At 62.6% G+C, this 56,426-nt stretch carries 49 protein-coding genes and 1 pseudogene (2 of these 50 cut by a window edge); 24 read left to right on the top strand and 26 right to left on the bottom strand.

The genetic code is table 11. The annotated features are described in order from the left end of the window. The 4 genes from ABIE40_RS15270 to ABIE40_RS15255 form a co-directional block, all read left to right on the top strand. Positions 1 to 25, top strand: the 3' portion of a protein-coding gene (locus tag ABIE40_RS15270) for a carbohydrate ABC transporter permease (protein ID WP_112719968.1). The gene continues 839 nt to the left of window position 1, outside the view; the window shows 25 of its 864 coding nt (coding positions 840-864); the start codon falls outside the window, past its left edge; the stop codon is at positions 23 to 25. A 32-nt stretch (positions 26 to 57) separates the two neighbouring features. Next, positions 58 to 846, top strand: a complete 789-nt coding sequence (locus ABIE40_RS15265; protein ID WP_199627788.1) for a carbohydrate ABC transporter permease — start codon at positions 58 to 60, stop codon at positions 844 to 846. A 3-nt stretch (positions 847 to 849) separates the two neighbouring features. After that, positions 850 to 1,830 (top strand): ABC transporter ATP-binding protein, encoded by a 981-nt coding sequence (locus tag ABIE40_RS15260; protein ID WP_112719970.1) that lies wholly within the window; start codon positions 850 to 852, stop codon positions 1,828 to 1,830. A 312-nt stretch (positions 1,831 to 2,142) separates the two neighbouring features. Then, complete coding sequence (locus ABIE40_RS15255) at positions 2,143 to 3,111, top strand: MBL fold metallo-hydrolase (protein WP_199627765.1); 969 nt, start codon at positions 2,143 to 2,145, stop codon at positions 3,109 to 3,111. A 57-nt stretch (positions 3,112 to 3,168) separates the two neighbouring features. Here ABIE40_RS15255 and ABIE40_RS15250 read toward each other — a convergent pair whose 3' ends face one another. From ABIE40_RS15250 to ABIE40_RS15235, 5 genes and pseudogenes are all read right to left on the bottom strand, one after another. Next, positions 3,169 to 3,801, bottom strand: coding sequence for a CatB-related O-acetyltransferase (locus tag ABIE40_RS15250; protein ID WP_199627764.1), 633 nt, complete (start codon positions 3,799 to 3,801; stop codon positions 3,169 to 3,171). 44 nt (positions 3,802 to 3,845) lie between these two features. After that, positions 3,846 to 5,633, bottom strand: coding sequence for a PAS domain-containing sensor histidine kinase (locus ABIE40_RS15245; RefSeq protein WP_502944806.1), 1,788 nt, complete (start codon positions 5,631 to 5,633; stop codon positions 3,846 to 3,848). A gap of 207 nt (positions 5,634 to 5,840) precedes the next feature. Further along, positions 5,841 to 6,446: pseudogene (locus tag ABIE40_RS31025) on the bottom strand (PAS domain-containing protein); the annotation flags it as partial. 189 nt (positions 6,447 to 6,635) lie between these two features. Beyond that, positions 6,636 to 6,899 carry a hypothetical protein gene (locus tag ABIE40_RS15240; protein ID WP_199627762.1) on the bottom strand — a complete coding sequence of 88 codons (264 nt, stop codon included), beginning with the start codon at positions 6,897 to 6,899 and terminating at the stop codon, positions 6,636 to 6,638. 152 nt (positions 6,900 to 7,051) lie between these two features. Further along, a complete protein-coding gene (locus tag ABIE40_RS15235) occupies positions 7,052 to 7,495 on the bottom strand; it encodes a penta-EF hand family protein (RefSeq protein ID WP_199627761.1) in 444 nt (147 codons plus the stop codon). A 234-nt stretch (positions 7,496 to 7,729) separates the two neighbouring features. On the opposite strand from ABIE40_RS15235, the gene ABIE40_RS15230 reads away from it, so the two are divergent. Continuing rightward, positions 7,730 to 8,473 (top strand): SDR family oxidoreductase, encoded by a 744-nt coding sequence (locus ABIE40_RS15230; RefSeq protein WP_199627760.1) that lies wholly within the window; start codon positions 7,730 to 7,732, stop codon positions 8,471 to 8,473. Positions 8,474 to 8,563: 90 nt separating this feature from the next. After that, a complete protein-coding gene (locus ABIE40_RS15225; protein ID WP_199627759.1) occupies positions 8,564 to 9,004 on the top strand; it encodes a hypothetical protein in 441 nt (146 codons plus the stop codon). A gap of 53 nt (positions 9,005 to 9,057) precedes the next feature. Here the strand turns inward: ABIE40_RS15225 and ABIE40_RS15220 are convergent, their stop codons facing one another. Further along, a complete protein-coding gene (locus ABIE40_RS15220; RefSeq protein ID WP_199627758.1) occupies positions 9,058 to 9,813 on the bottom strand; it encodes an SDR family oxidoreductase in 756 nt (251 codons plus the stop codon). A 230-nt stretch (positions 9,814 to 10,043) separates the two neighbouring features. Here ABIE40_RS15220 and ABIE40_RS15215 point away from each other — a divergent pair, with 230 nt between their 5' ends. Next, complete coding sequence (locus ABIE40_RS15215; RefSeq protein ID WP_199627757.1) at positions 10,044 to 10,682, top strand: response regulator transcription factor; 639 nt, start codon at positions 10,044 to 10,046, stop codon at positions 10,680 to 10,682. 371 nt (positions 10,683 to 11,053) lie between these two features. Then, entirely contained in the window at positions 11,054 to 11,818 is a 765-nt protein-coding gene (locus tag ABIE40_RS15210) for an SDR family oxidoreductase (protein ID WP_199627756.1), read from the top strand. Positions 11,819 to 11,965: 147 nt separating this feature from the next. Here the strand turns inward: ABIE40_RS15210 and ABIE40_RS15205 are convergent, their stop codons facing one another. Next, positions 11,966 to 12,934, bottom strand: coding sequence for an alpha/beta fold hydrolase (locus tag ABIE40_RS15205; protein WP_199627755.1), 969 nt, complete (start codon positions 12,932 to 12,934; stop codon positions 11,966 to 11,968). Positions 12,935 to 13,250: 316 nt separating this feature from the next. Between ABIE40_RS15205 and ABIE40_RS15200 the strand changes: the two genes are divergently transcribed. Further along, positions 13,251 to 13,967: a winged helix-turn-helix domain-containing protein gene (locus ABIE40_RS15200; protein WP_199627754.1), complete on the top strand. Its 717-nt coding sequence runs from the start codon at positions 13,251 to 13,253 to the stop codon at positions 13,965 to 13,967. Positions 13,968 to 13,990: 23 nt separating this feature from the next. Here ABIE40_RS15200 and ABIE40_RS15195 read toward each other — a convergent pair whose 3' ends face one another. The 3 genes from ABIE40_RS15195 to ABIE40_RS15185 all read right to left on the bottom strand — a co-directional run bounded on the left by ABIE40_RS15195 (position 13,991) and on the right by ABIE40_RS15185 (position 15,593). Beyond that, a complete protein-coding gene (locus tag ABIE40_RS15195; RefSeq protein ID WP_130284122.1) occupies positions 13,991 to 14,407 on the bottom strand; it encodes a cupin domain-containing protein in 417 nt (138 codons plus the stop codon). A 129-nt stretch (positions 14,408 to 14,536) separates the two neighbouring features. Continuing rightward, entirely contained in the window at positions 14,537 to 14,908 is a 372-nt protein-coding gene (locus ABIE40_RS15190; RefSeq protein ID WP_199627753.1) for a response regulator transcription factor, read from the bottom strand. 46 nt (positions 14,909 to 14,954) lie between these two features. Beyond that, positions 14,955 to 15,593, bottom strand: coding sequence for a response regulator transcription factor (locus ABIE40_RS15185; protein WP_199627752.1), 639 nt, complete (start codon positions 15,591 to 15,593; stop codon positions 14,955 to 14,957). Between the two features lie 492 nt (positions 15,594 to 16,085). Between ABIE40_RS15185 and ABIE40_RS15180 the strand changes: the two genes are divergently transcribed. Both ABIE40_RS15180 and ABIE40_RS15175 read left to right on the top strand, forming a co-directional pair. Continuing rightward, a complete protein-coding gene (locus ABIE40_RS15180) occupies positions 16,086 to 17,552 on the top strand; it encodes a cyclic nucleotide-binding domain-containing protein (RefSeq protein WP_199627751.1) in 1,467 nt (488 codons plus the stop codon). Positions 17,553 to 17,587: 35 nt separating this feature from the next. Further along, complete coding sequence (locus ABIE40_RS15175; RefSeq protein WP_199627750.1) at positions 17,588 to 18,475, top strand: LysR family transcriptional regulator; 888 nt, start codon at positions 17,588 to 17,590, stop codon at positions 18,473 to 18,475. Between the two features lie 52 nt (positions 18,476 to 18,527). Here ABIE40_RS15175 and ABIE40_RS15170 read toward each other — a convergent pair whose 3' ends face one another. After that, positions 18,528 to 19,160 carry a hypothetical protein gene (locus tag ABIE40_RS15170; protein ID WP_199627749.1) on the bottom strand — a complete coding sequence of 211 codons (633 nt, stop codon included), beginning with the start codon at positions 19,158 to 19,160 and terminating at the stop codon, positions 18,528 to 18,530. Positions 19,161 to 19,666: 506 nt separating this feature from the next. Between ABIE40_RS15170 and ABIE40_RS15165 the strand changes: the two genes are divergently transcribed. Next, complete coding sequence (locus ABIE40_RS15165; RefSeq protein WP_199627748.1) at positions 19,667 to 20,146, top strand: carboxymuconolactone decarboxylase family protein; 480 nt, start codon at positions 19,667 to 19,669, stop codon at positions 20,144 to 20,146. Positions 20,147 to 20,209: 63 nt separating this feature from the next. On the opposite strand, the gene ABIE40_RS15160 is transcribed toward ABIE40_RS15165, so the two are convergent. The 4 genes from ABIE40_RS15160 to ABIE40_RS15145 form a co-directional block, all read right to left on the bottom strand. Further along, positions 20,210 to 21,529: an HlyD family type I secretion periplasmic adaptor subunit gene (locus tag ABIE40_RS15160; RefSeq protein WP_199627747.1), complete on the bottom strand. Its 1,320-nt coding sequence runs from the start codon at positions 21,527 to 21,529 to the stop codon at positions 20,210 to 20,212. 17 nt (positions 21,530 to 21,546) lie between these two features. After that, a complete protein-coding gene (locus ABIE40_RS15155) occupies positions 21,547 to 24,024 on the bottom strand; it encodes a calcium-binding protein (protein WP_199627746.1) in 2,478 nt (825 codons plus the stop codon). Beyond that, positions 24,021 to 25,784: a type I secretion system permease/ATPase gene (locus ABIE40_RS15150; RefSeq protein WP_199627745.1), complete on the bottom strand. Its 1,764-nt coding sequence runs from the start codon at positions 25,782 to 25,784 to the stop codon at positions 24,021 to 24,023. Before ABIE40_RS15150 ends, ABIE40_RS15155 begins: the two co-directional genes overlap by 4 nt. Before the next feature lie 70 nt (positions 25,785 to 25,854). Continuing rightward, on the bottom strand, positions 25,855 to 34,737 hold the full coding sequence (locus ABIE40_RS15145; protein WP_199627744.1) for a peroxidase family protein: 8,883 nt from the start codon (positions 34,735 to 34,737) through the stop codon (positions 25,855 to 25,857). Between the two features lie 267 nt (positions 34,738 to 35,004). On the opposite strand from ABIE40_RS15145, the gene ABIE40_RS15140 reads away from it, so the two are divergent. After that, positions 35,005 to 36,450, top strand: a complete 1,446-nt coding sequence (locus tag ABIE40_RS15140) for a sensor histidine kinase (protein WP_199627743.1) — start codon at positions 35,005 to 35,007, stop codon at positions 36,448 to 36,450. A 15-nt stretch (positions 36,451 to 36,465) separates the two neighbouring features. On the opposite strand, the gene ABIE40_RS15135 is transcribed toward ABIE40_RS15140, so the two are convergent. The 7 genes from ABIE40_RS15135 to ABIE40_RS15105 all read right to left on the bottom strand — a co-directional run bounded on the left by ABIE40_RS15135 (position 36,466) and on the right by ABIE40_RS15105 (position 44,032). Continuing rightward, entirely contained in the window at positions 36,466 to 37,125 is a 660-nt protein-coding gene (locus tag ABIE40_RS15135; protein ID WP_112719993.1) for a response regulator, read from the bottom strand. Between the two features lie 350 nt (positions 37,126 to 37,475). Continuing rightward, complete coding sequence (locus tag ABIE40_RS15130; protein WP_130284102.1) at positions 37,476 to 38,327, bottom strand: phosphodiesterase; 852 nt, start codon at positions 38,325 to 38,327, stop codon at positions 37,476 to 37,478. A gap of 34 nt (positions 38,328 to 38,361) precedes the next feature. Further along, complete coding sequence (ugpC, locus tag ABIE40_RS15125) at positions 38,362 to 39,441, bottom strand: sn-glycerol-3-phosphate ABC transporter ATP-binding protein UgpC (protein WP_199627742.1); 1,080 nt, start codon at positions 39,439 to 39,441, stop codon at positions 38,362 to 38,364. A gap of 35 nt (positions 39,442 to 39,476) precedes the next feature. Next, on the bottom strand, positions 39,477 to 40,391 hold the full coding sequence (locus ABIE40_RS15120; RefSeq protein ID WP_199627741.1) for an ABC transporter permease subunit: 915 nt from the start codon (positions 40,389 to 40,391) through the stop codon (positions 39,477 to 39,479). Next, positions 40,388 to 41,299: an ABC transporter permease subunit gene (locus ABIE40_RS15115; protein ID WP_199627740.1), complete on the bottom strand. Its 912-nt coding sequence runs from the start codon at positions 41,297 to 41,299 to the stop codon at positions 40,388 to 40,390. The genes ABIE40_RS15120 and ABIE40_RS15115 overlap by 4 nt, the downstream gene beginning before the upstream one ends. An 85-nt stretch (positions 41,300 to 41,384) precedes the next feature. After that, entirely contained in the window at positions 41,385 to 42,716 is a 1,332-nt protein-coding gene (locus ABIE40_RS15110) for an extracellular solute-binding protein (RefSeq protein WP_199627739.1), read from the bottom strand. A 134-nt stretch (positions 42,717 to 42,850) separates the two neighbouring features. Beyond that, positions 42,851 to 44,032, bottom strand: a complete 1,182-nt coding sequence (locus ABIE40_RS15105) for a PfkB family carbohydrate kinase (protein WP_199627738.1) — start codon at positions 44,030 to 44,032, stop codon at positions 42,851 to 42,853. A gap of 150 nt (positions 44,033 to 44,182) precedes the next feature. Here ABIE40_RS15105 and ABIE40_RS15100 point away from each other — a divergent pair, with 150 nt between their 5' ends. Continuing rightward, positions 44,183 to 45,064, top strand: a complete 882-nt coding sequence (locus ABIE40_RS15100; RefSeq protein WP_199627737.1) for an endonuclease/exonuclease/phosphatase family protein — start codon at positions 44,183 to 44,185, stop codon at positions 45,062 to 45,064. A gap of 45 nt (positions 45,065 to 45,109) precedes the next feature. Here the strand turns inward: ABIE40_RS15100 and ABIE40_RS15095 are convergent, their stop codons facing one another. The 3 genes from ABIE40_RS15095 to ABIE40_RS15085 form a co-directional block, all read right to left on the bottom strand. After that, positions 45,110 to 45,763, bottom strand: coding sequence for a methionine ABC transporter permease (locus tag ABIE40_RS15095; RefSeq protein ID WP_199627736.1), 654 nt, complete (start codon positions 45,761 to 45,763; stop codon positions 45,110 to 45,112). After that, complete coding sequence (locus ABIE40_RS15090) at positions 45,744 to 46,826, bottom strand: methionine ABC transporter ATP-binding protein (RefSeq protein WP_199627735.1); 1,083 nt, start codon at positions 46,824 to 46,826, stop codon at positions 45,744 to 45,746. The genes ABIE40_RS15095 and ABIE40_RS15090 overlap by 20 nt, the downstream gene beginning before the upstream one ends. A gap of 95 nt (positions 46,827 to 46,921) precedes the next feature. Beyond that, positions 46,922 to 47,758, bottom strand: coding sequence for a MetQ/NlpA family lipoprotein (locus ABIE40_RS15085; RefSeq protein ID WP_199627734.1), 837 nt, complete (start codon positions 47,756 to 47,758; stop codon positions 46,922 to 46,924). A 239-nt stretch (positions 47,759 to 47,997) separates the two neighbouring features. Between ABIE40_RS15085 and ABIE40_RS15080 the strand changes: the two genes are divergently transcribed. The 7 genes from ABIE40_RS15080 to ABIE40_RS15050 all read left to right on the top strand — a co-directional run bounded on the left by ABIE40_RS15080 (position 47,998) and on the right by ABIE40_RS15050 (position 52,013). Then, the gene (locus ABIE40_RS15080; protein ID WP_199627733.1) at positions 47,998 to 49,401 is read left to right on the top strand and encodes an FAD/NAD(P)-binding protein; all 1,404 of its coding nucleotides are present in this window, start codon (positions 47,998 to 48,000) and stop codon (positions 49,399 to 49,401) included. Positions 49,402 to 49,594: 193 nt separating this feature from the next. Beyond that, complete coding sequence (msuE, locus tag ABIE40_RS15075; RefSeq protein WP_112720005.1) at positions 49,595 to 50,152, top strand: FMN reductase; 558 nt, start codon at positions 49,595 to 49,597, stop codon at positions 50,150 to 50,152. 5 nt (positions 50,153 to 50,157) lie between these two features. Further along, positions 50,158 to 50,325: a hypothetical protein gene (locus ABIE40_RS15070; RefSeq protein WP_199627732.1), complete on the top strand. Its 168-nt coding sequence runs from the start codon at positions 50,158 to 50,160 to the stop codon at positions 50,323 to 50,325. Between the two features lie 24 nt (positions 50,326 to 50,349). After that, positions 50,350 to 50,505 carry a hypothetical protein gene (locus tag ABIE40_RS15065; protein WP_199627731.1) on the top strand — a complete coding sequence of 52 codons (156 nt, stop codon included), beginning with the start codon at positions 50,350 to 50,352 and terminating at the stop codon, positions 50,503 to 50,505. 11 nt (positions 50,506 to 50,516) lie between these two features. Then, positions 50,517 to 50,657, top strand: a complete 141-nt coding sequence (locus tag ABIE40_RS15060; protein WP_246777444.1) for a hypothetical protein — start codon at positions 50,517 to 50,519, stop codon at positions 50,655 to 50,657. A gap of 12 nt (positions 50,658 to 50,669) precedes the next feature. Further along, the gene (locus ABIE40_RS15055) at positions 50,670 to 51,266 is read left to right on the top strand and encodes an RBBP9/YdeN family alpha/beta hydrolase (RefSeq protein ID WP_199627729.1); all 597 of its coding nucleotides are present in this window, start codon (positions 50,670 to 50,672) and stop codon (positions 51,264 to 51,266) included. 87 nt (positions 51,267 to 51,353) lie between these two features. Next, on the top strand, positions 51,354 to 52,013 hold the full coding sequence (locus ABIE40_RS15050) for a peroxiredoxin (RefSeq protein WP_199627728.1): 660 nt from the start codon (positions 51,354 to 51,356) through the stop codon (positions 52,011 to 52,013). A gap of 187 nt (positions 52,014 to 52,200) precedes the next feature. Here the strand turns inward: ABIE40_RS15050 and ABIE40_RS15045 are convergent, their stop codons facing one another. After that, complete coding sequence (locus tag ABIE40_RS15045) at positions 52,201 to 53,121, bottom strand: hydrogen peroxide-inducible genes activator (RefSeq protein ID WP_199627727.1); 921 nt, start codon at positions 53,119 to 53,121, stop codon at positions 52,201 to 52,203. A 161-nt stretch (positions 53,122 to 53,282) separates the two neighbouring features. Between ABIE40_RS15045 and katG the strand changes: the two genes are divergently transcribed. The 3 genes from katG to ABIE40_RS15030 all read left to right on the top strand — a co-directional run. Next, on the top strand, positions 53,283 to 55,472 hold the full coding sequence (gene katG, locus ABIE40_RS15040) for a catalase/peroxidase HPI (RefSeq protein WP_199627726.1): 2,190 nt from the start codon (positions 53,283 to 53,285) through the stop codon (positions 55,470 to 55,472). A gap of 366 nt (positions 55,473 to 55,838) precedes the next feature. Continuing rightward, the gene (locus ABIE40_RS15035; RefSeq protein WP_199627725.1) at positions 55,839 to 56,342 is read left to right on the top strand and encodes a hypothetical protein; all 504 of its coding nucleotides are present in this window, start codon (positions 55,839 to 55,841) and stop codon (positions 56,340 to 56,342) included. 79 nt (positions 56,343 to 56,421) lie between these two features. Then, positions 56,422 to 56,426: the beginning of an RrF2 family transcriptional regulator gene (locus ABIE40_RS15030; RefSeq protein WP_165402763.1), read on the top strand. It continues 451 nt past the right edge of the window; 5 of the gene's 456 nt are visible here — the first part of the coding sequence; it begins with the start codon at positions 56,422 to 56,424; the stop codon falls past the right edge of the window.

The raw sequence follows: 56,426 nt of genomic DNA, 5'->3' as shown, positions 1-56,426 counted from the left end.
CAACCGTAAGGAGATCGACCTGTGACGCGGCGCCAGCTCTATACCGGGATAGTGGCGATGCTCGCCTGCGGCGTGATCTTCGTCATGCCTTTCCTCTTCGTCTTCCTTACCGCCGCCAAGACGCGGCAGGAGGCCCAGGCGCTGACCTTCACGTGGCCCAGCGAATGGCAGCTGTGGCAAAACTTCATGGATGTGATCGAAGCCCGGAACTACATGCTCTTCCTGGCCTATTTCAACTCCACGGTGATCACCGTGGTCGCGGTGACGCTGCTCGTTCTTTTCGGAGCCATGGTCGGTTATGTCGTCCAGCGGCGTCCCTCGCGCTGGAACACGCTGATCTATGGCTTCGTTTTGGCAGGTCTGATGATCCCGCCCGCCGTCGTTCCGACGATCTGGGTGCTGCAGTCGCTCGGTCTCTTCAAGACCATATCCGGCATGATCCTCATCCAGATCGCCTACGGGCTATCGTTCACGATCCTGCTGTTTCGAAGCTTTATCGCCGCCATTCCGCGCGATCTCGATGAAGCGGCAATCGTTGATGGTGCCAAGCCGCTGCAGATTTTCTTCCGTGTTGTTCTGCCGCTGCTGAAGCCGGTCACGGTCACGGTCATCGTTGTCCAGTCGATTGCGATCTTCAACGATTTCACCAACCCGCTCTATTATCTTCCCGGCCGCGAAAACGTCACCGTCCAGCTCACCCTCTATAATTTTCAGGGGCAGTTTCAGACACAGTTCAATCTGCTGTTCATGAACATCCTGCTGGTGACCATTCCGCCACTCATCGTCTTCATCTTCTTCAACCGGCAGATCGTGGCAGGCATGACGGCCGGCGCCGTGAAAGGGTAATTCATGACAAGTGTCGTCCTTCAGGATGTCCGCAAGAGCTTCGGCAGCCTTGATGTCATCAAGGGCATCGATCTCACGATCGAGGCCGGTGAGTTCTGCGTCTTTGTCGGGCCGTCCGGCTGCGGAAAGTCGACGCTGCTGCGCATGATCTCCGGCCTGGAGACCTCGACGTCGGGAAAGATGTTCATCGACGGCAAGGATGTGACTGCGGCCGAACCATCCGAGCGCGGCATCGCGATGGTGTTTCAGTCCTATGCGCTCTATCCGCATCTTACCGTGGCCGAGAACATCGGCTTTGGCCTGTCGCTTGCCCGGCGCCCCAAGGCGGAAATCGCGGAGAAGGTCAAGCAGACGGCGGAGACGCTGCAGCTGGCACATCTGCTCGATCGCAAGCCGAAGGCGCTTTCCGGCGGGCAGCGTCAGCGCGTCGCCATCGGGCGTGCGATCATTCGCAACCCGAAGGTTTTCCTGTTCGACGAACCGCTGTCGAACCTTGATGCATCGTTGCGCTCGCAGATGCGCATCGAGCTGACCGAACTTCACGCCAAGCTCGGCGCCACCATGATCTACGTCACCCACGATCAGGTCGAGGCGATGACCATGGCCGACAAGATCGTCGTCCTCAATGGCGGAAAGATCGAGCAGGTTGGCTCGCCGATGACGCTCTACAATCAACCGGCCACGCCCTTCGTCGCCGGCTTCATAGGCTCTCCTAAGACGAACCTCTTCGAAGGCGAGACCGCTGCGCAGGAGGGATGTAGGATCTACGGCATCCGCCCTGAGCATCTGACGTTGTCGACGACCGACGGCAAATGGAAAGGCGCGGTTCGCTATGTCGAACGGCTCGGCGCCGACGCGATCGTCTACCTCGATGTCCCCGGCTTGCCGTCGCTGGTGGTTCGCACGGATGGGGATCGCAGGCTGGAAATCGGCGAGAAGCTCTTCGCATCACCGGTCGCCGGTAAAGAGGTCAGATTTCAATAGCGGTCAACACCTGCCTGAAGCAGGATCTTTCCATCGCTGAATTTTCGCGCGCAGTCCGGCTGAAGCAGTCACGCATTAGGAGGCGGCATGGATTTGCATGGGCGGCGCCCCTCTGCACAGGCCGCCGCCGCATCCCGCACCCCCAAACCTACGTTTGGATTACCGACGCCCCAGACCACCGGTAGAACTGTTGCGGGCCGTCACCCGAGCGCCGTTGCGCGCACAAGCGCTGGTGCAAACTCAGAATTCCGTTGTGGCATAGGTCATACGGAGAGGTGGCCGGCTGGTGTCCAAGCAACATAGGAGTGCGTCATGCCGCAGTCAGATACGAAAACCCGTCCGCCGGGTGCCAAGCAGCTGAAAGTTCCCTCGGAAAACGCCTTTCATCCCGGCCGCAATGGTACCGGTGAGCTGGTGCCGTCGCGTTATGCGGTGAAGGTCGGCGATATCGATGTGATGGTCATCAGCGATGGGGTGCTGCCGCTGCCGACCTCGATGCTGGGTCACAATATCGATCCGGCGGTACGGGCGGATTGGATGGTGAACCAGTTCCTACCGACGGATGCGTTCGACTGGCCGCTCAATGCGGTGGTCGTGCGCAGCGGCGAGCAGACTATTCTTCTCGATGCCGGACTGGGCCTTGATCCCGACCTGCATCTGCCGCGCGCCGGCCAGCTGGTGAAGCGGCTGGAGGCGGCCGGGATCGATCTCGGTTCGGTGACCGATATCGTGCTCACCCATCTGCATATGGACCATATCGGCGGGCTTGTCGTTGAAGGCGTCAAGGAACGGCTTCGTCCCGACCTGCGCATTCATGCGGCCGCCGCCGAGGCGAAATTCTGGGAGGCGCCGGACTTCTCCCACACCCATATGCCCGACGGCTTCCCGGATGCGCTGAGGGCAACCGCCAAGAAGTTCCTGGCGGAATATGCCGACCATCTGCGTCTTTTCGACGAAGAGCACGAGGTCGCTCCCGGCGTCGTTGCCCGCCGCACCGGTGGCCATACGCCGGGCCATAGCGTCATCCGTATCGCCTCCGGCGACGAGCGGCTGACATTTGCCGGCGATGCCGTCTTCACCGTCGGCTTCGACCAGCCGGACTGGTTCAACGGTTTCGAGCACGATCCGGAAGAGGCGGCGCGCGTGCGCGTCGAGCTCTTGAAGGAGCTTGCGGCCACCGGCGAGCTGCTGGTCGCGACGCACCTGCCGTTCCCGTCCGTCGGCCGCGTGGCTGTCGCGGGAGACGCTTTCCGCTGGGTACCTGTGATCTGGGATTACTGATCGCCGAAACGGATGCTGCGAGGTCTGGCGTGTTGCCAGACCTCGCGTTGCGTCAAGCTAAGCCTTTTTGAGCGCCGCCAGATCGCCGCTTTCGAGTGCGGGCAGGTTGGCTTCGATCTTCTCGATCGGCCAGTCCCACCAGGCAAGATCCAGCAAATCACGAATCGTCTCGTCGTCGTAACGCATGCGGATGATCGCTGCCGGATTGCCGCCAACCACCGCATAGGCCGGGACATTGCGCGTGACCACGGATGAGGCAGCGATGATGGCGCCCGGGCCGATCTGAACGCCCGGCATGATCACCGCGTCATGGCCGATCCAGACGTCGTTTCCGACGATGGTGTCCTTCACGGGAAGATCCGGATAGCCAAAGGTTTCCGGCTTGAAGATGCGGAACGGGTAGGTCGTGATGCCCGCCATCGGATGATTGGCGGAGCTCGTCATGAAATAGCTGCCGCGGGCGATCTGCACGAACTTGCCGATGACAAGACGTTCCCGGCTTTCGGCGAAGAGATAGGGCGCAAGGATCTCGGCGGTTTCCGCCAGTTTCCCGTAATGCGTGAAGTAGCTGTAATCGCCGATCTCGATGCGCGGATGGTCGATGACATTCTTCAGATAGATCGTGGTTCGCGACACTCTTCCATCGGGATGAGTGACCGGGAAGATCAGCGTGGGGTCGAGAAGAGGCATGAGCGGTGTTTTCCGAATGAGCGAAATTTCAAAAGCCGGCCGGTTCAGGTCTCGGCGGGCAGGGTAAAGATGAACGTGGCGCCGAGCGGTTCGTTGTTCTCGGCCCAGAGCTGGCCGGTATGGGATTCGACGATCGAGCGGCAGATCGAGAGCCCCATGCCCATTCCCCGTTCCTTCGTGGTGAAGAACGGCTCGAATATCTTGTCGGGGAACTGGATGCCGTAGCCCTGATCGTCGACCTCGATGCGAACCATGTCCTGCGTTGAGCTGACGCGAATGCGCAGCACCTTTTCGGAATAGGCAGAGGCCATCGCATCGATGCCGTTGCGCATGAGATTGAAGAGAACCTGCTGGATCTGGATCCGATCGAAAGGCGCCGGCCGCAATCCGGGCTCACACTGGATGTCGATCCGGACGCCGCGCCGTCTCGCCTCTTCGGCGATGAGATTGCGCGCCTCGAAGACGACATCGGCAATCGCCGTATAGTTCCGCTGGTCGGTGGATTGCCTGAACAGAGCACGGATGCGGCTGACGACATCGGCCGCCGAGTTCGCGCTTTGAATGATGCGTTCCAGCGATTTCTGGGCGCGCTCGAGATTGGGCGGGTCGGCGTTCAGCCAGCGCTGGCAGGCTGCCGACGAGTTGATCGCGGCCGACAGTGGCTGGTTGACCTCATGGGCGATCGAGGCCGAGAGCTCGGCAAGGCTGGCGGCCTGGCTGGCATGGGCGAGGTGGCGCTGGGCAAGGAGAAGGTTTTCCTGGGCGCGGACCTCAGCATCGATATCGAGGCAGATGACATTCCACTGGATGATCTGTCCTTCGGTATTGCGCATCGGCGCAGCGCGGGTCTCTACCCAGCGGTATTCACCATCGAACCGGCGAAGCCGGTGCCTGTTCGCGTAGGGGGCGCCGGTTGCCAGAGAATGCCCATAGCGCTCCTTGACGCTTGCCAGATCCTCGCGGTGAACGCCGGCATCCAGCGTTTCGGCCAATCGGGACTTGTCCTTGCTGTCGAGTTCCTCAAGATCATAGCCAAGGAATTCCCGCAATTGCCGGCTGCGGAACATCGGCTCGCCGTCGGGAGCCGCGCAGTCGATCATCGCCGGCAGGGTTTCGACGAGCTGCCAGAGGAAGCGCTCCCGTTCCTGCAAAGCCTCCTGCGCCATGATCAGGTCATGGATGTCCGAGCTTACGCCGTACCATTGGATAATGCCGCCGCTCTCGTCCCGCAGGGGTTCGGCGCGCGTTTCCGTCCAGCGATAGGTGCCGTCGGCGCGAAGCTGGCGGTATCGCTGCCGGTAGGGTGCACCGGTCTCGAATGATATCTGGATCGCCTGGCGGGCGGTCTCGCGATCGTCGGGATGGATGACGCTCAGCGATGGTGATCCGTCGGTTGCGGTAATGTCCTCCAGCATCGCGCCCGTTACTTCGGTGAAGCGCCGGTTCACATAGGTCGGCGTGCCATCGGGCATCGTGCTCCAGATGAGCGCGGGAACAGTATCGATCAATTGCTGCAGCAGGCGCTCGCGTTCGAGAAGCGCGGCCTCCGTCTTCTTGTAGACGTCTATATCCAATGTCGTGCCGTACCAGCCGGTAATCCGGCCCTGGCTGTCGCGTGTGGGGCGTGCCGCTGCCCGATGCCAGACATAGGCGCCGGTGGCGCGCAGGATCCGGTATTCGAAATTCCAGTGTTCGCCGGTCCGCAAAGCGTGGCGCAGGGAATCTCCGACGCGCTTTCGATCGTCCGGATGGGTGCCGCGCTGCCAGCCCTGTTCTCCGCCCTCCAGGAAGGCTTTGCCATCCAGCAACAGGTTCAGGTCCTCGAGAACCATCGCGATCGAGGTCTGCGCGGTCGGCGTGGCATAGGTGAACTGCCCCGAGGCATCCATCGCCCAAGCGCCGCCGTAGAGGCTCTCGATGGTGCGCGCGGCCTTGACGGCTTCGGTGGTCTCGCCGAGAAAATCCGCCGTCGTCCAGTGTTCTCCCTGCCGGGCGATGGCGGGTTCGACCGTGATGCTGGCGCCATTCTCCGGTTCGACCCGAAAATCGACCCAGCGATAGCTGCCGTCCGGCTGAAGCTGACGGTAGCTGCTGACCTGGGGGACGCCATGGAAGAATGCCCTTGCGGTCGCCTGCTCGACCGTCGGGCGATCGTGGGGGTGGACCGTCGCCATGTCGGAGAGAGCTTCTGGCTGGTTGAGTTCGGTCGAGGGCGGCTCCGCCATCGACAGCGGGGGTTCGGCGATCGGGATGACCTCGGCATCGATCACCGTGCCATACCATCCTGTGATCGCTCCGGCGCTGTCAAAGAGCGGCTGCCCGGTGCTGCGCGCCCATCCATAGCCTCCGGTCGCCCGCAGCATCCGGTGCAGGACGCTGTATTGCTCCCCGGTCTGCAGGCAACGCCGCCACATCGCGGCCGCCTCGTCATAGTCTTCAGGATGAATGGCGCGCTTCCAGCCGAAGCTGTCTTCGTTCGAGGCGGCGTTGATATCGTCAAGGGTCAGGCCGAGGAATGTCAGCGCGGCCGGTGTCACGTAGATGAAGGCGCCGTCGGCATCCGTCGCCCAGGCGTTGCCGACGATGCGCTCGACGGCTTTTGCCGCCTGCAGGGCATCAAGGTCGATCAGAACAGTCGTATCCATCATGCGGGCGGTACCGGACAAACCTGCGGGAATTGCCGAAGAACTGGCATCATCATAATTGACCGCCCCAACCGAGCAATGAGGCGGGCGATCTGCCGCCGGCCCCCGGCTAAATCTCTCTGCTATTCGTCGTCAAATTAGCATGGCTTGGCTCGAAACGGCGACATTCAATGTGAGCCGCATCGCGTATCAGCCGGGCGAACGGATCAGGCTCATGTAGGCGCTCATCATGTCTTCCGTTGCGGTGTCGCTCCAGAGGACGTCGATGACCTTGAACAGGCCGGACCCGTCTGCTGATGGGAACATGACGCGCTGACCGATATCGGGAACCGCAGACCAGATCCGCGTCAGAAACAGCTTGCCATCCAGGAGGAACTGCAGCTTGAACTGCGGCATCCGGTGCGGACCGGCAGCCTGCTCTCGCGTGTAAGTTTCGGAAGACGCGAGGGCCACCGTTGCTTGCCTCTGTACAGCCTGAGGTTTCTGGCCGCGGAACTCGACCTGCGCTCACTTTGCAGCACGAAACAACCAAGCGCATCCTATACAAGGGTTTCATGCGCAGGAGAGGCTGCTCAAGAAAGCAGCCCCTTTTGCAGCTGCGCAGATCAAGCGCGGGTCGGCGGTCTGAAGCGAATGGCGTCAGCTTGCGCCTGGTCGAGGTGACCGATGCCAAGCGGCAGTACCTTTTTCAGCCCTTCGATGACCTCGGATTTGTCGAGCGTCCCTTTGCCGGTCGGGTCGAATTTCGCCCAGCGTTCCTCGGTCGAAACCGGATCGAATATTCTCTTGTCCATGTCGGCAAGGCGCTTCTGCGCCGCCATGTATTCATCCTTGCTGACCATTCCGTCGTCGTTGACGTCGGCATCGTCGATCAGCTGCTGCGCGGTCCGGTCGTAGAGATCGGCCAGCAGTTCCTCGTCGGATTTGATGGCAGGTGCTTTCGGAGGATTGACGGGTTTGAAGTCGATCTTCTCGTCAGCGATCGAGGGGGCCTTGTGCCCCTTCGGCATAAAGAGGCTGAAGATAGGGCTTTCGGAGCCTACGCGCATTGTGTCGATCCTTTTGGTTGGCGTGGTGGGACGCGGCACAACCTGAAAAGCGCGGCTTGCTTCAACCTTGCTGAAAACGTGTATTCAGACCTTGCGTTACAACTGTAACGCATTTGCTCCGGAGGGCGTTGCAGACCCATTCCGCATTGCCGGGAACACCTCTTGTTCCCGGCAATGGGCTAATCCGCTGGCGCTTCGGCATCTATCTCTGGCCCGATATCAAGGAGATAGACGATGAAAATTCTTCAAGACAAAGTGGCGGTCATTACCGGCGGAAACAGCGGTATCGGCAAGGAAACGGCAAAGCTCTTCGCCCGCCAGGGCGCAAAGGTCGTGATCACCGGCCGGCGGCAGGATGTCGTCGATGCGGCGACCGAAGAGATCGGAAACGGCGCTATCGGCATTTGCGGCGATGTCGCCAGCATCGAGCATCATCGCTGGCTGGCGAACGAGGTTAGCGAGCGGTTCGGTGCCGTCGATATCTATATGGCGAATGCCGGTGTCATCAATCTCTCCTCGTCCTCGGTGGTGACGGAAGAGGAATATGACCGCCATTTCGCGGTCAACACGCGCGGCGTCTTCTTCGGCGTGCAGACCATGGCGCCGATCATCCGGGATGGCGGCAGCATCATCGTCACCAGTTCGCTCGCGGCGACGAAGGTTCTGCCGCAGCATACCGTCTATGCCGGATCGAAGGCGGCGCTGGCGGCATTCGCCAAGAACTGGGCTCTCGAATTCAGGGAGCGCAAGATACGGGTGAATATCCTGACACCCGGGCCAGTCGAAACGGAGATCCTCGGCAAGCTCGGCGTCAGCGAGGCGGACCGTCCGGGCTTCGAGCGCCAGATGGCGGGTCTCATTCCGGCCGGACGAATGGGGGCACCGGGAGAGCTGGCGCATGCGGCGCTGTTTCTGGCGACCGGATCCTTCGTCAACGGGTTGGAACTCTTCGTCGATGGCGGGATGTCGCTCACCTGACCAGAGGCCGAAATCCCAAACCTTCGTTTGGGCAGTCTCTACGCTCGCCCGGTGTTAGCCTTCTGCTTTATCGAAAGCAGGAGGCAAGAAATGAAAGCGCTCAAATACGCCGTCTTCGTCATGGTCTGGTTCAATGTCCTCCTGGCCGGGTGGCTGGCGGTCTACATGCTCTATGATCCCGAGGGATGGTACTATTTCGTGCCCGGCGTCACGGATACGGGCTTCTTCAACCAGCATTTCATCCGCGACATCGGCATCATCCAGGGCTTTATCGCCCTTGCTTTCGCGGTCGGCTGGTTTCGCGAGGAGCGGCGTATCGAGCTCTGGGCGGCGGCGACGCTGTGGCTGATGGCGCATGCCTTCTTCCACCTCTGGGAAGTCGCGGTCGGCATATGCTCGTCGTCGGTCCTTCTTCGCGACTTTCCGGCCGTCAGCATGCCGGCGCTGTTCGGGATCGCCGCAACGGTGTGGGCCTGCAGGCAGAAGTTTCGCACCGGCTATGCCGATGGCGAGGCCCGAGTTTCGATCTAGTCCCTGAGACAGCAAGGCGGCGCCCCAAGCGCCGCCTTCATTGCGTCACGCTGTCAGGCTGCAGCCATGCTTCTCGAGAGCCAGTCGTGAAACGACAGTTTGCCCGATAGCATCTGGTTGACCGGCAGCATGCCATCCCGCGACAGCTCCACACCGAAATACAGAGGTGTGGGCGCCAGGCTGACAGGCCGCGCATCTTCCGTCGCCGTTAGCAATTCCCGAGCCAGATCAGCAAGATCGATTGCTTCCGGCCCGCCAAGCTCGACGATGCGGTTGTGAGGCTCGCCGCCGGCGAGCTTGGCGATCCAGCTTGCAGCCTCATCGGCGGAAACCGGGCGGACGACGAGTGAAGGCAATGCCAGTACACCGTCGACCGCATAGTCGTTGACGATCCCGCTACAGAACTCGAAGAACTGCGTCGATCGGACGATCGTGTAGGGTAGCCCCGATGAGCGGATCAGGTTTTCCTGCACCAGTTTTGCGCGGAAATAGTCGTTCTCGACAAGCCTGTCAGTGCCGACGGCCGAGAGAGCCATATAGTGCCTGATGCCGGAGGAGCGCGCCGCAGCGAGGATGTTTCTGCCAGCCTGCCGGAAGAAGTCGAGGGCGTTTCCCTGGCCGAAAGAACCGGAATTGGTGACGTCGATCACGATATCGGCGCCAGCGAGCGCCGCTGCCAGGCCTTCGCCGGTATAGGCATTGACGCCGGTTTTCGCCGATGCGGCCACGACATCGAACCCGTCGCGCTCCAGGCCGCGGACGATCTTGGAGCCCATGGCGCCGCTGGCGCCAATCACCGTTGCTCTCATTTCCATCTCCATCCATCTGATATCGATGGATGATAGGCATTTGGCGTCGGTGTTCGACTAAACGAAGTGTTGGGTTGACCTGATCTTGCTGCCCGCCAACCTAAACCAAGGTTTACCCTCACGGCGCATCGCTTCAGTGGTACAAAACCGGCGGCGACATTCGACGCCACCCTGGGCCAGCAAAACCCGGTGCGGAGGATGTTTCCGAACCAGGCAACCGGGGTCATGTCATGCAAAACGTCCAATCCAGCGCGGAGCTTTCCGCCGAGCCGATCGTCTATGTCGTCGACGATGACGAAGACATGCGGGAATCCCTTCTCGATCTTTTCCTGGTCACCAAGAAGCGGGCCAGCGCCTTTTCGAACGGTCCGGAATTCCTGGAGATGGCCGATATCAGTGCGCCGGGCTGCCTCGTCGTCGATCTCAGAATGCCCGGCGGAACCGGCCTCGATCTGCAACAGCATCTCTCGCTGGCGGGAAGCCGTTTGCCGGTGATCTTTCTGACAGGGCATGCCGACATCGCGGCGAGCGTGAAGGCAATGAAGGCGGGCGCCACGGATTTCATCACCAAGCCTTTCGCCTCCCAGGACCTGCTCGATGCGGTGGATCATGCGATCCGTCTGGATTCCGAACGGCGCAAGATGGATGCGGAATACGGGCGCATCCGGGCACTCGCCGACACCCTGACCCCGCGCGAGAAGGAAGTGATGTCGGCGGTGGTCAGCGGTCTGATGAACAAGCAGGTCGCCTATGAGCTCGGCATCAGCGAGATGACGGTGAAGCTTCATCGCATGAGCCTGATGCGCAAGATGCAGAGCCGTTCGCTTGCGGATCTCGTTCGAAAGGCCGAACAGCTTCAGCGCGGCTGAAGTCTGTGGCATCCCGAAAGGGAACCGCCCCGGGAGGGGAAGGGGCGGTTCCAGAGGGGATGGCTGGGGGTGGGGAAGGGACCCCAGGTCGAGGACTGCCATCCACGAGCAGGGCGGGAGGGAACGGCCGCCCTGGATCAGCAGCGGCTTGCTGATCCATTTCAGAATATGTGAATGGACCCGTTCCCGTAAGTAAACCTTGGTTGGGGCGGGGTCGATGCCGGGCGGCGCTGCCCCCAACCAACGTTTGTCTATGCCGCCACCGGCAATTCCATAGGCTTGTCCGAGGTCCAGGAAAGGACCTTACGCGGGCCGGCCGGCGCAGCTGCGCCGTCGCGCCTTTCTCGATAATTCTTCAAAAGGAGCGAGTCATGAAGATCGTCGTTATTGGCGGAACCGGGCTGATCGGTTCGAAATTGGTCAAGCGGCTTCAGGCCAAGGGTCACGAAGTCGTCGCAGCTTCGCCGTCGTCGGGCGTCAACACCATCACCGGTGAGGGGCTTGCCGAGGCGTTTGCCGGTGCGCAGGTCGTCGTCGACCTCGCCAACTCGCCGTCTTTCGAGGACAAGGCGGTCATGGAGTTCTTCCAGACATCGGGGCGCAACCTCATGGCGGCCGAGACGGCAGCCGGCGTCAAGCATCACCTGGCGCTGTCCGTGGTCGGCACCGACCGACTTCCCGAAAGCGGCTATCTGCGCGCAAAGCTGGCGCAGGAGAAGATCATCAAGGAATCCGGTATTCCCTACACGCTGGTCCATTCGACGCAGTTTTTCGAGTTCATGTTCGGCATTGCCCAGTCTGGTGCGCAGGGCGATAAAGTCCATCTTTCGCCGGCCATGATGCAGCCGATCTTCTCGGAAGACGTTGCCGACGCGCTCGTCGATTTCGTTCTCGGCGTGCCGCTCAACAAGACGGTGGAGATTGCCGGCCCCGAGAAGATCCGCATGGCCGATGCCGTCGGCAAATATCTTCGTCAGATCGGTGATGCCCGCGAGATCGTCGTCGACCGCCAGACGCGCTATTTCGGCGCGATCCTTGACGATAGCAGCCTGGTGCCCGTGTCCGCCGCCTGGCTCGGCAAGGTCTCGTATTCCGAATGGGTGAAGACCGCGACGCCGCCGCCGCGGGCGCACTGAGCATCCTCCGGAGGCTCGCGCCTCCGGCATTTCCCGCATTCAACGAAAAAGCATCCGGTTCAGCGCCCTGCCGAGCCGGATGCTTTTTCATTGGCGATGTATGCACTTGCGGAAGGAGGGGGCGCCGGCGGCAGCGCCCCCTGCCAATCATCCGTTGATGAAGCTCAGGATGTCGGCATTGACGATATCTGCATGGGTCGTCGCCATGCCATGCGGCAGGCCCTTGTAGATCTTCAGCGTCGCCCTCTTCAGAAGCTTCGAAGACAGGACGGCGGAATCCGCCACCGGTACGATCTGGTCGTCTTCGCCGTGGAGCACAAGTGCCGGTACGTCGATGACCTTAAGGTCCTCGGTGAAGTCGGTCTCGGAAAAGGCCTTGATCCCGAGATAGTGGGCGTTGATGCCGCCCGCCATGCCCTGGCGCCACCAGTTGCGGATGGTCGGTTCCGACAAGGTCGCGCCCGGGCGATTGAAGCCGTAGAACGGGCCGCTCGGGAAATCGGTGTAGAACTGGCTTCTGTTGGCCGCCAGCGTCGCGCGCAGCCCGTCGAAAACCTCGATCGGAATGCCGCCGGGATTGGCGGGGGTCTTCAGCATGAGCGGCGGAACCGCACCGATGAGCACAAGCTTGGAGACGCGGCCCTTGCCGTGGCGGGCGACATAGCGCGTCGCCTCGCCGCCGCCGGTTGAGTGGCCGACGTGAACCGCGTTGCGCAGATCGAGATGGTTTGCGACGGCTGCGGCATCGGCCGCATAGTGGTCCATGTCATGGCCGCCGCTGACCTGCGCCGAGCGGCCGTGACCGCGGCGATCATGGGCGACGACGCGGAAGCCCTTGTCGAGGAAGAAGATCATCTGCGCGTCCCAGTCGTCGCTGCTCAGCGGCCAACCGTGATGGAAAACGATCGGCTGCGCGTCCTTTGGACCCCAGTCCTTGTAGAAGATCTCGGTCCCGTCGGCCGATGTCACGTAGTTGCCGCCCGAGCGCTCGGCTGCAACCTTGCCCTTCTTCGCGGCCTCGGCGGGTTGTGCCGTCAGGGTTGCCGCTGCTGCGGCGAGCCCCAACGTGCCCGTCATGATATTCCGACGCGTCGATGTGATGGAATGAGCATCCATGCTTGTCTCCTAATCAATGAATCGTTGAGATCAAGCCGGTCGACAATAATAATTGCTATTACGATCAGTAATCCGGCAATTTTATTTACGATTTATATTATTACTTATGAACTATACATTGGTTTTGTTGCCGGCAGTTTGTGGTGCGTGCGGCGGCAGAGGTGTGCGGCATAGGGCTTTCCGGATGGTAGCGGTATGCCGCTCTTGCGAAAACCTATACTGAAGTTAGTGCCGAATACTCGAAAAAATTGGCGGTTATTATTGGCCCAACTTGGCCACCCGCCTATACCTCCGTTGCAACCCGACGGAGAATGCGATGAAGCACGTGGTAGTGCTTGATACCGATGCCCCCGCACGCCATGGCCTCAGCGGCTATCTGGTTGAGGCCGCTTTTCAAGTGAGCGAAGCCGCGTCGTTCCAGGAGCTGCAGCGACTCCTGCCAGGCATCGAACCCGATCTCCTCGTCATCGACGTCAAAGCCGATGACGACTTCGAGATGGTGAGACGGCTGGCGGCCCGCGTGGCAGTGCCGATCGTTATCCTCAGCGGCAGCCGCATAGAGGAAGACGACAAGGTGCGCGGGCTGGAGGCGGGGGCGGTGGATTACATCACTAAGCCGTTGGCGCATCGGGAGTTCGTGGCCCGTCTCCGGGCCGCCATGCGCGAGAAGCCGCTGCCGCGCATGGATCGCGATATGCGATCCTACTCCTTCGCGGGATGCACGCTTTGGGTACGCCAGAGGAACCTCTGCCGGCCCGGCGCCGCCGATGTGAAATTGACGGTGGCGGAGTTCAATCTGCTTGTGGCTTTTCTGCGGGCGCCCCGGAAGGTGCTTTCGCGAGAGCAGTTGCTGGCAGCCAGCCGGGTCAACTCGGAGGAAATCTTCGACAGAAGCCTGGATGCATTGATCCTGCGGCTAAGGCGGAAAGTCGAGCTCGATCCCGCGAACCCGCAGCTGATCAAGACCGCGCGCGGAGCGGGCTACAGGTTCGAGAGCGACGTGATCTTGGACGATCGGCCGCGCCGCCGCTAGCGTGGCAGCGCAGCCCATCGTTGCTATTGCTTGATGTCGGTAACCAGCTGCGTCTCGTCCGTATCGACGACGAAGACGGCCAGCAGCTGCGCCGGCTCGGTATCGCTCGCATTGGCGCTGACACCATGTTTGTCGCCCGGCAGCTCCGAGAAGTTCTCACCCTTGTGATAGACCTTCTCAGGGTCGTCATTCACCTTGCTGCGGATCGCGCCTTCGAGCACGGTCGCATAGATGAAGGCGGAATGGGGGTGGATGTGGGCCGCCGAAGAGCCGCCGGGGCCATATTCCACCAGCACGCCGCGCATGCTCTTGCCGGGTACGTTGGGAAGCGGATGGTCGAAGACAACGGAGATCTTTGCCTTTTTCGTCGTGTCGGCAGCGTTGGTGATCTGCGCTGGCATGATGGCAGCGGTCAAGATCAAGAGGGCTCGGGTGAACATGCTGAACTCCTTTCAGGGTGTAGCGCAGCGCGGCACGCCGATGGCGGCCGCGTTACTCCCGGGATTTAGGCATGAGGTGCTGCGTTGAGCATCTATACGTGCGTTCGGCTTGACGGGCCGGTTGGCGGTTCAGCCGCAATTCGACTTCGAGATGAATTCGAGCAGGCTGGCGGCATCGATCGGCTTTTCAATAAAGCCCGCTGCTCCGCAGGATCGAGCCATTTTCCGCGTATAGCTGTCGGCAAAGGAGGTCATGATACAGACCGGCGGCCCGCCCAGGGCGACGATCTTGCGCAGCAGATCCATGCCGTTCGTGCCCGGCATTTTCAGATCGGCGAGAACGCATTGTACGCGCGCGATGTCGCCGGAGGCGAGGAACGCATCAGCCGATCCGTGGACGACGCTGTCGATGCCCATCGCATCGAAGAAGTCGCGCAACGATTCCCGAAGGAAATGGTCGTCATCGACGATAGCGACTGTGGTGTGGGGTTTGGGCTGCATCGAACCTCAGATCAGGTGATACAAGGGCTTCATGGGAATGCTCAGCTCAGTGAAGAAGTTCGAACTGGCGGACAAGTTCGGCGAGTGACCCGGCCTTCATCTTTCTCATCATGCTGCCTCTGTGGAGTTTGACCATGATTTCGCTGATCCCGAGCTCGAAAGCGATCTGCTTGTTCATAAGCCCGCTTGTGACAAGTCCCATGACCTGCGTCTCACGCGGGGTGAGGCTCGATGCCCGGTCGCGCACGGTCTGGCGCTTCAACCGCGCCTCCTGACGCTCGGCGTCGATTGCGAAGGCCGATTGGATGGCCTCCAGCAGTTCCTCGGTCCTCAGCGGCTTTTGAAGGAAGTCTATGGCGCCAGCCTTCATCGCGTGAACGCTGGTGGCAACGTCGCCATGCGCCGTCATGAAGACGATGGGGACCTGGTATCCCTTGGCGTCCAGCTCGCTCTGGAACTCGATGCCGTTGGCGCCGGGCAGCCTGACGTCCAGAAGAATGCAGCCGCCAAGGTCTTGCGGCGCGCGGGCGAAGAAGTCCGCGCCGCTCTCGAAGGCATCGGCCGGCATGTCCAGCGATTGAAACAGGTCCAGCAAGGAAAGCCGCAATTGTTCATCGTCCTCGACGATGTGAACGATCTGCCGAGGCGGCAACACAGGCTCGGCACTTCTGGCAGCGGCTGCCATTGTCAGGTCCTCCAACCGAATAAGGTGGCCAGTTCACCATTCATCCTAATGGGTTCCGGGCCCCAGACAAGTAAACTAACGTTTGCTATCTCATTGCAATTCAATAGGGAAATGCGTCTTTCACAGGCGAACGCACGGGCCTTCCGGCACGCCACCGCAGGCAACGGCAATCGACCGGCATGACAGAAACCTTACTGCGGCCTTTCGGCAAAGGCGCTGCCGGGCTTCATCAGAATTTCCCGAAGTTATAACGCCTTCGATGCCCCGGACACAGCGGGAAATCCTCCATCAGGCCCGCAAAGACGTTGCATTTGTCATTCTCGGGCATAAGGGCGCGCGTCGAAATCGATGATGATGGACGGCAGCGCTGCTCATGGAAACCTACCAACAGGTTTAGTAGGCGCCCGTAAACTCCACTGATATTTTCGCGGGCGCCCGCCTGATGTCTGCAGGCTTGCGAGCGGGCAATCCCAATTCTGCAGCGAGAACCTAATGCCGCAACAGACATTCTTGATGTTCGTTCTGATCAATCTTCTGGGTGTGGCGGGGATCGTCATATGGCATCTCCAGGGACGTTCGAGGCCGACGGCGCGCCTCATCGTGCAGATCATCTTCTTCCTGGCAATGACCTTTGCCGTTACGCTTGCCGGACTGAACCCTTTCCGCTTCGACGCCCCGCATCTCGATGGTCTCGGCAGTCTGGTCGTCGCCGCAAAGATCCTCTGGTGGACGCACCTCTCCTGGGCGACGATCGGATTTGTGCGCATCTACATCGTGCTCGACGGCCGCCCGCGCGAGGCGCGCCTGCTGCAGGATCTGATCGTCGCGATCGTCTATCTCGGCGTGCTGCTGTCGATCATGGCCTTTGTCTTCGGTGTCCCGATCGGAACGCTGCTGGCAACCTCCGGCCTCATTGCCGTCATCCTCGGTCTGGCGTTGCAGAATACGCTCGGTGACGTCTTCTCGGGCATCGCGCTCACGCTCGGACGGCCCTACGCCATCGGCGACTGGATCGTGCTTGGCGATGGCACCGAGGGCCGGGTCGTCGCCAGCAACTGGCGCTCGACCTATCTGCTGACCTTCGCCCACAATCTGGTCGTCCTGCCGAACAGCGTGCTCGCCAGGCAGTCGCTGACCAATGTCAGCAAGCCGGATGAAAATCATCAGCTCATGGTGGCGGTCCGGGTTCTGCCGACGCGCCGGCCGCGATTTGTCGCCGATGTGATGCGCGATGTTCTCGGAAGCTGCAATTGCATTCTCCACGAGCCCGCACCGGCCGCCATCGTCGGCAGCATCAGTGCCGCGGCGATCGAGGTGGAGCTTTATTTCCAGGTTGCCGGACCGATGCAGCGAGGTGCTGCACGCAGCGAGGTGATCGATCTGATCTACCGCCATTGCGCCGCCAACGGCCTCTCCCTGGCAGCACCCTTGGGGACGGCATTGCTGGGTGGAGAGCAGATTGCCGCGCTGCCGGAAACCTCATTCGACATCCTGCTCAGTTCCAATCCCCAGTTCTCGGACCTGAATGCCGAGGAGCGCGAGGCCCTGGCGGCGCTGGCGGTCAAAAGGAGTTTTGCGGCCGGCGAGATCGTCGTGGAACAGGGCGGCATCGCCACCGGGCTGATGGTGGTCCGCACCGGCATCCTCGCCTTCATGCATGACGGCGAGGATGCCCTGCGCCTTGCGCCCGGCGATTGTTTTGGCGCGTTGGAGGTCCTCACCAGCAGGCCGGAAGCCTGTGCCGTCAAGGCACTGACGCGGGCGAGCATCTACGAAATCCCGAAGGCTGCTTTTGAAGCCCTGATGGGCGAGCGGCCGGAACTGGCGATGAACCTTTCAAAGCGTCTGGCGCAGAAATCTCCGGCAGCGGCCGAGCACAAGGATGCGCCCGCAGCGAAAGCACATGGCAGGACAGACCTCGTCCATGCCATAAGGGCGATGTTCCACACCGCACAGTGAGCCGCATAGCGCGGTCATGAGAGTCACAGCTGAAGATGCAAAGCCTGCTGAATGAAACCGCCGGACTGGTAGCCTTTGTTCGAACGGTGAGGGCAGGGTCCTTCAGCGCTGCCGCGAAAAGCCTGGGCACCACGCCGTCCTCGGTTTCGAAGAGTGTGTCCCGGCTGGAACAGCTCCTTGGTGCCAGCCTCTTCAGGCGCTCGACGCGGCTATTGGCGATGACGCCGGAAGGCGAGGCTTTCTACGAAAGGATCTCGCCACTTCTCGAGGGCATCGACGCTGCCGCCGACGCCACACGATCGCACCTGGAGCCGGCCGGGCATCTGCGTGTCAGCCTGCCGAGTGAACTTGGCCGGATGATCCTGCAGCGCGTCGTCGACGAGTTCATGCCGCGATATCCGGAAATCTCGCTGGAGATCGGGATGACGGACAGGGCCGTCGATCTTCTGCGCGAAAATTACGACGTGGCCTTCCGGGTTGGCGGCACCGCTCAATCCGGCCTGATGTGCCGGACGCTGGCGCATCTCGACATGGCGATCGTCGCATCGCCTGCCTTTCTCGTCGGTCATCGGAAGATGAGCGCGCCGGGCGATCTGCGCGAGCTGCCATTCGTGCGCTACGTCATTGCTGGCGTGCCCTATCCGATCCCGCTGCCTGACGGGAGCGAGCTTGTGCCGCAGGGGAGATTGGATCTCGATTCCGCAACCGCCATTCGCGATGCCGCGGTTTCAGGGGTAGGCGCCGCCTATCTGATCAAACGCATCGTCCAGGACGACATCGATCGCGGCCTGCTTGTCGAACCCTTGCCCGGTATACCGCTCGGCACCGTTCCGCTTCAGGCGATCCATGCGTCGGGCAAGATGCCCAGCCTTCGCCTGCAGGTCTTTACCGATTTCATTGCCTCGATCATGGCCGGATCCTGAACAGGGTGGCCTCGAAAGAGGGGAAATTCCGCCCCTCTTTCGATCCCCTGTCTCAGACATCGGCGGACATTTTGCCCGGCCAGGTGAAGTAGTAGTAATCGCCGCCGACCTTCTCGAAATAGGCATTCCCGCCCGTCTTGGCGTCGATATAGGAACCGTCAGCCGACTTGGCGAAACTGCCGTCGCTCTCGCGCTTCAGGTGATCCTGAAGAAACGTGTTCCAGGCCTCGCTATCGCCAGTCTCGATCTTCCCTGCGGATTTGCCGCCGGCGGGGTCGTAGGCGGTGACGGTTTCGCCGGTCGCCGGATTGGTCACCTCCAGCGTTCCGTCCTTCATCGCCTGCATCATCCCCTGGAAATTGACGTAGCTCATCGGGTTGCCGGCTGCGCCATCGAGCTTGTCCTTCAAGGCGTTCATGAAGGTCTTCGAGCCGATGAAGCCATCAGGCGCGCGCGCGGCGCCGTCCTGCCCGTCAGCGTTGCTCAGATTGTGGAGAGCCTGCAGCAGCACCGAAAGCGAGCCGCCATCCAGCCCCGTCGAACTGTGGTCGAGATCGATGCCGCCGAGCAGGCGAGAGATAGGGCTTGCCATGGATGAGGCGTTCGAGCTGCTGTTGCCATCTTTGAGAATGCCGAGCGCCAGGTTTGCGCTGTAGCTGCGTGCGAGTGAGAGTGCCGAGATCATCGGAATCTTCCTGTCTGACGTTGCTCGTAGCCGATGCGTTTTTTCAGCATCGCCACGACGATCGAAATGGATTTGCCGGCGGCATAAAATGACGGCCACAACCAGCTCTCATGGCTGAAGCGGCGGCCCTCAAAACCGGCCGCGCAAGCCGAAGAGAATTGCCTGCGCAACCCAAGCGCTAGGAATGACGGCTTGCTTGAGGCTTGCGATAAACGATGCCCTGAACGGTCTGGCTGCGTCCGGACACGCTGAAAATATGATAACTATTTCAATAAAATAGATATCGAAGTCTGCGGCGTTCTGCTGCGGAATACATAGGCTCTCGTTACAACTGCAATACGATTGAGCTGCTGGACGGTGGGGTGCGGTGGACGCCATCAAGTCCTCGGCCCCTAACAGATGTATAGCTGTTCACGCCTCGCCCGCTCGATCACCATCGATCCGTTCCACGAGGCGGATTTCGCATCCGCCCGGCGATTTCAATCCTCAGAAACGGATGAAAACTCATGACACAGCGACTGAATTTCGCTCAACTCTCCCCCGAGCTCTTCAAGGGCCTGATGACGCTCAGCAACGATGCCAAGAAGGGTGCGATCGAACAGTCCATCCTCGATCTGGTCGATATTCGCGCCTCCCAGATCAACGGCTGCGCCTTCTGCCTCGACATGCATTCGAAGGAAGCGACGATCCACGGCGAGCGCCCGCTGCGCCTCTACCACATCGCCGCCTGGCGGGAATCGACGCTGTTCAGCCCGCGCGAGCGTGCCGCTCTCGCCTGGACCGAAGCCGTCACCAAGCTCCCCGAAGGCGGCGTCCCTGACGAGCTCTACGAAAAGGTGCGCGCCCAGCTCTCCGAAAAGGAAATCTCAGACCTGACCTTCCAGATCATGGCCATCAACGCCTGGAACCGTGCCAGCATCGCCTTCAAGGCCGTCCCGGGCTCCGCCGACAAAGCCTTCGGTCTCGACAAGGCCGGATTGGAGTAAGGCGTGACGCGGCGGGCGATGCAGTAGGGGCATCGCCCGCTGGGCAGGCCCGGGAAAGCACCCTCACTCCTCCCGAAACGCCCGGCTGAACTGATCCGTCAGCGGCTTCGTGAAAAACGACATCGCCGTCCGCTCCTGTGTCGAGATGAAGACTTCGACCGGCATGCCGGGCAGGAGTTTGTGGTTGCCGAGCCTGGCGAGTTCGGAGGGGGAGACGGCGATGTCGGCGAGGTAGAAGATCTGGCCGGTTGACGGGTCGGTGCTGGTGGCGGCGGAGACGTAGGCGATGCTTCCGGAGAGCTCCGGCGTCGAGCGCTGGTTGAAGGCCGAGAAGCGCATGCGGGTGTCCTGGCCGATCGAGACCTGGTCGATATCGGTCGGCGCCAGGCGGGCCTCGATCTTCAGCGCGGCATCGGCGGGGACGAGGGTGAGCAGCTTTTCGGCGGGCGTGATGACGCCGCCGATCGTGTGGACGAAGAGCTCGTTGACGGTGCCTGAAAGAGGAGCGCGGATATCGGTGCGGGCCAGCCGGTCCTCGACGGCGATGCGGCGTTCCCTCAGTTCCGAGATCTTTGGCTCGACGATACCGAGTTCGCGCTGGGCTTCGGTGCGGGCGGCCTCGTCGATGGCGATGATCTGGACCTGGATTTCGCTCATGCGGGCGCGGGAGCGGGCGATATTCGCCTGGATCTCGCCGCTCTCGCCGGTCAGCTTGGCGATCTCGCGGTCGATGAAATATTTGCGCGACGTGTCGATCAGCTTCCTGTCGGCCAGCCCCTTGATCTTGTCGTGCTCGGTCTGGACCAGTTCGAGCTCGCCAGCCTTGGCGTCGCGCTGGGCGATCAGGCCCTTCAATTCCTCCTCGAGCTGCGAGATGCCATATTGCAGTTGCTGCTTCTGGTTCTGCCGGTTGCGGCGGTTGCCGTCGAACATTTTCTGTTCGCCGGTGGCGACCAGCGGGAATTCGCCGAGGATGGCTGCTAGCTCGGCCGGGTAGGCGATCGCCTCCACATTGTCGCGCTCGGCGACCAGCCGTGCCTGACGGGCGGTCAATTCGACGAGTTGGGTGCGGACGATCGAGAGCTCGGCGCGGGTCTGGGCGTCGTCGAGGCGCAGCATGATCTGCCCCTTGCTGACCTGATCGCCTTCCTTGACCGCGATTTCGCTGACGATGCCGCCGTCGCGATGCTGGATCGATTTCAGGTTCCGGTCGACCTTCATCACCCCCGAAGCGATGATCGCACCCCTGAGCTGCGTGGTCGCCGCCCAGCCGCCGGCACCGGCGAAGAGCAGCAGGCCGAGGGCAATACCGGCGGTGATGCGGGTCGCCACCGGGAACATGTTGTTGGTTTCGGCCGACGGCCGCTGCTGGTCCTGGTTCATCGCTTGTCTCCCCGTCTCTACACATTCTCGACGATGACAAGCAGATGGTGACCCGTGAGATTGATGGTCATCTCGTAATGCTCGTCCTTGTCCATATCGACTTCGATCAGCGTCTGGCTGAGCTCGTCCGTTCCCTCGTGCCGGACGCGGATGGGTAGCGGCGTGCTGTCCGCATTGTCGCCGTAGATATCCTCGAAGCGCTCCTCGATGCCGTCGAGCACCTCCTCGAAGATCTTGTATTTGGAGATGTCGATGCGATCGCCGACCATGAAATCGAGGATCTGGTGGACGACATCGGCGCTGCTTTCGCCGGCGGGGACGGTGAATTCGAACGTATCGTTTCCATCGCCGCCCGAGATGACCGCGGCGGTCAGTCCCGCCCGGATGACATCGTCGCCGGAGCCGGCGACGGCCTTTTCGAAACCCTCGATAATGTCCTGGCCGACTTCGAAACCGGTCGCCTTGCCGCTTTCGAGATCGATCAGCACGCCATGGGCGGTCTGCGAATAATCGATCGTGTCGTCGCCATCGCCGCCGTCGAACACGTCGTCGGCTTCATCGGCCCACGCTTCGACCGTGTCATCGCCATCGCCTGCGAAGAGAAATTCCTCGCCGTCGCCATCGCGCAGGATGTCGTCGCCGTCGCCGGTCTTGATCACCTCGAAGTTGCTGATGCTGTCCGTGCCGATGTCGGCACCGCTGGCATTGGCGGCGACGAGATCGACGACGACGGTGAGGACAGCTGCGGAATAGTCGAGCGTATCGACGCCTTCGCCGCCGTCATAGCTGTCGGCCGCCCAGTCGAAATCGCCGGTGACGGTGTCGTTTCCTTCACCGCCCTTGACGAGATCGGTACCGGCGCCGCCGCTCATCTCGTCATCGCCGGCATTGCCATGCAGCTCGTCGGCGCCATCGCTGCCGGTGAGCGTATCGTCTCCAGATCCAGCGCGGACGATCTCGAAATCGGTGACGGTGTCGCAGCCGATCTCGCTGCTCTCGGCCTCGCCGGAGACGAGGTCGATCTCGACGGCCTCGGCAAGGGCGGAATAGTCGAGCGTATCGGTTCCGGCGCCGCCGTCATAGATATCGTCGGCCTGGTCGGCATCGCCGGTGACGGTATCATCGCCATCCTCGGCCTTGACCGTATCGGCGCCGCGGCCGCCGCTCAGCACATCGCGGCCGGTCCCGCCTGCGAGGTGATCGTCGCCGGCGCTGCCGAGGACAACGTCGTCGCCGTCGCCGCCATCGAGGCGGTCGTTGCCGTCTTCGCCGTCGATGATGTCGTTTCCGGCATCGCCATAGAGTTGGTCGGCACCATCGCCGCCACGCAGCAGATCGGCATCGGCACCGCCGCTGAGCAGGTCATCGCCGGCCTCGCCGAACAGGCTGTCCCGGCCGTCCTCGCCATAGAGCCGGTCGTTTCCGGCGCCGCCCCAGACATGGTCGTCGCCGAGGCCGCCGAGCACGATGTCGTCGCCATTGCCGGCAAAGATCGTGTCATTACCGCTGCCGCCGAGGATATGGTCGTTGCCGTCTCCGGCGCTGATCACGTCATTGCCGCTGCGGGCATCGATATTGTCATTGCCGGCGAGGCCTTCGATATCGTCGGCGCAGGCGGTTCCGGCGATCAGGTCGTCGCCCGATGTGCCGGTGATCGGCGGCGCCTTGACGACGGAGAAATGCGCCGTCTGCGAGACCAGGGCCTGGCCGTCGCTGATCATGTAGGTGATGGTGACCGGGCCGAGACCGGCGGCGTCGAAGCTCCAGCCGCTGGCGGTCTGGACGAGTTTTCCCGAGGACACGGCAATATCCTTGATCGACAGCAGGTCGCCATCGGGATCGATGCTGCCGCGCAGCAGATCGGCAAGGCCGATCAGCGCCAGGCCGCAGCCGGAGATATCGGCGAGTGTCACCGGGCCGTTGGTACGCGGAGCGCGGTTGACCGGTTTCGCCGCTGGTTCGGCGCTCGAAGAGCGCGCCGCGCCGCCTGCTCGCGGGCCGGGATCCGGTTGCACCTGGCGCGGCCCGGTCCAGGCATTGTCATTGGAGGCGTGGAAGGAGGCGGAGACGCCGCCGAAGCTTTTCAGCAGCGACAGGCTCGGCAGGTTCAGCCGGTTGAACTCGATGGCGTCGGAATCGGTGAGCGCATAGCTGACCCGGTTCTTGTGGCCGGAGAGCACGACGCCACCCGGTTTGCCGCCGGAGTAGGAGCCGCCGATCTCTTCGTCGGGCATGCGGACCACGGCGCCGGCGGCTTCGACGTCGATCGGCGGCAGATCGTCTTCATCGCTGGCGGGGCGGCGGGGATCGGCCTCGCCGCCGCGTGGGGCTTCCTGCGGGCTCCCGAGCGCGCTTTTCAGGTAGAGCGCAAAGCCCGTCAGCAGCAGGGAAAGGAAGACCGGCACCCGGGACAGCTTGTCGTCACTTTTCAGGACGTAGCGGTCGTGCGGGTCTTCTTCGGTCTTTGCGGTTTTGGTGCCTTTGACCTCGATCATTCTGACATCCTCGCGGTGATGCGTGATCCAAGCTGCGTCATGGCGGCCGGCCGGCTGCCGGTTTCGGCGGCTGCGGGCTTGAGGATCTCGTCCTTGGGTCCGAAGGCCACCATCTTTCCGCTCTGGATGACGGCGACCATATCGACTGCGGCCAATGCGCTTGGCCGGTGAGCGATGACGATGGCAATGCCGCCGCGGGCGCGCACGGCCTTGATCGTCTGGGTCAGCGCCGCTTCCCCCTCGCCATCGAGGTTGGAATTCGGCTCGTCCATGACGACGATGAAGGGATTGCGGTAGAGCGCGCGGGCAAGGCCGATGCGCTGGCGCTGCCCCGCCGAGAGCGAGACGCCCTGGGGGCCGAGAGCCGTGCGATAGCCCTCCGGCATGCGCACGATCATTTCGTGGATGCCGGTGGTCTGCGCTGAATCGACGATCGCCCGGGGATCGACCTGCGGTTCGAGCCGAGAGATGTTTTCCTCGATCGAGGCATCGAGCAGCGCGACATCCTGCGGCAGGTAGCCGATATGCTGGCCGAGATCGTCGTCCGACCACTGGGTCAGTTCGGCGTCATCGAGGCGGACACTGCCGCGCAGCGTCGGCCAGACGCCGGTGAGTGCCCGGGCGAGCGTCGTCTTGCCGCCGCCGCTCGGGCCGATGATGCCGAGCGCCTGCCCGGCGGCAACCTCGAAGCTGACTTCGCTGAGCAGCACGCGGCCGGAGCCGGGGGCGGCGACGGTGATCTTCTCGACCTTCAGCGAGCGGCTGGGGGCGGGAAGCGCCATCGGCGGCTCGGCGCCGGCGAGCGCGATCACGGTTTCCTTCAGCCGCAGGAAGGCGGTGCGGGCGGCGACGAAGCCTTTCCAGTTGCCGATCGCCAGATCGACAGGGGCGAGCGCCCGGGCGGAGGCAACGGAGGCGGCGATGATGGCGCCTGCCGAAAGCTCGCCCTTGATCGTCAGCCAGGCGCCGAGACCGAGCACGGCCGATTGCAGGATCATGCGCAGCACGCGGGAAATCGCCCCGAATGTGCCGCTGATGTCGTTGGTGCGGGTCTGCAGTTCCAGATGATCCTGGTTGGCGCGGTTGAAGCGCTCGACGGCCCGCCCGGCAAAGCCCATGGCCTTGAGGATATCGGCGTTGCGGGCGTTGGAATCGGCAATGGCGTTGCGCTCGATGCCGGATTTGTGGGTGGCGCTCGCCAGCCGCCGGGTCATCAGCTCGGTGATGATCGTCAGCATCGACAGCACGAAGGCGCCGGCGAAGGTCAGCGCACCCAGATAGGGATGCAGCATATAGACGAAGATGAGATAGAGCGGCATCCAGGGCAGATCGAAGAGTGCCACCGGGCCCTGACTGCCGAGGAAGGAGCGCACGGTATCGACATCGCGGCCGCGCTCCAGCGCTTCTGCCGTCGAGAAACCGAAACGCGGCATGTCGATCGCCACCTGATGGGCGAGTGGGGCAAGACGGCTGTCGAGCCGCGCGCCCATGCGCACCAGGATTTGCGAGCGGATGATGTCGAAGAGGCCCTGGAAGAGATAGAGGCCGATGGCGAGTGCCGAGAGGCCGAGCAGCGTCGGGACGCTGCCGCTCGTCAGCGCGCGGTCATAGATCTGCAGCATGTAGAAAGAGCCGGTCAGCGCGAGAATATTGATGGCGCCGGAGGTGAAGAAGAGGAACACGAAAATCCCTCTCAATCCGGATGTCAGCTTCTCGACCTGTTTGCGCTTGGCTCCGGTCAGCGGGTTCTTGGGGCGCATGTCGTTCACCACTTCTTTGATGACGGGAATTCAGGTGCGCCGGGTTTTCCGGCGCACCTGACGTTTCGGATCAGAGATTGAAATCCGAAGTGGTGAGGTTGTGGTTCCCCTTGATGCTGAGGCGCAGCTCGGCGCTGTTGTCGCCATCGACGCTGCCCTGGACGACCGTGTAGTCGCCGTCGGCGCGGACCTCATGCGTGACGATCAGCTGCGCCGCGCCGGTCAGTGTCGAGCCGTTGACCAGCGTGAAGGCCTGGTTGCCGGCAAGGCCGCCATTGGCATCGGTGGCGCTGAGGTCGATCTTGTCGCCGGGCTGGAAGCCGAGGATCGTGTCTCCATCGGCATCCTTTTCGGAGAGGAAGACGAACTTGTCGTTTCCGGCGCCGCCATCGAGAATGTTGGCCGCGGCATTGGCGGTGATCGTGTCGTTGCCGGAGCCGGTGACGACATTCTCCATGCCCCAGAGCGTATCGGTGCCGGATTGCGTGCTCGAGGCACTGCCCCGGCCCATGAAGCCGCTGCCGAGATCGACATTCAGGTTGGCGGTGATCGCCGCCAGATCCAGCGTGTCGCTGCCGGCGTCACCGTAATAGGTGTCGTCGCCGTCACCCGCTTCGGCCACGAAGAGATCGTTGCCGTCCCCGCCATGGGCGGTATCGTTGCCCGTACCGGTCTGGATCATGTCGTCGCCGGCATCGCCGAAGACGCGGTCGGATCCGGCATCGCCATAGAGCATGTCGTTGCCATCGCCGCCGAGGAGATCGTCGTTTCCGGCGCCGCCGAAGACCATGTCGTTGCCGCCTTCGGCATTGAGGAAGTCGTCGCCGTCATCGCCGCGGATGATATCGGCACCGGCGCCGCCGGTTGCCACGTCATTGCCCGCGAAGCCGACGATCGTTTCGCCATTCGCCGTACCGAGGAGAACGTCGCCTGCTGCGGTGCCGGCGATCATGGCGCCTGTCGTTGCTGCCGGCGGGGTTGGAGTGGTCGGTGGTGTCGGCACCGGCGGCGTGCCGGCATCGTCTTCTTCCTCTTCAGGCGCCGCACCCTCACCATTGAACTGCGGCAGCCCGCCTTCGCTGGTGAACTGGATGCTGTGCTCGCCATTGGTCATCGTCGTCACGCCGTTTGCCGCGGTCGTGATCTCGTAGTCGGCGGCGGTGGTGCCGGCGGCAAGCTCGATGACATCCTGCGGACGCAGCGTGCCGATGATCGTGTCGTTGCCGCCGTTGGAGCGGAAGACGATGCGGTGAGCGGAACCGAGCGCCGAGATATCGATCGTATCGTCGCCTGCGTCGCCATCGATGGTGATGGTGTTGAGACGCAGGCTGGTCGTCGAGAAGTCGCCGACGATATTGAAGCTGTCGGCCCCTGCGCTGCCGGATGTGCCGGAGGGATCGACACCATTGATGCGGATTTCCTCGATCTCGCTGAGTTCCGCGATGACGGAAGCATTGTTGCTGCCGTTGCGGGTCACGACGATTTCGGTCGCGGCATTGATGTTTGTCGCGACATTACCCGCGATCGCCAGCCAGGCTGCCCTGGTGTAGATCGTGTAGGCCTCGGCCGTGGCATTGCCGTTGATGACGAAGGTGTCGCCCGCGGCTCCTTCCGTTCCGCCATTGACGATATCGCGGCCATCGGTGGCGCCGGAAGCATTGGCATTCCAGATAACGGTGTCGTCGCCGGCATCGCCGTTGATGGTGTCGACGCCGAAGTTGCCTGTCGCATTGATCGTCAGACTGTCGATGTTGACACTGTCGCCGGCTTCGAGGCTCGAGGCCACGAAGCGGATTGCGGCATTGGCGGTGAATGGACCGGTGCCGAACAGGCTGAGGTCGATCGTTCTGGTCGGCACGGTGTTGGTTCCATCGTTGATCGTATCGACCTCGACGAAGGTCACGCCGTCACGAGAGAAGAACACGCCGATCGTATCGTCGCCCGTATCCAGCCCGCTCTCGACGATCGAGTAGCTGAGCGTGGCGGTGGTCGCACCGGCGAGATCAACGCTGCGCTGGATTTGCGCCCCGTTGAAATCGCCGCCGTTGCCGCCGATGAACTGCAGGACATTGTTGTTGCCGGCGTCGATGCGGATCTGGCCCGCAGCGACAGCACCACTGTCGTTGCTTTCGACCCAATCCGGATCCCAAGTGGTCGTGCCATTGGAGTTGCCCTGGCTCTGAGTTTCGAAATTGTCGGCATAGTTCACAGAGGCGATACCAAGGCCGCCGCTGAGCGTGTCGTTGCCGTCGCCACCATTAAGGGTATCCGCACCCGAACCGCCGTTGACCACGTCGTTGCCGCCATTCGCGTTGACGGTGTCATTGCCGCCGAGTGCGTTGATCGTCTCGGATGTGGTCCCTACGCCATTGAGCGTGTTGGCGGCTTCGGTTCCGGTGATCGTGCTGGTCGGGGCCGCTGCCGCAAGCGTGAAATCCGTGGCATCGATGGCCGCGGTATTGCTGCCGTTGATGAGGATCGTCCCCTGGACGGTCGAGGAAGGTCCGTTCTCCCGGATGGTAATGAGCGTGTTGCCGCCTGAGGCGGATTCGAAGACGCGGTTGGCGAAGTTCGCCGCCGTGACCCCGAGCCCGCTGAGGTCGATCTTGTCCTGGTTGGCTGCGGTGCCTCCGGTGCTGTCGAAGCTGTTGATCGTGTCAGCGCCGAAGCCTGGTGCGTTGTAGACAATGGTGTTGAAGCCACCGCCAACATCGATGGTGTCGTCGCCTGCCCCGCCGATGATCGTATCGTTGTCGTCGCCGCCACTGATCGTGTCGTTGCCGTCGCCGCCATCAAGCAGGTCATTGCCGTCATCGCCATTGAGCGTGTCGTTGCCACCAGCGCCGAACAGCTGGTTGGCTCCGCCATTGCCGTTGATGACGTTGTTGAGGGTGTTGCCGGTGCCCCTGACAGCGGCACCGTTAAGGTCCAGATTCTCGAGATTTGCGCCGAGCGTGTAGTCGATGTCGGATTCGACGCGATCGGTGCCGCCGACGAGGAGATCCGCCGACGTTTCAGTCACGACATCACCGGCCTCGTCGACCTCATAGACGTCGTTGCCGTCACCGCCGATCATGGTGTCGGCACCGAGGCCGCCATTCAGGGTGTCGTTGCCGGCGAGGCCGCTCAGCGTATCGGCGAGATCGCCGCCGGTGATGATATTGTTGCCCGCGTTGCCGGTGCCGACGAACTGGCTGGCATCGGCGCCGAGGAAGGCGAGGTTCTCGACATTGGCCATGGCCGCAATCGAGAGTTCGGCGAGGAAGGTCTCGACCGTATCCGTGCCTTCACCTGCGGCTTCGACAACGACGTCGAGCAAGTCGTCGACGCCGTAGGTATCGTCGCCCACGCCGCCGACCATCGTGTCGGCGCCGATCGCGCCTTCGAAGTCGTCGAGGGCGGCATTCAGACGGTTGTCGAGATCATCGTTGCCAGTGCCGCCGACCAGGAGGTCGTCGCCGAGGCCGCCGACGAGATCGTCGCCCTGGCCGCCACCGAAGATCAGGTCGTTGCCGCCGCCGCCGGTGATCGCGTCATCATCGCCATCTTCGCCCGCAATGAGGTTGTTTGCGATGGATGCGGCGAGGTTGACGGTTCGGGTGCCGCCCGTCGGGTCCGCCCGGCTGATGGCATAGTCGCCGACCAGCTGGTAGCCGTTGAAGAAGGCGCCGTTGAAGTTGATGAGCTCGACGCCGGTTTCCACGGCGTTGCCGGTGTAGTGTCCGTTCACCGTTATCGTCTGCTGGATTCCACCAGGCAGCGTGTAGTTTATCACCAGGTTGCCGTTTGCGTCGGTCGTGCTGCTGTCGAAAGCATTCAGCGCATTGATAGTCAGGATCGGCAGGCCATCGACATCGACGCCCGTGCTCGGGGCGAGGATGGAGATCTTGTCTGCCGTGCCTGCGCCTACACCGCCGAGTTCATTGATGACGTCATTGCCGTCACCGAGACCAAAGGAGTAGGTGTCGTTGCCGAGCCCTCCATTGAGGGTATCTACGCCGACGTTGACTGCGGGCACTGTTGCGCTGATGAGGAAGTTGTCGATGTAGAAATTCTCTCCTCCCTCCCAATCGCCTTCGGCCCTAAAGCGGATAGCTGAAGCGCTGCTCATCTGTGCTGAGGTGAGTGCTATGGAGAAGGTGTTCGAGCCCGTCGCGGTGTTGCCTCCAAAGGTCGCAAGTATGTCCCATCCGATACCGTTCCAAGCCTCAAGCACTACATTCTCGACTGGATTGCCCTGGCTTGCAGCGTCCAGCCCAGCGTCCTCGTACGAGAAGGACAGAGTTGCCGCGAGTGCTCCATTGAGGTTGAGATTCCTCGTGATGATCTCGTTGCCACCAATGTTTTCGTCGAATCTTAGTCTTCCGTTGGCGATCTCGATATCGCCGCCAGCTGCACCTCCTGTTCCGCCACCATCATTGGTTTCAACCCAGGCACCGGTGAAGCTGGCGCTGCCATTGTTGTCGGCATACGAGATCTGTCCGTCAAAGTTATCTGAATAGGTATTCGTTGCCGTTGTGCCGCCTGCACCGCCTACAAGGATGTCGTCCCCAGCAAGGCCGTTGAGCGTGTCCGCACCGGCAAGGCCGAGGATGAGGTCGTCTTGTGCTGTGCCGTTCAGCGGTACATCACTGTTTGGAGTACCAACGATGATATTGAGCGCATTGCCGGTGGCAAACTCCACCTTCTCGATGTTACGCAGCCGGTCGCTGCCGTCGATCGCGTCTTCGACCGCATGGGTGACGATGACCTGTCCATCAGTGGTGGCCGAGAAGGCATATTCGCCGCGGTCGCCGCGGAAGATGGCGGTGTCGCTGTCGGCGACATTGTCCGCGCCGGCCGTGGTGATTTCGCGGATGATCTGCAGCTGGCCGGGGTTGATCCTGCCTTCGAACATCCAGGCAGCGAGCGTCTTGGTGACGGACGCGCCGTTGACGACAAGCGTGACGAGGCTCGTCATGCTCTTGATGTTCGGATTGCCGGCAATTTCCGTCCCAGTGGGACCATTGTCGTCGTAGCCGCTCATGATGCCGATGCGGACGTTCAGCCACTTGTCGCCATCGATGATGTCGTCGCCGCCATTGCCCTGGATGCGGTCGCTGCCGTCGCCGCCGAGGATGATGTCGCCACCGGCAAAGGAGGTGACACCGGCGCCGAGCACGGCCTGCAGGCCGGCGATCAGGGCGATGCCCTGGGCGTCCAGCGTGCTGCCGAGATAGCCGCTGGTGCCGCCATTGGCCAGGCTCGCACGGTCGGCCGCAACGTCTTCGGTACCGCCGAGCACGTCATTGAATTTCGTGCCTGACAGGCCTTCCATCGACTCGTATTCGTCGAGGGCGGCGTTCTGCGGCAGGGTCGGAGCCTCGTCGAAGACGATCGGGCGCGACAGGTCGGCATTCACGCCGAGCGTATTGTCCTTGTAGGTCGCCCAGTCGAAACCGGACATGCCGGCCATCTTGCCGCGGCCGGCACTGCCGACCATGATGTCGTCGCCGCCTTCGCCGATGAACTCGTCGAAGCCGCCATCGCCGAGGAACACATCGTTTCCGTCGATGCCGTCATGGGCAAAGATTTCGTCGAAGTTGTCGCCGGGGGCGCCGTCGAAGGTCCCGGTTTCGATCCAGTCGTCGCCCTCGTTGCCGAGAATGCGTTCGGCATTCTTGTTGCCGTAGATGAAGTCGTTGCCGGTGCCGGCGAAGACTTCCGAGCCCATGTCGGTGCCGAGGAAGATGAAGTCCTGGCCGTCATTGCCCATCACAAGGTCGAGGCCCGGGCCGGCATGCACGACGTCATGGCCCTTGCCGGCCTTGATATTGTCGTCGCCGCCGCTGTCGACGATGATGTCGTGGCCATCGCCACCGTTGATGATGTCGTTGCCGAAACCGCCTTCCAGCCGGTCGTTGCCGGCGTCGCCGAAGAGCGTGTCGTCGCCGATGCCGGCGATAAGCGTGTCGTCACCGTTGGTGCCGCCGAGGACTACGTGGTCGCCGCCGGTGTAGCGGAGGTAGTTGGCGTCGGCGCCGGCGGTGGCCGGATTGTCGCGAATGACGAGAGGCGTCAGCAGGCTGGTGCCGAGAGGATCGATGCCGCGGTTGTCGGCGCTTTCATTGACCACCGTATTCGGATCGTCCTCCAGGATGCCGTCAGCGCCGGCATCTTCGCCAAGGCCGGGATTGTATTGCTTGGTACGGTCGACTTCGAGAATGAGGCCGGGCGTCGAGAAGACATCCGACGGCAGATGCGTCGCGTCGGTGTTGCGCATGATCATCGCAGCGAAGGAGTTGTTCTCCATCTCGCCGAACAGGTGCAGCCCGTCGAGGCGCTGCAGATAGTAGAAGCGGTCGCCGTTCTGCAGCTTTTCCATCTGCACTTCGAAGACGAAGTTGAAGGTCGAGCCGAGCATGCCGCCGAAGGGCATGATCTGTTCGGCAAGGCCGCCGATCCAGAGATCGACGTTTTCAAGGCCGCCGAGCGAGCCGCCGGCATAGGCGCCTGTAGCGTTCAGGAAGTCGAGCCGGTCTGTCGGCACGACGACCCCGCCCGTGGAGACGCCGGTGATGATGGTGAGCGCCGCGTCGCGCTTTTCCTGTAGCGTATCGGCTCCGGTGATCAGCTCATGTGTGCCATAGGCGGCGATGAAGTTGATAATCGACGCCTCGTGCTTGAGGTGACCAGCGAAGTCGACCCAGCTCTCATAGGGCTTGAGCAGCGAGTCCTCGTTTGTGGCCTCATAGAAGGTGCGGCGGGCCTCGTTCAGGGAGGGCACCCCGGTGTCGCGTCCGCGGGCGAGGTTGATCGTTGCAAGATCGAGCGGCAGGCCGAGCAGGTTGTTGCGCAGCGCCGTCGTGACGAACTCGTCGATCTCGTTGCCGACCTGCCGGGTCATGCCGCGGACAATGGCACCAGCGGCAATGTCGTCAGTGATCGAGTGAGCAACGCCGGTGTCGCCGCCGTCGAAGGCGAGCGGATTGAGGAAGCCTTCGATCAGGCCGATATGGTCTTCGTTGAACGACGGATCGAAACGGTCGATCGACTCGGTCAGCATCGAATGGCCGAAGCGATAGACGACATGAGCGAACTCGGCGACGATCGATGGGTCGATGGTGGTGTCGAAGCCGTCAGGCACGAGGAAGACGTTGATATTCGGCTGGATCTTGCGGGCGAACTCTTCGAAGACGAGATGCTGGTACTGCATCTCGGTGCCGAACTTGGCTGCCTGGAAGAGGCGCTCGCCATCCCAGACCAGTGTTGCGATCTGTGCGGGCGTCGGCAGGGCAACCAGATCGACTTCCAGCCATTCGTTGATGAAAGCGAGGTCGTTGCTCGCCAGCACCGTGTCCTTGGTATGCTGCACAAGCCTATTGTGCTCGGCATGGAAGACATGGTGGACGGCGGTCAGGCCGATATTTTCGTTGACGCGGCCGTCGCCGGCGATGAAGTGCGCGTCCAGCAACTCGTTATCATATTCGGTATCGCCATTGCCCGGGTTGCCGAGGCCGATGGTGATGTCGCCATCGGCGATCTTGCCGATCGGCACGGCCTCATGGGCGATGTCGGCGAGGAAAGCGCTGGCGGTGCGGATAGCGCCGGTCGTCGAGACGCCTAGTCCGCCGTTGGCGGCCGGATTGCCTTCGAGTACGACGTCATCGGCCGTGTTGGGGATGCCGTCTGCGCCGATCCCGAGGATGATCTGCGGGAAGCCGTTGGCACCGGGAATGAAGTTGCCATAGGGATCGGTGCGCAGCAGCGGCACGGCGCCGACATCGGCATCCGTCAGGTTGATGCCGAGCAGCGTCTTTGCCTGAGCTTTCACTTCGCCCCAGGTGGCCATGCCGCCATTTGCGCCCTCGATCAGCTTGCCGGTTGCGACGGGATCGCCTGCGGCATTGAACTGATACTGGCGCAGGAAGACCTGGTGCGATGCATGCGAGGCATAAGTCTGGTTCTGGTCGACATAAGAGGTCGTGGTGTTGACCGGGCGCACGTCGTCGGTGGTGCCCATGATGCCGTCTGCGCCGGGCGAAACCGTGGCGCGGGTCAGCACCATGAAGTTTGTATGGCTGCCTTCGACATAGAGCGGATCATCGGGCGCCAGCGGGATGAACACCGTGCCGCTGCCGCCCTTGTTGATCAGGTCGAGGCCGTGATCGAAGAACTGCCCGAACAGGGTGAACCAGGAATTGAACGGTGCCGACAGGCCTTCATCCGGTGCTACGGCAGGAAGATAGACATTGTCGCCCTGCATGGTGATGCCCAAGGGCTCAAGCGCCGTGTCGCGCACCGTGCGGGCCTCTTCGAGAGCGCTTACTGTCAAGGCATGGGCTGCCGTGGCCTCCGCCAATTCATCCAGCGCTATCTGCTCTTCCGGGGTCGGCGCGTTGTTGGGATCGCCATCGCCGAGCGCATCGGCCGCAGCCCTGGCGTTCTGCATGACGACGCGCGCCTGGTATTCTGCATCCGAAGCCGGCTTGAACGTCTGGTAGATCGCCGTAACCAAGGGGAGATCAGTCATCGGACTTGCGGCGCCGGCCCGCTCAAGTGCGGTCAGGATCGCGGCCGGATTGCCGAGGGTCTGATCGACGAGCAGGTTGGAAATCGTGCGGAGGCTGGAATCGAAGACCAGCGAATTGGGATTGTTCGATGGGTTGTAGTTGGGTGCCGTCGGCATCGCCGGAGCCGGACCGTTCGGGCCGTCGGGATCGAAGGGCGTGCCATCAGCGGGCCGGTAGATCGGCGACATCAGTTCGGGGAACTCGGCACCTGCGGCGCCCCACATCTCCTGGCCGGGCAGGAGGTGGTTGTAACTGCCATCGACCGTGCGCAGGCCCCAGGCGACGTTGTATGCCGGGATCAAGCCGTCTTCGCCGTAGAGCGTGGCTCCCGCGGAATGCGCCTCCGCAATCTTGATCTGTGCCAAGATGAAATCGAGATCCGAGCGAATATAGGTGACCATGTTACTCTCCCCTCCGATTGCATTGGAAACGTTATCGTTTCGCCAATGCTTGATCCCCAGTGTGAAATCGCAGGGCTATTCCGGTCGCCTTTCGGTTTTTACTGTGCGGTCATGCCGCGAGCGCAAAAATCCGGTGGAAAGTGAACGGCATTATCTGCGATGATCAGATGATGTCTTCGGGGGAGGCCATGGCATAGTTCCAAAGGTCCGGAGACGTCTAAAGACTTTGGTCTTCAGGGGGCCGGGACTTTCGACCCGGGAGGAAATGTGACTTACGTCCCGTACAAAAAGGAGCCGGGCGGCGGTGTGTCCGGCATTTCCAGGGTGTGGCAACGCCTTGATCTGACGCAGCAATTTCTGATCGTTGCCGGGCTCGTCATCTGTTGCTCGATGGCGCTTCTCGGCGAGTGGCTGAGCGGTCGGATCGCTGCGAACCAGCTCAGAAGCCGGGCCGAGTCCGGGGCGCTCTACATGGAGGGGTTCCTTGCCCGCCATGTCGATGGACCGGCGAGCGACCCCAAGGTCTCGGCGGCCCGGCAGCTCGAACTCGACGATCTCCTGATCGGCACCGATCTCGCAAGACGGGTCGAGGGCTTCCGGATCTGGCGGCATGATGGACTGGTCATTTACAGCACAAACAAGCAGCTGATAGGCCAGAAATTCCCGTCCGAGGACATCGACCGCGCCTTTGCCGGGCAGGTCGTGGCGCAGCTGGAGGACAGCCATGACGACGGCGAGGAGGACGGGCCGCCGACGCGGCGGCCGCTGATCGAGATCTACGCGCCGATCTACGAGCCTGATACCCATGAGGTGATCGCGGTCGGCGAACTCTATGAGGAGGCTGCGGATTTCATCGTGCAGCGCAACCGGGTGCAGCAGCAGACCTGGGCGATCGTCGGGGCGACGACGCTGGCGATCATGGCGCTCTTGTTCCTGATCGTGCGGCGCGCCAGCCATACGATCGCCTATCAGCGGATGATCCTGAAGACGCAGCTGACCCAAGCGCAGGCCCTGGCGCGGCAGAATACCGAGCTGCGGAAGGCGGCCGACCGGGCGCGCATGGATGCCAGCAAGTCGAACGAGCAGCTGTTGAACCGGATCGGCGCCGATCTGCATGATGGCCCGGTGCAGCTACTCAGCCTGCTGATCCTGAAGCTCAGCGGCGGGGCGTCAGGGCTGCCGAAGGCGGCGCTCGAGCACCTGCCGGATATCAGGGGCGCCGAGCTTGCGCCGGCGCATCTTGCCCGGCTGGTGCTGAACGAACTGCGCGAGCTCTCGACCGGGCTCGTCATGCCGGAGATCGAGCATATGCCGCTGGAGGCGGCGCTGCGCAATGCGGTGGAGCAGCATGAATATGCGACGGGCTCGAAGGTGTCGGCTGACTACGAGGCGCTGCCGGAGCGCGTCGCCCATCCCCTGAAGATCTGTCTTTACAGGGTGGTGCAGGAGGGGTTGAACAACGCGTTTCGCCACGGCGGCGGGCAGGGGCAGCATGTCTCGGCTTCGGCCGATCTTTCGGCGATCACCGTCGTCATCACCGATGAAGGTCCCGGTCTTTCGGCGCCGAGCGCCACGTCGAGCCACCGCCCGCTCGGGCTGCAGGGCATCCGCAACCGTGTGGAAGCCTTCGGCGGCAGCGTCGAAATCCGGGCGCGGCAGGGGTCGGGAACGGAGTTGAGGGTGATCGTGCCGATGGAGGGAAACGGCATCTAGGGCGTCGCCCGGCGTTCAGTGGCGCGGCAGCGCCTCTCCGCCGCCTTCGAGCTTCTGCGCGGCAATCAGCACTTCCAGGCGATTGCGGGCATTCAGCTTCTGCATCAGGATTGTCATGTAGTTCTTGACGGTCTTCTCGCCGATATTGAGGCCGGTTGCGATCTGCTTGTTGGTGAAGCCGCGCAACAGCATGCCGATGATCTGCCCTTCGCGGATGCTGAGCTTCACATCGCCGCCCGCCTTCTTGCGCAGCGAGGCGATCTTCAGCTCCTCGATCACCTTGCAGGCAAAGGCCGGGGTGATGAACATGTCGCCGCGGTGGACGGCGGCGATCGCCTGGATCAGCTCCTGGATGCTGCTGCCTTTCAGCACATAGCCGCTGGCGCCGGCATTGAGCGCACGCACGGCATAGTCGCTGCCGGTATTGGCGGTGAAGACCAGGATTCTCGTGCGGATTTTCTCAACCAGCTTGGCGATCGCGTCGAAGATATTGCCGGGCATCATCAGGTCGACGATGAAAACATCGGGCGCGCATTTCAGCCCGATCTCCAGCGCATCATCGGCACTCGATCCGGTGGCGGCGACCGTAAACTTCGGATGGCTTTTCAGGATTTCACTCAATCCCGCCAGCATTACCGGGTGGTCGTCTATGAGTGCCAATGAAATCTTGCTCATTTTACGCACCATCTACAACTTACATAGAATAATTTATAGGATCAAACCAATATAGTGTCCATCTAGTCCATTAGGACTACATTGGAAGTCGTAATATCGCTTGCGATGGATGTTTTATTCTATGCTATCTATTTGCCGTAACTTGCAATTGGTTCGCAATTGCATCTGTGGCCTTGTCTGCTCGACATGCCCGGCAAAGCCGCCCTTTTGGGGTGGGTGAGGTGGTTCGATGCGGTGCTTCGCTCGAAATAATTCACTATCAATGCGTGTATCGATAGATTTCGTGCACGCCGATTTCCCGGCTGCAAATGCGTCGCGAGCCAGGCCGCCCCGGCTCGCGACTTATGCGGTCAGGCCTCGCTCTTGACCGGCATATTCTCCGCCATCGTCCGCTTGAAGCCGCCACCGCCGCCCATGCCGGGGGTGATGATCACGGGGTAGAGGTAGAGGAAATCGTGGAAGTGGACGACGGTCGTCGGGCCGTCGGCGAGGGTCACGGCATATTCTGCCGGGCCCGAGCGGTCGGGATGCTTCATGCCGCTGAGATTGAGGCCGGCCTGGTGGTTCAGGCCGTAGCTCATCGACATCGGGATGCCGTGCCAGGAGCCGGCGATCGGGCGGTGGACATGGCCGAAATACATGTGACGGATGGCCGGATGCGTCTTGAGCACGGCGAGCAGCGGCTCGTCGTCCACCATGCGGATCCGGTCGACGCCCATGCCGATGTCGAAGGGCGGGTGGTGGAAGAAGAGGTAGACGGGCTTGTCCAGCACCTCGGCAAGGCGGTCCTTCAGCCAGCTGAGGCGGGCCTCGTCCATATGGCCGGTATGTTTGCCATGCTCCACGGTGTCGAGCATGATCAGGCGGCAGCTGTCATAGTCGATCACCGATTGGACGAAGCCGTTGTCGTCGACGGGCTGATCGGGGAAGATCGAGCGGAAGTTATCGCGATTGTCGTGGTTGCCGATCATAAGCCGGTAGGGGATGACGGTTTCCTGGTCGAGGATATCGCGCAGCAGCGCATAGGCTTCCGGCTCGCCGCGATGGGTCAGGTCGCCGCTGAAGATCAGCCATTCGGCATCTGCCTGGTTGGCGCGGATATCGCGCAGCGCCTGGCGCAGGCGCACTTCCGGATCGGTATCGAACAGCGCGCCGCCCGGCGGCATCAGGTGCACGTCGGTCAGCTGGATGAATTTGGGCATGTCAGTCTCCTTATGATTTGGTGATTTTATCGTTTCAGGCTGCCGCGCTTTTCGGCTGCAATTCCATCAGGCGGCCGTCGCTGCCGAAGAAATGGAGGTGTTCGGAGGGCAGGCTGACCGGGAGTGTGGTGCCGACGGCCTGCTTGTCGCTGGCGGGCAGCAGGGCGGCCATGCCCGTCTGGCCGATCCGCAGATGCACCTGGCGGCCGTTGCCGAGCTCCTCAACGAACTCTACCGGCAGATTGGCGCCCCGGCCGATCTGCACATGCTCGGGCCGGATGCCGGCGACGATCTCGCTGCCGGGTGCTGCGGGCACGGCGCCGCCGAGCGGGATGCGCATCTCGCCGCCGAGCACTACGCCACAGCCGCTGTCATCGACAACAGCCGGGATCAGGTTCATCGGCGGGGAGCCGAGGAAGCTCGCGACGAAGACGGTTGCCGGGCGCTCGTAGATATCGGCAGGCTTGCCGATCTGCTCGATGCGGCCCTTGTTCATGACGATCAGGATGTCGGCAAGCGTCATCGCCTCGATCTGGTCATGGGTGACGAACAGGCTGGTGACGCCCTGCTTGCGGTGCAGGCGCTTGATCTCGAGCCGCATCTGGGTGCGCAGCTTGGCGTCGAGGTTGGAGAGCGGCTCGTCGAAGAGGAAGACCTTGGGTTCGCGGATGATGGCGCGGCCCATGGCGACGCGCTGGCGCTGGCCGCCGGAGAGCTGGCCGGGCTTGCGCTGCAGGTAGTCTTCGAGCTGCAGGGTGCGGGCGACCTCGGCGACGCGGCGGTCGATCTCGGCGCGCTTGACGCCTGCGACCACCAGCGAATAGCCGAGGTTCTGGGCGACCGACATATGCGGGTAGAGCGCGTAGTTCTGGAACACCATCGCGACGTCGCGCTGGCGCGGTTCCAGCGTCTCGACGCGGCGGCCGGCGATCTCGATCTCGCCGCCGGAGGCGCGCTCCAACCCGGCAAGCAGCCTGAGCAGCGTGGACTTGCCGCAACCGGATGGACCGAGGATGACGGCGAAGGCGCCGCGCTCGATCTGCAGGTTGAGGCTGTGGAGCACCTGCGTCGCGCCGAAGGACTTGGTGATGTTGGAAAATTGGATTTCGGCCATATGAAATATCCTTGCTTTTAGTCAGCCGCAGGCGGCTACTTTTCCGAGTTGACCAGGCCCTTGACGAACCAGCGCTGGGCGAAAACCACCACGGCGACCGGCGGCAGCATGACGAGCAGGGCGCCGGCCAGGATGACGTTCCAGTCCGAAGCGCCATCGGGGCCGGGCTGCATGAAGGTCAGCCCGATGGTCAGCGTGCGGTATTCGGAACCTGATGTGACGAGGAGCGGCCAGAGATACTGGTTCCAGCCGAAGACGAACATGATGACGGCAAGGGCCGCGATATTGGTGCGCGACAGCGGCAGAAGCACATCCCAGAGGAAGCGCAGTGCCCCGGAACCATCCATCTTCGCCGCTTCCGTCAGCTCGTCGGGGATGGTCAGGAAGAACTGGCGGAACAGGAAGGTGCCGGTTGCCGTGGCGATCAGCGGCAGGGTCAGGCCGGCGTAGGAATTGATCAGGCTCCAGTTGAGATCGACGCGGATGCCGGATGCGGTCTGGATCAGCCAGGCGAGGCCGGTCCATTCCAGGATCCGCTGCAGCGGCAGCAGCACGTTCGAGGCGACTTCGTAGGTCGGCACGATGCGCACTTCGAGCGGCAGCATCAGGGTGATGAAGATCATCCAGAAGGCGATGCCGCGGAAGCGGAAACGGAAGTAGACGAGGCTGAAGGCGGTAATCATGGCGATGACGATCTTGCCGACCATGATGATCGTCGCCGAAATCAGCGAGTTCATATAGAGCGTCGAGAAGCCGCCTTTTTCCCAGGCGGCGGCCATGTTGACCAGCAGCTGGTCGTCGGGCAGCAGCGGCTTCGGGAGTTCCGCCATGCGCTCCAGCGGCAGTGTCGCGGTGATGAACGACACATAGATCGGGAAGCACATCAACAGCGTTGCGGTGATCAGCACGGCATGGGTGACGAAATTGAGGATCGGGGTTTTCTCGATCATTCGCTTGCCTCCCCCTTGTCGGAACCGGCGTAGTGGACCTTGCGCTCGACGAAGCGGAACTGCAGCAGCGTCACCGAGATGACGAGCGCCATCAGGATCAGCGACTGTGCCGAGGACGAGGAGAGGTCGAGGCCGACGAAGCCGTCCTTGTAGATCTTGTAGACCATCGTCTGCGTGGCGTTGCCGGGGCCGCCCTGGGTCATGACGTTGATGATACCGAAGCCTTCGGTGAAGGAGGTCGTGACGTTGAGGACCAGCAGCAGGAAGAAGGTCGGCGAGATCAGCGGGAAGACCAGGTCGAAGAAGCGGCGCACCGGTCCGGCGCCATCCATGGCGGCGGCTTCGACGAGGCTGTTGGGGATTGCCTGCAGGCCGGCGAGAAAGAACACGAAATTGAAGGTGATCGAGGTCCAGCTGGAGGCGACGATGACCATGATCAGCGCGTCGCCGCCATTCAGCGACGGGTTCCAGAAGCCCGGATACCACTGGTTGACGATGCCCATGAAGCCGATCTGCGGCTGGAAGATATATTGCCAGGCGACGGCGGCGACGGGTGCCGCGACCGCATAGGGCCACATGATCGCGGTCTTGTAGATGATCGTGCCGCGCAGGCCCCGGTCGGCGAAGACGGCAAAGATCAGTCCGAGACCGAGCGCAATCACCGTCGTCGAAACCGACATGATCAGCGTGTTGCGGATGGCGCTGTGATAGACCGGGCTGACGGCGATCTCGGCGATGTTGCGAAGACCGACCCAGACGGCATCGCCGCCGAAAGGCGGTTCGAGCGTGAAGGACCAGAATAGGGCCTGGCCGGTCGGCCAGTAGAAGAACAGGAAGATGATCAGCAGCTGCGGACCTATCAGCAGGTAAGGCAGCCACCGCTCTTCGAAGACGACGCGTTTAATCATGTGATGCTCGGCCAGAAACTATGGGGAGCTTGCCCGGATCGCGTGGGGACCCGGGCAAGCGTGCTCGTGATCGTGCAATGCCGGATCAGGGCAGGGTGGCGCCCGGATAGGTGTCTGCGAAGCGCTTCAGCAGCTGGTTGCTGCGGTCGGTCGCGGTATCGAGCGCCTGCTGCATCGTCACCTGGTTGTTGAGAGCTTTCTGGATCTCTTCGGTGATGATGTTGCGGATTTCGACATAGTTGCCGAGGCGGACGCCCTTGGAGAGCGGCGTCGGGGTGGCGCGGGTCAGGCTCTTGACGGCGAGATCGCGGTTGACCTTGCCCTTCTGCTGGTAATAGCCTTCGGCGACGAGGTCGTTATAGGCCGACTTCGTGACCGGGATATAGCCGGTGCCGTCGGACCAGAGCTTCTGCTGCTCGGGCTGGGCGATGAACTGGTAGAAGGCGCCAACGGCCTTGTACTCTTCCTTCGAGAAGCCCTTCATCGTCCACAGCGCGGCGCCGCCAACGAGGCTGTTGATCGGCGTCACGTCCTTGTTGTGCGGCAGCTGGGCGACGGTCCAGTTGGTGCCCTTGGCGGTCGCCAGTTCATCGGTCGTGGTGAAGCCGGCGATCGAGTCGAAGAAGATCGCGCACTGGCCGTTGACGAACATGTCGCGGCGGGTGTCGATATTCGGCTCGTACTTGGCGAGGCCTTCGTCGAACCAGCGCTTCTGGCGCTCCATGTGCTTGACGAACAGCGTCTTGTTGATCTCGAGCTGGGCGTCGAGGCCGTCATAGCCGTTATTCTGCGTCGCGACCGGAATGTTGTGGATCGCCGAGAACTGCTCCATGTCGGACCAGAGGTCGATCGACCAGCCGATCGGGCACTTCGAGCCGGCCTTGTCGCGTAGGGCAACCAGCAGCTTGTCGAAATCTTCCCAGGTCTCGGGGAAGCTCGTGTAGCCGGCGGCCTTCAGCTGGTCGGTGTTGTAATAGACCATCGCTGTCGAGGAATTGAACGGGAAGGCCCAGAGCTTGCCGTCGCGGCCGGCATAATAGTTGCCGATGACGGGGAAATAGTCGTCCCAGTTGATCTTCAGACCGACGTCCTCAGCCAGCTGATAGGCGGGAACGACGGCGCCCGAGAGCATCATCGTGCCGGTGGCGCGGTCAACGACCTGCAGGATGTGCGGCGGCTTGCCGGCGCGAACCGCGGCCATCGCCTTCTGGAAGATCTCGTCGTAGGTGCCCTCGCGGGTGCAGTTGATGTGGTACTGGTCCTGGCTCTGGTTGAAGCGATCGCACTGGGCCATCACTTCCTTCTGCAGGCGGCCCGAAAGCCCGAACCACATGTTGATCTCAGTCTTGGCGCTGGCCGGTGCGGCACCGGTGAGCACCGCAAGCGTGGCGGCGGCGGCAAATGCAGCTTTGAACATCCCTATCTCCAAAATCGTTTGTGCGGCGGCCGGTTGGTCGGGCCGTCCGGGAACGGTGCGACCGAGTACCGTGAAAACGTTTCATCGGGATGACGGATATATGTCCGATTGGTGACTGCTGCAGATTTTTGCGGTCAGGAATCGGGCTGGCTGGAGAGGCTTGCAAGGCCGGTTGCGATGAGATCGGCGGTCACCGTGACGGTGTTTACGCCAATCGCGGCAATGGAATAGGAGGCGCCGACGGCCGCCCAGCGCGTTGCCGTCAGGGCATCCGCGGTGTTGAGGAATACCGCCAGGAAGATGCCGACGAAAACATCGCCGGCGCCGGTGACGTCGACGGGATCGACGGCCAATGCTGGAACGCAGACCGGCGCCTTGCCCGGCTGGATGAGAACGGAGCCGCTGGCGCCCATGGTCAGGACGATGCTGGCACCGCCGTCCGCCGCGTGGCGGGACAGCGTATCGGCAAGCTCGCCGTCATCGACATCGGTGCCCACGAGCTGGCGGGCGGCCGAGCGGCTCATGAAGATGAAGTCACAGCTTCTGCGCAGCGTGCCGAAGGCGGCCGGTGTCTGCCAGTGTGCAGGAAGGCCGGTCGTGTCGATGGTGACGAGATCCGGGCGCGAGGCGCCGGTCAGATGGAGTTCGTCAAGCAGGCCGACGCGGAAGCCTTCGAGATGCAGGCAGTGCTGGCCCTGTCGCGCCGCCGCCGCATTGAAATAGTCGCGAATGCGCGGGATCGGCAGCGATAACGGCTCATTGAGGATCGTTCGACGGCCGCCCGCCTCGACGATGACGACGCTGCGCGAGAGCCTGCCGCCGGTGACGCGTTCGATGGCGTCGACGTTGAGGCCGCATTCCAGCAGTTCGGCCAGCGCCCAGTCGCTTTCGGGGTCGTCGCCGAGCGAGGAGATCAGATCGACGGCCACCGGGAAGTCGCCGCCGAGCCGGCTTGCGGCGATCGCCACATTCGCTGCGGGTCCGCCGACCGACCTGTGGATCAGCTTGGCGGAGACGCGGCTGCCGGCCGGCGGCATTTCCTCGGTGAGGATGGAATGATCGATGCTGACATAGCCGATGGCAGTCAGCCGAGGGGCGCCTTGCGGCAATGGCGCTCCCTTGCGGGCGCGTTCCGTCTGGCCGACGAGCGAGCGGGCGACCGAGCTCGGGCGGTAGCCGAGCCTCTGGATCGCATCGAAAACGGCAAGGCGGTTTTCCTCGGTGACCGCCTTGTTGCCGTTGACGACACGGCTGACGGTGCCGATCGAAACGCGCGCCAGGCGCGCGACGTCCTTGATGGTTGCGCGATTTTTCATGGCTGGGATGGGCTCATCTGAGCAGGGGAAAGAAGCTTCATTGAATCGTCATCGAATGGTGTCGGAAGTTTCACATTCTTGGCCTAGTTCGTCGCGCGCAATGAAACGTTTTCACGACGTCCGGCGCAACTCAAATTTAAGCGAGGATCCATGCTAATCACAACTTATAACATCCAGTATACCCGCGGCCAGGACGACCGCTACGACCTGGAACGTATTGTCGATACCGTCAAGGACAGCGACATCATCGCCTTGCAGGAAGTTGAGAATTATTGGGACCGTTCCGGCAATATCAGCCAGTCTGATGCGATTGCCCGTCTGCTGCCGGATCACTATTTCGTCTGGGGCCCGACCGTCGACGTGCTGAAGGTCTCTGATGTCGAGGGCAAGCGCCCGACGGAATACAAGCGCCGCCAGTTCGGCAACATGATCCTGTCGCGCTATCCGATCCTGTCCACCCGCAATCACATGTATCCGAAGTTCACCGCGCCCGGCCCGCATACGATCCAGCGCGGCGCGATCGAGGCACTGATCCAGACGCCGTCGGGTCCGGTACGCTTCTACTCGACCCATCTCGACCATCTCGCCAGCCGTCACCGCATGGTGCAGCTGCAGGAGCTGGTGAAGGTCTCCAACCGTGCCTTCGAGGACGGCCCGGCGATCGGTGGCCGCGAAATCGTGCCGTCCTGGCGCGAAGAGCCGGCGCTGCCCGACATGCCGCGCGAAGCGATCCTTCTCGGCGACTTCAATTTCGAGCCGACCTCGCCGGAATATGAATGGATCTGCGGCGCCGTGAACCAGTGGCATGGCCGCCTGCCGGATGCATCCGGCTTCGTCGATGCCTACGTTGCCGCCGGTGGCGCGGAAGACGAGGGCCACACGCTCTACCGTGACATCGCCGCCAAGGCCGGCATCCGCATCGACTATTGCTTCGTGCCTGCCTGGCTCTCCAGCCGTATCAGCAAGTGCTGGGTCGACGAGCAGGCGACCGGTTCGGATCACCAGCCGCTGCAGGTCGAGATCGATCTCTAAGGCGAACTGGCGGCCGGGCAGCTTTCATGCCCGGCCGCCCCGATCTCAGCGATGGTCCAGCCGCTCCACCAGACGGTCGCCGAACCACTGGATGCCGCAGACCAGCACGATGAGGACGATGACGACGGCGATCATCACCGAGGTCTCGAAGCGCTGGTAGCCGTAGCGGATGGCGAGGTCGCCGAGGCCGCCGGCGCCGATGGCGCCTGCCATGGCGGAGGCGCCGATGAGGGTCACCAGCGTCACGGTGAAGCCGGCGACGATGCCGGGCAGGGCTTCGGGCACCAGGACCTCGCGGATGATCGTCCAGCGATTGCCGCCCATGGCGCGGACCGCGTCGATCAGGCCGCGGTCGACTTCGCGGAGCGACACTTCGGCGATGCGGGCATAATAGGGTGTCGCGGCGATCGCCAGCGGCACGATCGCCGCCCAGGTGCCGAGCGCGGTGCCGACGATCAGCCGGGTCAGCGGAATCAGCGCCACCAGCAGGATGATGAAGGGCACCGAGCGGAAGCCGTTGATGACGGCGCCGAGCGTGCGGTTGATCCAGAGATTTTCGGCAATGCCGCCGCGTGCCGTCAGCACCAGGGCGAGCCCGAGCGGCAGGCCCGCTACCAGCGAGATGATGCCGGATGCGCTGGTCATCAGCACGGTTTCCCAGAGCGACCGCAGCAGCAGGTCAAGCATGATCGGTGTCATAGCCGAGTACCTCCACCCGCGCCGAGCGGGCCGTCAGAAATTGTGCCACCTGATCCTGCAAGCCGGGATCGCGGGCCGGGACAGCGATGAAGAAGCGCGCGACCGGCTGGTTCTGGATATGGTCGATGCCGCCATGGACGAGGCGGAAGGAATGCGGCAACGCCGCCGAAAGATCGGCAAACAGCGCGCCCTGCGCTTCCGGTCCGGCGAGATTGACGCTGAGGATCGCCTCGCGGCCTGAGACGGGCGAGAGCCTGGCGGCGATATGCTCGGGGAGCTGCGGGCGGATGCTGCCGAGCAGGCTTCGGGTGATCGCCGTCTGCGGGTTGCCGAACACCGACCAGACCTGCCCTTCCTCGACGATCTTTCCGGCATCGATGACGGCGACGCGGTCGGCAATGCTGCGGATCACTTCCATCTCGTGAGTGATCAGCACGACGGTCAGGCCGAGCTTGCGGTTGATGTCCTTCAGGAGCGACAGGATCGAGCGCGTCGTCTCCGGGTCTAGCGCCGATGTCGCTTCGTCGGAGAGCAGCAGGGCGGGGCGGGCGGCGAGCGCACGGGCGATGCCGACGCGCTGCTTCTGGCCGCCGGAGAGCGAGGCGGGATAGGCCTTGGCCTTGTCCGAAAGGCCGACGAGATCGAGCAGCTCGCGGGCGCGCTGCAGCCGCTCGGATTTCGCCACGCCTTCGATCTTCAGGGGCAGCGCGATGTTCTCCTCGACCGTCTTGGCCGAGAGCAGATTGAAATGCTGGAAGATCATGCCGATGCGGCGGCGCAGCGGCTGCAGTTCCTGCTCGGCCAGCCCGGCAATATCGCGGCCGTCGATATGGATCTCGCCGCTATCGGCGCGCTCCAGCCCGTTCAGGCAGCGGATCAGCGTCGACTTGCCGGCGCCGCTGCGGCCGATGATGCCGAAGATTTCGCCCTTGCGGACGGTCAGCGAAATGCCGTCGAGCGCCGGTGTCTCGCCGAAGCGGCGCCGGACATCGGAAAGGCGGATGATATCCGCGGCGGCTTCGGCTTTCGGCCCGATCGCCGCGGCGGAAACGAATGAATTCATGAGATTATCCTCTGCAAACGCTCAAGGCGGCCCGGACAAGGAACGTCCGGACCGCCCTGGCTTCGCGCCCCTTTCCCCCAGGCGCGGATATCGGTTTAGTAGGCGCTCAGCCCCGTGCCCTTGTAGACCTTGTCGAACTCGGCCTTGACGGCGTCGTTCTGGTAGGAGGAGACCAGCGTCTTCACCCAGTCCGCATCCTTGTTGTCTTCCTTGACGGCGATGAAGTTACGGTAGGGATTGTCGGAGATCGGCTCCTGGGCGATGCGCTCCTTCGGCGACAGGCCGCTCTTCAGTGCCCAGTCGGTGTTGACGACGGCGGCGTCGAGATCGTCGATCGAGCGGCCGACGATGCCGGCATCGAGTTCCTTGATCTCAAGCTTTTTCGGGTTCTCGGTGATATCGGCGATGGTGGCGAGAATGCCGGTGCCGTCCTTCAGCTTGATCAGGCCCTCGTTCTGCAGGACGCGCAGCGCCCGGCCTTCGTTGGACGGATCGTTCGGCAGGCCGACGATGGCGCCTTCGGGAATCTCGGAGACGGCCTTGTACTTCTTCGTATAGAGGCCGATCGGCCAGACGCCGGTATAGCCGACGCGGACGATGTGGTAGCCGTGGGTCTTGATCTGGTTGTCGAGATAGGGCTGGTGCTGGAAGGCGTTGGCGTCGATTTCACCGCGCTCAAGCGCCTCGTTCGGCTGGGTATAGTCGTTGAAGGTGATGGTCTCGATCTTGAGACCCTTCTTCTCCGCTTCGGCGGTCACGACGCGCCAGACGTCTTCGTCTTCGCCACTCATGATGCCGACCTTGATGGATTTTTCGGCGGCGACCGAGGGAAGGGGGGTGGCAAGGGTTGCGAGCGCGAGGGCCGAAACGGCGAGCGCTGCGAGGCTTGCCCGGCGCGTCAGCGTCACAGCTGAGAAGGTCTTGTTGTTCATTTTGTTTGTCCCGTCTTGGTGATGAGATTGATCTCGAAACACAAAAAGCATGTCAGATCGGAGCACCGCCTTCGAAGTACGCCCGTCTCTTCTCGAAAGCGGCGCGGGAAAAGTCTTGCCGGTCTGCCCGATCTCTTCCGAATAAAATTCTATAATGTTTATAGACTATATTGGTTGTGCCGCGGCGCGAACCGTCCTATTTCGATGTGAAGAGTGATGAATCTGGATGCGAGTGCGAGATGACAGCCGGTGGCGGAAAATCGAAGGTCGTGGCGATCATCGGCGGCGGCGTTTCCGGCGCCGGCGTGGCGCTGCATCTGGCTGACGCGCTGCCTTCCGGTATCGCCGAGATCATCGTTTTCGAACCGCGCGAGGAGCTCGGCCGCGGCCTGGCCTATGATACGGAAGACCCGGCGCATCGCATCAACGTGCCCGCGGCACGGATGAGCCTCTTCCCGGACAGGCCGGAGGATTTCCTTGAGTGGATCGCTTCGACCGATGCCGTTAGCCGCGATCCCGAAGCAGCGCGGCCGGATGGCAATCTCTTTCCGCAGCGGCGGCTGTTCGGCGCCTATGCGGCCTCGCGCTTGCGACCGGCCATCGAGGCCGGCCGCATCACTCACCAGCGCGCGACGGTGACCGGGGTCGAGAAGACTGATGATGGCTGGCTGGTCTCCGACAGTACCGGCATCGAGACGCGGGCCGACTTGCTGGTGATCGCCACGACGCATCCGTCACCATCGCCGCCGCGCGGGCTGCAGGCGGTGCTGGCCGGTCACCCGCGCTATGTCGCCGATTCCACAGTACCGGGTGCTCTCGACAATATAGAGCCGGATGACCGGGTGCTGATCGTCGGCAACGGGTTGACGGCGGCCGATATCGTCGCCTCGCTCACGCTCTCCGGCCATCGCGGGCCGATCACCTCCGTCTCGCGCCGCGGCTTGCGCTCGCGCGGACATGCGGCGACGGCGCAGGATCCGTTCGGCGATTTTACCGCGCGGCCGGCGAAGACGGCTTCGGAATTGCTGCACAGCATTCGTCAGGCGATAGCGCAGGCAGCCGGGGAAGGGATCAGCTGGCATGCGGTGATCGATGAGGTCCGCGGTCATGGACGGATGATCTGGCAGGGGCTTCCGCTGGCAGAGCGCCAGCGCATCGTCCGCCATTTGAGACCGTTCTGGGACGTGCACCGTTTCCGCGTCGCGCCGCAGGTCGAGGATGTGCTGGAGCGGGCGATCGGCGAGGGGCGGCTGACTGTTGCCGCCGGTTCGGTCGCCGATGCCGAGCGGGACGGGGAAGAGATCCGCGTGGCGCTGCGGCTGCGCGACGGCAGCCGGCCGGTGAAAAGCTTCGATGCCGTCGTGGTGACGACGGGTCCGGCGCATGGCGGCATCCTGCAGAGCCAGTTTTGGCTCTCCGAGCTCGGCGATGCCGGTATCCTGGAGCTCGATCCGACGGGGCTTGGCATTGCCTGCAATGAGCGCTCCGAAGCGATCGGGCGGAGCGGCGACGCCGATCCCTCGCTGCTGATCGCCGGTCCGCTGGCGCGCGGCACTTTCGGCGAGCTGATGGGCCTGCCGCAGGTCACCGAGCACTCGGTCTTCGTAGCCAGCGAGCTGCATCGCAAGCTGACCGGCGGCTGACGCCGTAGACTTTCCCTCGATCATTTCTGACTGATCGTGCCGTTCCCACCGCCGCGGCCAATCCCCTGCGCGTTGCCAGCAAGGCCGCAACCTGAGGGACCGAATTTCCCCACCGCTCTCCAGAATGGAATTCCATTCCTTTAGTGCACTAAATTTATAGAGAATATTTGATGCAAGATCAAAGGAGAGAGACATGCCCCTTCGCCTCGTCGGTATCGCCGGTAGCTTCAACCGCCCGTCCAAGACGCACGCGCTTGTCAGCCACGTCGCGGATCTCGCCTCCAGGCGTTACGGCTTCTCCTCAAAGGTTTACGACCTCCACGATGTCGGGCCGTCGCTCGGATCGTCGCTCTGGCGCAAGGAGCTGGACGCCCAGGCCGCCGGCGTCATCGACGATATCGTCAATGCCGATGTGCTGGTTGTCGGGTCGCCGACCTACAAGGGCTCCTATCCCGGCCATTTCAAGCATCTGATCGACCTGATCGAACCGCATGAACTGCGCGCCAAGCCGATCATCATCACCGCCACCGGCGGCGGCGACCGCCATGCGCTGATGGTCGAGCACCAGCTCAGGCCGCTCTTCGGTTTCTTCATGGCCCATACGCTGCCGACGGCGATCTACGCCGCGGACCGCGATTTCGCCGATTACAAGGTGACCTCGGAGCAGCTCTCCGGTCGCATCGGTTTCGCCATCGACGAGCTCGCCGCCTTCTTCCCCTCGCAGCACAGCAGCCTGCAGGCGGCGGAGTGAATGCGATGAGCGGCGCTCCCGGCACGATGGCGCAGGAACTCTGGAACGTCGTCGATTTCGCCCGCCGCTACCGGCTTCCGGTTCGCGAACAGAACCGGCTGTTGATGCTTTTCGGCCCGGTGGCGCGTGCCGAGGAGCTGCTTGCCAATGCAAGACGCAACCAATCGATCTGACACCCTGACAAGGAGAACCGGATTATGAGGCTTGTATTCGAATTCCTGTCATTGCTGCGCCAGGGGCTCAGCCATCCGCAGCCGCTCACTGAAGCTCTGCCTCTCGATGACGACCGCGAGCCGAGCGCCAGCGACTATGAATTCTACTATTGGAGCCCGGCGCCCGGGCCCTGGTATTGAGGAGCCTCGTCATGGCTGTATTCGATGACCGCCGCCCGGCGCCGCTTACACCATCCGGCCGGATCCTGCGCACCGGCGCCGATCTTGCCGCACCCGCAGCCGCGGCATTTTCCTTCGCGCTGCTCTTCGCCATCACACTCGGCATTCTCTAGATCGGAGACGACATGACGCCGGTTCTCATCGTGCCCGGACTTTTCGGATCGGAAGAGGCGCATTGGCAGAGCGCCTGGCTGAAGGATTATCCTGAAAGCCGTCTTGTACGGCAGGAAAACTGGGACCGCCCGCGCGTCACCGAATGGCTCGATGCCCTCGAAGCCGAGCTGGAGCGGGCAGGCGAGGCCTATATCGTCGCCCACAGCCTCGGATCCGTGCTCGCCGCCCGTCTTGCCGGGCGTCCGGCGGCCCGGCGGGTGAAAGGCGCGCTGCTGGTGGCGCCCTGCGATCTCGACGTCACCGACAAGCTGCATCCCGGCAGTATCGGCTTTGGGACGATGCCGACGGAGCGGCTGCCATTCCCGAGCATCCTCGTCGGCAGCCTCAACGATCATTACATGTCGCTGGAGCGGCTCACCTATTTCGCGCGGCTCTGGGGCAGCGATCTGCGCAATGCCGGGCTTGCCGGGCATATCAATGTCGCCAGCGGATATGGCCGCTGGCCGGGTGGCTACAGGCTGTTCGACATCCTCAAACACAAGACGCGGCATCTCGAGAAAATACCCCAAAGAAAGCATTCACCTGGCCGGGAAGTTCCACTAGCTTAGCCGCGCGAATTCCACCCCCCGGCTTGGTGTCGCGGCCTTCCCAGCCGCGCGACCCCGCCGGTCCAGTCGTCACAAAGGTCATATGTCATGAGTCTCCGTATCAACGATGTCGCCCCTGATTTCAGCGCCGACACCAGCCAGGGTCCCATCCAGTTCCACGATTGGATCGGTAACGGCTGGGCCGTGCTCTTCTCGCATCCGAAGAATTTCACGCCTGTCTGCACGACCGAGCTCGGCACGATGGCGGGTCTCGAAGGCGAGTTCAGCAAGCGCGGCGTGAAGATCATCGGCATCTCCGTCGATCCGGTCGAAAGCCACGCCAAGTGGAAGGGCGACATCAAGACGGCCACCGGCTTCGAAGTCGAATATCCGCTGATCGGCGACAAGGACCTGAAGGTCGCCAAGCTCTACGACATGCTGCCCGCCGGCGCCGGCGACAGCTCGGAAGGCCGCACGCCCGCCGACAACGCCACGGTGCGCTCGGTCTTCGTCATCGGACCGGACAAGAAGATCAAGCTGATCCTCACCTATCCGATGACGACAGGCCGCAACTTCAACGAAATCCTGCGCGCCATCGATTCCATCCAGCTGACGGCCAAGCACCAGGTCGCGACGCCCGCCAACTGGCAACAGGGCGACGACGTGATCATCACGGCGGCTGTTTCCAACGAGGATGCGATCGCCCGGTTCGGGTCTTTCGATACGGTGCTGCCGTATCTGCGCAAGACGAAGCAGCCGGCGGCTTGAGGGGTGCCGGGGATGAGGCGGGTGCAGTGCTAGCGGCCCCCTCATCCGCCCTTCGGGCACCTTCTCCCCGCTGGGGAGAAGGGAATGTCGAGGATGCTGCTCGCGCCAACTTCCCCTCTCCCCTCGGGGAGAGGGTAGGGTGAGGGGGCTCCGGGCGAGAGGGGTCGCTTCCAAACAAGCGCCGCCCTCACACCTCCGCGTGAAAATGATGCTTCTGCACACTTCCGGCCGAGCGGCGGATGACTTCGGCGATCTCCATCAACTGCCTGACGAGCGGTGTCGAGTTGCGCCAGATCATGCCGATCGTGCGTGACGGGCGCGGCGACTGGAAGCGGGCGATCGAGACCTGGGCCGAGCGCGTCTCGACCGGCACCGCCATTTCCGGAATCAATGTGATGCCGATGCCGGCGCTGACCATCTGGACGAGGGTGGAGAGCGAGCTGCCTTCCATGATCTCGCGCGGACGGGCCGAGCCGATGCGACAGACGGACAGCGCCTGGTCGCGGAAGCAGTGACCTTCCTCGAGCAGCAGCAGGCGCATTTCCCGCAGCATGTCGCGATCCGGCACCGGGCGGCCTTCGTCTTCGAGCCGGCGCACCAGCACGAATTCCTCGTCGAACAGCTTCAGCTCCGTCAGCGACGGCTCCGAGACCGGAAGAGCGACGATCGCCAGGTCGAGATCGCCGCGGGAGAGCTCCTGCACCAGCTTGGCGGTCTGGGTTTCGCGCACCTCGATCTGGATGCCGTCGAAGGTGGCGTTGAGATCGTTGATGATCGCGGGCAGCAGGTAGGGTGCGACCGTGGGGATGACGCCAATCCTGAGGCGCGCCAGGAACGGATCGCGCGAGGCGCGGGCGAGATCGCCGAGTTCGTCGACGGCGCGGAGAATATCGTGGGCGCGGGACGCGAACATCTGGCCGAAGGCAGTGAGCTTCACCTCGCGGGCGCTGCGCTCGAAGAGCTCGTTGCCGAGCTCTTCCTCGAGCTCCTTGATCTGCATGGAGAGCGCAGGCTGCGAGATGGCGCAGGCATCCGCGGCATGGCGGAAGCGACCGTGGCGGGCCAGCGCCTCGAAATAACGCAGCTGTTTCAACGTCAGGTTCTTCATAACTTTATCTTATCGCGGCAATCAGTAAATCCAACTTAAATTTATCACACGCTTCCGATAAGAAGAAGACAGGGGAGGGCGCGCGCAACGCCGCGCCAGCCGGTCCGCCACTGGCACTCCCTCTCAATAACCGATGAATTGCATCATCCAAGGAGAACGCTATGGACGACCAAAAACCCGACAGCGCAGGCAAATGTCCCGTGCCGCACGGCAATGCCGCGCATCGCCCCGGCAACCGCGACTGGTGGCCGAACCAGCTCGACGTGCAGGTTCTGCACGGTCACAACGTCCGCTCCGATCCGATGGGCGAAGCGTTCGATTACGCCGAGGAATTCAAGAAGCTCGATTTCGAAGCGCTGAAGAAGGACCTTCATGCGCTGATGACCGATTCGCAGGAATGGTGGCCGGCCGACTTCGGTCATTACGGCGGTCTCTTCGTGCGTATGGCCTGGCACAGCGCCGGCACCTATCGCATCACCGACGGCCGCGGCGGCGCCGGTCAGGGTCAGCAGCGTTTCGCGCCGCTGAACAGCTGGCCTGACAACGTCAACCTCGACAAGGCCCGCCGCCTTCTCTGGCCGATCAAGCAGAAATACGGCAACAGCATTTCCTGGGCCGACCTTCTGATCCTCACCGGCAACGTCGCGCTCGAATCCATGGGCTTCAAGACCTTCGGCTTCGCCGGCGGCCGTGCCGACGTCTGGGAGCCGGAAGAGCTCTATTGGGGTCCTGAAGGCACCTGGCTCGGCGACGAGCGCTACAGCGGCGAGCGCGAACTCGCAGAACCGCTCGGCGCCGTGCAGATGGGCCTCATCTACGTCAACCCGGAAGGCCCGAACGGCAATCCGGATGCGCTCGCCTCGGCCCGCGACATCCGTGACACCTTCGCCCGCATGGCGATGGACGACGAAGAAACCGTCGCGCTGATCGCCGGCGGTCACACCTTCGGCAAGACCCACGGTGCAGGCGATGCATCGTTCGTTGGCGTCGAGCCGGAAGGCAGCGCGATCGAAGACCAGGGTCTCGGCTGGAAGAGCACCCACGGCTCGGGCAAGGCTGGCGACACGATCGGCAGCGGTCTCGAAGTCACCTGGACGCAGACGCCGACGCAGTGGAGCAACTACTTCTTCGAAAACCTCTTCGGTTTCGAGTGGGAACTGACAACCAGCCCGGCCGGCGCCAAGCAGTGGGTCGCCAAGGATGCCGAAGCTTCCGTTCCCGATGCCTTCGACGCCTCGAAGAAGCATCGCCCGACCATGCTGACCAGCGACCTCGCGCTGCGCGTCGATCCGATCTACGAAAAGATCTCGCGTCGCTTCCTGGAAAACCCGGCTGAGTTCGCCGATGTCTTCGCCCGCGCCTGGTTCAAGCTGACCCACCGCGACATGGGACCGAAGGCCCGCTATCTCGGACCGGAAGTGCCGGCTGAAGACCTGATCTGGCAGGACGTCGTGCCTGCCGTCGACCACAAGCTGATCGACGATGCCGACATTGCGGCGCTCAAGGAAAAGGTTCTGGCGACGGGTCTTTCCGTGCAGGAACTGGTCTCGACCGCCTGGGCATCCGCGTCCAGCTTCCGCGGCTCGGACAAGCGCGGCGGTGCCAACGGCGCCCGCGTCCGTCTTGCTCCGCAGAAGGATTGGGAAGCCAACCAGCCGGCGCAGCTCGCCAAGGTTCTCGGCGTTCTCGAAGGCATCCAGAAGGACTTCAACGCTGCCCAGACCGGCGGCAAGAAGATCTCTCTCGCCGACCTGATCGTTCTTGCCGGTGCTGCCGGTGTCGAAAAGGCGGCCAAGGCTGCCGGTCAGCCGGTCAACGTTCCCGTTACGCCGGGCCGTACCGATGCGTCCGAAGCACAGACCGATGCGGCATCCTTCGCCGCACTCGAGCCGCGCGCCGATGCGTTCCGCAACTATGTCAACGGCAAGCGGAAGCATTTCATGAAGGCCGAGGAAGCCCTCGTCGACCGGGCGCAGCTGCTGACGCTGTCGGCACCTGAGATGTCGGTGCTGATCGGCGGTCTACGCGTGCTGAAGGCCGGTGCTCCCGAGCACGGCGTCTTCACCTCGCGTCCGGAGACACTGACCAACGACTTCTTCGTGAACCTGCTCGACATGGGCACGAAGTGGGCACCGCTGGCAGGCAAGGACGGCGTCTATGAAGGCCGCGACCGCAAGACCGACGCCGTCAAGTGGACCGGTACCCGCGTCGACCTGATCTTCGGTTCGCACTCGCAGCTGCGCGCCATCGCCGAAGTCTACGGCCAGTCCGACGCCAAGGCGAAGTTCGTCAAGGACTTCGTTTCGGCCTGGAACAAGGTCATGAACGCCGACCGTTTCGATCTCGTCTGATCGATCGAGAATTGTGCTGGACGCGGCCTCTGCCGCGTCCAGTTCACGGCAGCTCCGTCGGCTAAGCCGTTTTATTCCTGACTAATTTACGACGGGATTAATCACATTTTTGGGACACTGTGTTCCGCTCCCGGGGGTAGAAAATATCCGTTGCGAGGCGTAACAGTGGATTCGTGATATATCGCTGTTGGCATTTTTGCCGCGCGAGTGACAAGACGGCCGTACGGTAAACGCACGGCGGTCGATCCCGAAAACAACGCGAAGAGTTCTTTTCACGTCCACAGTTCCGCGGCGCCACCTCCCAGGCGCTCACGCGGGCGTCCGCATTGATAATTCCTCCCGAAAAATTGCTATTCGACACTGATCATGACCACACCTTGCCCCGAGTTGTTTAAAACCCTCTTCGGCATCGCCTCCTATCCCGCTGCGCGGGAAATGGATGAAAGCGACCTGATGCCGAGCCAGACCTTCAGGAAGGCGCTGCGCATCGTCCTGACGATCGCCTATAACCAGACGCTGTCGCGCACGACGCCGCATCGCAAGATCCGCCGGATCGGCGGTATGGGCGCGCACGACGCCGATGCCATCCTCGATCTCCTCAAGTTCGCCGATATCGTCTCCGGCGATGACAACGGCTACCGGATCACCCGGTCGCTGCGCATGGTTTCGCTTGCCGAGATCTATGCCGCCATCACGCCGGCGCGGATGCTTCCGAAGACCAGCTTCGATCATCTCTATGACGCGATCATCGACAAGGCCCGGACGGCGGCTATCGCCGATCTCGACGGGATCGATCTGTCCTCGACGCTTGCCGATCTGCTCGGCACCGAACATGGCGCGAGTCTCGAAATGGGCGAGCGCGGCCACTAAGACCTGCAATCGCCGATTTTGTATCAATCGGCGATAGTGGTTCTGGATTTTCTGCTGTTTCAGCGGTATGTCACGATTGATGAG

Source organism: Rhizobium sp. OAE497 (genome assembly GCF_040546565.1).
Taxonomy (GTDB): Bacteria; Pseudomonadota; Alphaproteobacteria; order Rhizobiales; family Rhizobiaceae; genus Rhizobium.
This window is presented reverse-complemented; position numbering and strand designations above follow the sequence as displayed.

What these genes read in the sequence shown, in the direction of transcription:
- katG (WP_199627726.1), top strand. Translation starts at nt 53,283, where the DNA reads ATGGACGACCAAAAACCCGACAGCGCAGGCAAATGTCCCGTGCCGCAC.
- ABIE40_RS15250 (WP_199627764.1), bottom strand. Translation starts at nt 3,801, where the DNA reads ATGCCTCTTCTCGACCCCACGCTGATCTTCCCGGTCACTCATCCCGAT.
- ABIE40_RS15050 (WP_199627728.1), top strand. Translation starts at nt 51,354, where the DNA reads ATGAGTCTCCGTATCAACGATGTCGCCCCTGATTTCAGCGCCGACACC.
- ABIE40_RS15085 (WP_199627734.1), bottom strand. Translation starts at nt 47,758, where the DNA reads ATGAACAACAAGACCTTCTCAGCTGTGACGCTGACGCGCCGGGCAAGC.
- ABIE40_RS15055 (WP_199627729.1), top strand. Translation starts at nt 50,670, where the DNA reads ATGACGCCGGTTCTCATCGTGCCCGGACTTTTCGGATCGGAAGAGGCG.
- ABIE40_RS15175 (WP_199627750.1), top strand. Translation starts at nt 17,588, where the DNA reads ATGCAAAGCCTGCTGAATGAAACCGCCGGACTGGTAGCCTTTGTTCGA.
- ABIE40_RS15165 (WP_199627748.1), top strand. Translation starts at nt 19,667, where the DNA reads ATGACACAGCGACTGAATTTCGCTCAACTCTCCCCCGAGCTCTTCAAG.
- ABIE40_RS15215 (WP_199627757.1), top strand. Translation starts at nt 10,044, where the DNA reads ATGCAAAACGTCCAATCCAGCGCGGAGCTTTCCGCCGAGCCGATCGTC.
- ABIE40_RS15220 (WP_199627758.1), bottom strand. Translation starts at nt 9,813, where the DNA reads ATGAGAGCAACGGTGATTGGCGCCAGCGGCGCCATGGGCTCCAAGATC.
- ABIE40_RS15080 (WP_199627733.1), top strand. Translation starts at nt 47,998, where the DNA reads ATGACAGCCGGTGGCGGAAAATCGAAGGTCGTGGCGATCATCGGCGGC.
- ABIE40_RS15160 (WP_199627747.1), bottom strand. Translation starts at nt 21,529, where the DNA reads ATGAACCAGGACCAGCAGCGGCCGTCGGCCGAAACCAACAACATGTTC.
- ABIE40_RS15195 (WP_130284122.1), bottom strand. Translation starts at nt 14,407, where the DNA reads ATGTTCACCCGAGCCCTCTTGATCTTGACCGCTGCCATCATGCCAGCG.
- ABIE40_RS15260 (WP_112719970.1), top strand. Translation starts at nt 850, where the DNA reads ATGACAAGTGTCGTCCTTCAGGATGTCCGCAAGAGCTTCGGCAGCCTT.
- ABIE40_RS15225 (WP_199627759.1), top strand. Translation starts at nt 8,564, where the DNA reads ATGAAAGCGCTCAAATACGCCGTCTTCGTCATGGTCTGGTTCAATGTC.
- ABIE40_RS15105 (WP_199627738.1), bottom strand. Translation starts at nt 44,032, where the DNA reads ATGAAAAATCGCGCAACCATCAAGGACGTCGCGCGCCTGGCGCGCGTT.
- ABIE40_RS15070 (WP_199627732.1), top strand. Translation starts at nt 50,158, where the DNA reads ATGAGCGGCGCTCCCGGCACGATGGCGCAGGAACTCTGGAACGTCGTC.
- ABIE40_RS15190 (WP_199627753.1), bottom strand. Translation starts at nt 14,908, where the DNA reads ATGCAGCCCAAACCCCACACCACAGTCGCTATCGTCGATGACGACCAT.
- ABIE40_RS15130 (WP_130284102.1), bottom strand. Translation starts at nt 38,327, where the DNA reads ATGCCCAAATTCATCCAGCTGACCGACGTGCACCTGATGCCGCCGGGC.
- ABIE40_RS15180 (WP_199627751.1), top strand. Translation starts at nt 16,086, where the DNA reads ATGCCGCAACAGACATTCTTGATGTTCGTTCTGATCAATCTTCTGGGT.
- ABIE40_RS15095 (WP_199627736.1), bottom strand. Translation starts at nt 45,763, where the DNA reads ATGACACCGATCATGCTTGACCTGCTGCTGCGGTCGCTCTGGGAAACC.
- ABIE40_RS15045 (WP_199627727.1), bottom strand. Translation starts at nt 53,121, where the DNA reads ATGAAGAACCTGACGTTGAAACAGCTGCGTTATTTCGAGGCGCTGGCC.
- msuE (WP_112720005.1), top strand. Translation starts at nt 49,595, where the DNA reads ATGCCCCTTCGCCTCGTCGGTATCGCCGGTAGCTTCAACCGCCCGTCC.
- ABIE40_RS15245 (WP_502944806.1), bottom strand. Translation starts at nt 5,633, where the DNA reads ATGGTTCTCGAGGACCTGAACCTGTTGCTGGATGGCAAAGCCTTCCTG.
- ABIE40_RS15265 (WP_199627788.1), top strand. Translation starts at nt 58, where the DNA reads ATGCTCGCCTGCGGCGTGATCTTCGTCATGCCTTTCCTCTTCGTCTTC.
- ABIE40_RS15060 (WP_246777444.1), top strand. Translation starts at nt 50,517, where the DNA reads ATGGCTGTATTCGATGACCGCCGCCCGGCGCCGCTTACACCATCCGGC.
- ABIE40_RS15230 (WP_199627760.1), top strand. Translation starts at nt 7,730, where the DNA reads ATGAAAATTCTTCAAGACAAAGTGGCGGTCATTACCGGCGGAAACAGC.
- ABIE40_RS15235 (WP_199627761.1), bottom strand. Translation starts at nt 7,495, where the DNA reads ATGCGCGTAGGCTCCGAAAGCCCTATCTTCAGCCTCTTTATGCCGAAG.
- ABIE40_RS15150 (WP_199627745.1), bottom strand. Translation starts at nt 25,784, where the DNA reads ATGCGCCCCAAGAACCCGCTGACCGGAGCCAAGCGCAAACAGGTCGAG.
- ABIE40_RS15120 (WP_199627741.1), bottom strand. Translation starts at nt 40,391, where the DNA reads ATGATCGAGAAAACCCCGATCCTCAATTTCGTCACCCATGCCGTGCTG.
- ABIE40_RS15110 (WP_199627739.1), bottom strand. Translation starts at nt 42,716, where the DNA reads ATGTTCAAAGCTGCATTTGCCGCCGCCGCCACGCTTGCGGTGCTCACC.
- ABIE40_RS15205 (WP_199627755.1), bottom strand. Translation starts at nt 12,934, where the DNA reads ATGGATGCTCATTCCATCACATCGACGCGTCGGAATATCATGACGGGC.
- ABIE40_RS15090 (WP_199627735.1), bottom strand. Translation starts at nt 46,826, where the DNA reads ATGAATTCATTCGTTTCCGCCGCGGCGATCGGGCCGAAAGCCGAAGCC.
- ABIE40_RS15210 (WP_199627756.1), top strand. Translation starts at nt 11,054, where the DNA reads ATGAAGATCGTCGTTATTGGCGGAACCGGGCTGATCGGTTCGAAATTG.
- ABIE40_RS15135 (WP_112719993.1), bottom strand. Translation starts at nt 37,125, where the DNA reads ATGAGCAAGATTTCATTGGCACTCATAGACGACCACCCGGTAATGCTG.
- ABIE40_RS15255 (WP_199627765.1), top strand. Translation starts at nt 2,143, where the DNA reads ATGCCGCAGTCAGATACGAAAACCCGTCCGCCGGGTGCCAAGCAGCTG.
- ABIE40_RS15185 (WP_199627752.1), bottom strand. Translation starts at nt 15,593, where the DNA reads ATGGCAGCCGCTGCCAGAAGTGCCGAGCCTGTGTTGCCGCCTCGGCAG.
- ugpC (WP_199627742.1), bottom strand. Translation starts at nt 39,441, where the DNA reads ATGGCCGAAATCCAATTTTCCAACATCACCAAGTCCTTCGGCGCGACG.
- ABIE40_RS15145 (WP_199627744.1), bottom strand. Translation starts at nt 34,737, where the DNA reads ATGGTCACCTATATTCGCTCGGATCTCGATTTCATCTTGGCACAGATC.
- ABIE40_RS15155 (WP_199627746.1), bottom strand. Translation starts at nt 24,024, where the DNA reads ATGATCGAGGTCAAAGGCACCAAAACCGCAAAGACCGAAGAAGACCCG.
- ABIE40_RS15065 (WP_199627731.1), top strand. Translation starts at nt 50,350, where the DNA reads ATGAGGCTTGTATTCGAATTCCTGTCATTGCTGCGCCAGGGGCTCAGC.
- ABIE40_RS15115 (WP_199627740.1), bottom strand. Translation starts at nt 41,299, where the DNA reads ATGATTAAACGCGTCGTCTTCGAAGAGCGGTGGCTGCCTTACCTGCTG.
- ABIE40_RS15100 (WP_199627737.1), top strand. Translation starts at nt 44,183, where the DNA reads ATGCTAATCACAACTTATAACATCCAGTATACCCGCGGCCAGGACGAC.
- ABIE40_RS15200 (WP_199627754.1), top strand. Translation starts at nt 13,251, where the DNA reads ATGAAGCACGTGGTAGTGCTTGATACCGATGCCCCCGCACGCCATGGC.
- ABIE40_RS15170 (WP_199627749.1), bottom strand. Translation starts at nt 19,160, where the DNA reads ATGATCTCGGCACTCTCACTCGCACGCAGCTACAGCGCAAACCTGGCG.
- ABIE40_RS15035 (WP_199627725.1), top strand. Translation starts at nt 55,839, where the DNA reads ATGACCACACCTTGCCCCGAGTTGTTTAAAACCCTCTTCGGCATCGCC.